At 63.9% G+C, this 57,671-nt stretch carries 41 protein-coding genes, 1 tRNA gene and 1 pseudogene (1 of these 43 running past the window's edge); 28 read left to right on the forward strand and 15 right to left on the reverse strand.

Annotated features, from left to right (window positions below; translation table 11 throughout):
- Positions 1 to 415: 415 nt before the first annotated feature.
- From HMPREF2565_RS13490 to HMPREF2565_RS08420, 12 genes and pseudogenes are all read left to right on the forward strand, one after another.
- Positions 416 to 574 (forward strand): annotated as a pseudogene (locus tag HMPREF2565_RS13490) (protein tyrosine phosphatase); the annotation flags it as partial.
- 94 nt (positions 575 to 668) lie between these two features.
- Entirely contained in the window at positions 669 to 2,621 is a 1,953-nt protein-coding gene (locus tag HMPREF2565_RS08370; RefSeq protein ID WP_071407136.1) for a glycosyltransferase, read from the forward strand.
- A complete protein-coding gene (locus tag HMPREF2565_RS08375; RefSeq protein ID WP_070517733.1) occupies positions 2,611 to 3,138 on the forward strand; it encodes a phosphatase PAP2 family protein in 528 nt (175 codons plus the stop codon). The genes HMPREF2565_RS08370 and HMPREF2565_RS08375 overlap by 11 nt, the downstream gene beginning before the upstream one ends.
- Positions 3,135 to 4,142: a decaprenyl-phosphate phosphoribosyltransferase gene (locus HMPREF2565_RS08380; RefSeq protein ID WP_049156922.1), complete on the forward strand. Its 1,008-nt coding sequence runs from the start codon at positions 3,135 to 3,137 to the stop codon at positions 4,140 to 4,142. The genes HMPREF2565_RS08375 and HMPREF2565_RS08380 overlap by 4 nt, the downstream gene beginning before the upstream one ends.
- A gap of 11 nt (positions 4,143 to 4,153) precedes the next feature.
- A complete protein-coding gene (locus tag HMPREF2565_RS08385) occupies positions 4,154 to 5,899 on the forward strand; it encodes an arabinofuranosyltransferase AftB family protein (RefSeq protein WP_071407137.1) in 1,746 nt (581 codons plus the stop codon).
- 144 nt (positions 5,900 to 6,043) lie between these two features.
- On the forward strand, positions 6,044 to 7,075 hold the full coding sequence (locus tag HMPREF2565_RS08390; protein ID WP_210384376.1) for an alpha/beta hydrolase: 1,032 nt from the start codon (positions 6,044 to 6,046) through the stop codon (positions 7,073 to 7,075).
- A 295-nt stretch (positions 7,076 to 7,370) separates the two neighbouring features.
- On the forward strand, positions 7,371 to 9,284 hold the full coding sequence (locus HMPREF2565_RS08395; protein WP_371441011.1) for an alpha/beta hydrolase-fold protein: 1,914 nt from the start codon (positions 7,371 to 7,373) through the stop codon (positions 9,282 to 9,284).
- A gap of 8 nt (positions 9,285 to 9,292) precedes the next feature.
- Positions 9,293 to 9,811, forward strand: a complete 519-nt coding sequence (locus tag HMPREF2565_RS08400) for a hypothetical protein (protein WP_071407139.1) — start codon at positions 9,293 to 9,295, stop codon at positions 9,809 to 9,811.
- A 66-nt stretch (positions 9,812 to 9,877) separates the two neighbouring features.
- A complete protein-coding gene (locus HMPREF2565_RS08405) occupies positions 9,878 to 10,810 on the forward strand; it encodes a cutinase family protein (RefSeq protein ID WP_049156975.1) in 933 nt (310 codons plus the stop codon).
- 125 nt (positions 10,811 to 10,935) lie between these two features.
- Positions 10,936 to 12,795: a FadD32-like long-chain-fatty-acid--AMP ligase gene (locus tag HMPREF2565_RS08410; RefSeq protein WP_071407140.1), complete on the forward strand. Its 1,860-nt coding sequence runs from the start codon at positions 10,936 to 10,938 to the stop codon at positions 12,793 to 12,795.
- A gap of 213 nt (positions 12,796 to 13,008) precedes the next feature.
- Positions 13,009 to 17,802, forward strand: a complete 4,794-nt coding sequence (locus tag HMPREF2565_RS08415; RefSeq protein ID WP_071407141.1) for a type I polyketide synthase — start codon at positions 13,009 to 13,011, stop codon at positions 17,800 to 17,802.
- Positions 17,775 to 19,346 (forward strand): acyl-CoA carboxylase subunit beta, encoded by a 1,572-nt coding sequence (locus HMPREF2565_RS08420; RefSeq protein ID WP_035117045.1) that lies wholly within the window; start codon positions 17,775 to 17,777, stop codon positions 19,344 to 19,346. The genes HMPREF2565_RS08415 and HMPREF2565_RS08420 overlap by 28 nt, the downstream gene beginning before the upstream one ends.
- A gap of 460 nt (positions 19,347 to 19,806) precedes the next feature.
- Here HMPREF2565_RS08420 and HMPREF2565_RS08425 read toward each other — a convergent pair whose 3' ends face one another.
- The 6 genes from HMPREF2565_RS08425 to trmB all read right to left on the reverse strand — a co-directional run bounded on the left by HMPREF2565_RS08425 (position 19,807) and on the right by trmB (position 25,940).
- Positions 19,807 to 20,865 (reverse strand): HNH endonuclease signature motif containing protein, encoded by a 1,059-nt coding sequence (locus tag HMPREF2565_RS08425; RefSeq protein ID WP_246819132.1) that lies wholly within the window; start codon positions 20,863 to 20,865, stop codon positions 19,807 to 19,809.
- A 108-nt stretch (positions 20,866 to 20,973) separates the two neighbouring features.
- On the reverse strand, positions 20,974 to 21,321 hold the full coding sequence (locus tag HMPREF2565_RS08430; protein ID WP_070510938.1) for a DUF3054 domain-containing protein: 348 nt from the start codon (positions 21,319 to 21,321) through the stop codon (positions 20,974 to 20,976).
- Positions 21,322 to 22,335, reverse strand: a complete 1,014-nt coding sequence (locus HMPREF2565_RS08435; protein WP_070510940.1) for a lysylphosphatidylglycerol synthase transmembrane domain-containing protein — start codon at positions 22,333 to 22,335, stop codon at positions 21,322 to 21,324.
- Positions 22,332 to 24,548 (reverse strand): MMPL family transporter, encoded by a 2,217-nt coding sequence (locus HMPREF2565_RS08440; protein ID WP_071407142.1) that lies wholly within the window; start codon positions 24,546 to 24,548, stop codon positions 22,332 to 22,334. Before HMPREF2565_RS08440 ends, HMPREF2565_RS08435 begins: the two co-directional genes overlap by 4 nt.
- 7 nt (positions 24,549 to 24,555) lie before the next feature.
- A complete protein-coding gene (locus HMPREF2565_RS08445) occupies positions 24,556 to 25,167 on the reverse strand; it encodes an NYN domain-containing protein (protein ID WP_071407143.1) in 612 nt (203 codons plus the stop codon).
- A complete protein-coding gene (gene trmB, locus HMPREF2565_RS08450; protein ID WP_049156950.1) occupies positions 25,167 to 25,940 on the reverse strand; it encodes a tRNA (guanosine(46)-N7)-methyltransferase TrmB in 774 nt (257 codons plus the stop codon). Before trmB ends, HMPREF2565_RS08445 begins: the two co-directional genes overlap by 1 nt.
- 358 nt (positions 25,941 to 26,298) lie before the next feature.
- On the opposite strand from trmB, the gene HMPREF2565_RS08460 reads away from it, so the two are divergent.
- The 5 genes from HMPREF2565_RS08460 to HMPREF2565_RS08480 all read left to right on the forward strand — a co-directional run bounded on the left by HMPREF2565_RS08460 (position 26,299) and on the right by HMPREF2565_RS08480 (position 31,389).
- Entirely contained in the window at positions 26,299 to 28,119 is a 1,821-nt protein-coding gene (locus HMPREF2565_RS08460; protein WP_070517719.1) for a phosphoenolpyruvate carboxykinase (GTP), read from the forward strand.
- Between the two features lie 140 nt (positions 28,120 to 28,259).
- Complete coding sequence (locus HMPREF2565_RS08465; RefSeq protein ID WP_049156954.1) at positions 28,260 to 29,072, forward strand: class I SAM-dependent methyltransferase; 813 nt, start codon at positions 28,260 to 28,262, stop codon at positions 29,070 to 29,072.
- On the forward strand, positions 29,069 to 29,884 hold the full coding sequence (locus HMPREF2565_RS08470) for an MTB12 C-terminal domain-containing protein (RefSeq protein WP_053089094.1): 816 nt from the start codon (positions 29,069 to 29,071) through the stop codon (positions 29,882 to 29,884). Before HMPREF2565_RS08465 ends, HMPREF2565_RS08470 begins: the two co-directional genes overlap by 4 nt.
- A gap of 9 nt (positions 29,885 to 29,893) precedes the next feature.
- Positions 29,894 to 30,631, forward strand: coding sequence for an ABC transporter ATP-binding protein (locus HMPREF2565_RS08475; protein ID WP_049156956.1), 738 nt, complete (start codon positions 29,894 to 29,896; stop codon positions 30,629 to 30,631).
- Complete coding sequence (locus HMPREF2565_RS08480) at positions 30,628 to 31,389, forward strand: hypothetical protein (protein WP_049156979.1); 762 nt, start codon at positions 30,628 to 30,630, stop codon at positions 31,387 to 31,389. The genes HMPREF2565_RS08475 and HMPREF2565_RS08480 overlap by 4 nt, the downstream gene beginning before the upstream one ends.
- 14 nt (positions 31,390 to 31,403) lie before the next feature.
- Here HMPREF2565_RS08480 and HMPREF2565_RS08485 read toward each other — a convergent pair whose 3' ends face one another.
- Positions 31,404 to 32,159 (reverse strand): class I SAM-dependent methyltransferase, encoded by a 756-nt coding sequence (locus HMPREF2565_RS08485; RefSeq protein ID WP_049156958.1) that lies wholly within the window; start codon positions 32,157 to 32,159, stop codon positions 31,404 to 31,406.
- A gap of 24 nt (positions 32,160 to 32,183) precedes the next feature.
- Here HMPREF2565_RS08485 and HMPREF2565_RS08490 point away from each other — a divergent pair, with 24 nt between their 5' ends.
- Positions 32,184 to 33,275: a glycosyltransferase family 4 protein gene (locus HMPREF2565_RS08490; RefSeq protein WP_071407145.1), complete on the forward strand. Its 1,092-nt coding sequence runs from the start codon at positions 32,184 to 32,186 to the stop codon at positions 33,273 to 33,275.
- On the opposite strand, the gene HMPREF2565_RS08495 is transcribed toward HMPREF2565_RS08490, so the two are convergent.
- Together HMPREF2565_RS08495 and HMPREF2565_RS08500 are read right to left on the reverse strand one after the other, a co-directional pair.
- Complete coding sequence (locus HMPREF2565_RS08495; RefSeq protein WP_070702709.1) at positions 33,199 to 34,683, reverse strand: MmpA family trehalose lipid delivery protein; 1,485 nt, start codon at positions 34,681 to 34,683, stop codon at positions 33,199 to 33,201. The two genes, HMPREF2565_RS08490 and HMPREF2565_RS08495, sit on opposite strands and share 77 nt — an antisense overlap.
- A gap of 6 nt (positions 34,684 to 34,689) precedes the next feature.
- A complete protein-coding gene (locus HMPREF2565_RS08500) occupies positions 34,690 to 35,664 on the reverse strand; it encodes a PorA family protein (protein ID WP_049156963.1) in 975 nt (324 codons plus the stop codon).
- 53 nt (positions 35,665 to 35,717) lie between these two features.
- Here HMPREF2565_RS08500 and HMPREF2565_RS08505 point away from each other — a divergent pair, with 53 nt between their 5' ends.
- Positions 35,718 to 36,932, forward strand: a complete 1,215-nt coding sequence (locus HMPREF2565_RS08505; RefSeq protein WP_070510952.1) for an acyltransferase family protein — start codon at positions 35,718 to 35,720, stop codon at positions 36,930 to 36,932.
- A 159-nt stretch (positions 36,933 to 37,091) separates the two neighbouring features.
- Here the strand turns inward: HMPREF2565_RS08505 and HMPREF2565_RS14370 are convergent, their stop codons facing one another.
- Genes HMPREF2565_RS14370 through HMPREF2565_RS08520 form a run of 3 tightly spaced genes read right to left on the reverse strand, consistent with a single transcriptional unit; the run spans position 37,092 to position 41,110 of the window.
- A complete protein-coding gene (locus HMPREF2565_RS14370; RefSeq protein WP_070510954.1) occupies positions 37,092 to 40,376 on the reverse strand; it encodes an alpha-(1->3)-arabinofuranosyltransferase domain-containing protein in 3,285 nt (1,094 codons plus the stop codon).
- A 1-nt stretch (position 40,377) separates the two neighbouring features.
- Positions 40,378 to 40,575: a DUF2613 domain-containing protein gene (locus HMPREF2565_RS08515; protein WP_010188604.1), complete on the reverse strand. Its 198-nt coding sequence runs from the start codon at positions 40,573 to 40,575 to the stop codon at positions 40,378 to 40,380.
- A gap of 31 nt (positions 40,576 to 40,606) precedes the next feature.
- Complete coding sequence (locus HMPREF2565_RS08520) at positions 40,607 to 41,110, reverse strand: universal stress protein (protein ID WP_070510956.1); 504 nt, start codon at positions 41,108 to 41,110, stop codon at positions 40,607 to 40,609.
- Positions 41,111 to 41,168: 58 nt separating this feature from the next.
- Here HMPREF2565_RS08520 and HMPREF2565_RS08525 point away from each other — a divergent pair, with 58 nt between their 5' ends.
- The 7 genes from HMPREF2565_RS08525 to HMPREF2565_RS08555 all read left to right on the forward strand — a co-directional run bounded on the left by HMPREF2565_RS08525 (position 41,169) and on the right by HMPREF2565_RS08555 (position 53,289).
- Positions 41,169 to 42,230 carry a glycoside hydrolase family 3 N-terminal domain-containing protein gene (locus tag HMPREF2565_RS08525; RefSeq protein WP_071407146.1) on the forward strand — a complete coding sequence of 354 codons (1,062 nt, stop codon included), beginning with the start codon at positions 41,169 to 41,171 and terminating at the stop codon, positions 42,228 to 42,230.
- Between the two features lie 34 nt (positions 42,231 to 42,264).
- Entirely contained in the window at positions 42,265 to 43,956 is a 1,692-nt protein-coding gene (locus tag HMPREF2565_RS08530) for a VanW family protein (RefSeq protein WP_210385894.1), read from the forward strand.
- Between the two features lie 3 nt (positions 43,957 to 43,959).
- Entirely contained in the window at positions 43,960 to 45,741 is a 1,782-nt protein-coding gene (locus HMPREF2565_RS08535; RefSeq protein ID WP_071407148.1) for an ABC transporter ATP-binding protein, read from the forward strand.
- Positions 45,742 to 46,380: 639 nt separating this feature from the next.
- Entirely contained in the window at positions 46,381 to 47,853 is a 1,473-nt protein-coding gene (locus HMPREF2565_RS08540; RefSeq protein ID WP_071407149.1) for a SpaH/EbpB family LPXTG-anchored major pilin, read from the forward strand.
- 183 nt (positions 47,854 to 48,036) lie between these two features.
- Positions 48,037 to 48,942 carry a class C sortase gene (locus HMPREF2565_RS08545; RefSeq protein WP_371441008.1) on the forward strand — a complete coding sequence of 302 codons (906 nt, stop codon included), beginning with the start codon at positions 48,037 to 48,039 and terminating at the stop codon, positions 48,940 to 48,942.
- 4 nt (positions 48,943 to 48,946) lie between these two features.
- Positions 48,947 to 49,789 carry an isopeptide-forming domain-containing protein gene (locus HMPREF2565_RS08550; protein WP_071407151.1) on the forward strand — a complete coding sequence of 281 codons (843 nt, stop codon included), beginning with the start codon at positions 48,947 to 48,949 and terminating at the stop codon, positions 49,787 to 49,789.
- Complete coding sequence (locus HMPREF2565_RS08555) at positions 49,789 to 53,289, forward strand: prealbumin-like fold domain-containing protein (RefSeq protein WP_071407152.1); 3,501 nt, start codon at positions 49,789 to 49,791, stop codon at positions 53,287 to 53,289. Before HMPREF2565_RS08550 ends, HMPREF2565_RS08555 begins: the two co-directional genes overlap by 1 nt.
- A 78-nt stretch (positions 53,290 to 53,367) precedes the next feature.
- Here HMPREF2565_RS08555 and HMPREF2565_RS08560 read toward each other — a convergent pair whose 3' ends face one another.
- Together HMPREF2565_RS08560 and HMPREF2565_RS08570 are read right to left on the reverse strand one after the other, a co-directional pair.
- Positions 53,368 to 54,297, reverse strand: a complete 930-nt coding sequence (locus tag HMPREF2565_RS08560; protein ID WP_071407153.1) for a class C sortase — start codon at positions 54,295 to 54,297, stop codon at positions 53,368 to 53,370.
- 356 nt (positions 54,298 to 54,653) lie between these two features.
- Positions 54,654 to 54,727: transfer RNA gene (locus tag HMPREF2565_RS08570), tRNA-Gly, on the reverse strand.
- An 87-nt stretch (positions 54,728 to 54,814) separates the two neighbouring features.
- Between HMPREF2565_RS08570 and dcd the strand changes: the two genes are divergently transcribed.
- Entirely contained in the window at positions 54,815 to 55,387 is a 573-nt protein-coding gene (dcd, locus tag HMPREF2565_RS08575) for a dCTP deaminase (protein WP_046645898.1), read from the forward strand.
- 54 nt (positions 55,388 to 55,441) lie between these two features.
- Positions 55,442 to 56,788 carry a UDP-glucose dehydrogenase family protein gene (locus HMPREF2565_RS08580; protein ID WP_071407154.1) on the forward strand — a complete coding sequence of 449 codons (1,347 nt, stop codon included), beginning with the start codon at positions 55,442 to 55,444 and terminating at the stop codon, positions 56,786 to 56,788.
- On the opposite strand, the gene HMPREF2565_RS08585 is transcribed toward HMPREF2565_RS08580, so the two are convergent.
- A protein-coding gene (locus HMPREF2565_RS08585) for a YibE/F family protein (protein ID WP_071407155.1) crosses the window boundary here: on the reverse strand, positions 56,718 to 57,671 show its 3' portion. It continues 273 nt past the right edge of the window; 954 of the gene's 1,227 nt are visible here — the last part of the coding sequence; the start codon falls outside the window, past its right edge — the gene reads right to left on this strand; it ends in the stop codon at positions 56,718 to 56,720. The two genes, HMPREF2565_RS08580 and HMPREF2565_RS08585, sit on opposite strands and share 71 nt — an antisense overlap.

The following is a 57,671-nucleotide window of genomic DNA, read 5'->3' on the forward strand; positions in this document are numbered from 1 at the left end:
CCCCCGGAAAGTAGACACGTCGGGGGTCAGGCCCATCCTTGGTTCCTCATTGGGGCATGTGATGGCGGGGATTTCTCTGAAGGTTTCGTTTTCCCTTGCTGGCGTTCTTTTTGCAGCATTTCTTGTTTGTACCGGCGTTTATCTCACTTTGGGAGCAGTTGGGAAGAGGTTCGCTAAAGTCGACTCTTTGAGCTGACTGAAATAGGAAGAAAGACACACTGATCATGTGTTGCTATGAGGAGTATCCTTCTTATTGTACAGAGTTAATAGTTGTCAGTTAGCGAAAAATTAGTCAGTATTGTTCTCTACTTTCTCAATCTCCCTCCGATTCGACACTCTCTTGAGCCTCTGACAATTGCGGCCACGAGTTCGTGACCATCGAGGTCGATTTCCTTTTGGCGCCACAATCATAGGCGACGAAGTCGGCAAGGACATCAAGATTTGGGATATCGCTACGGCAGAAACCGTAGAGGAGACCCGCGAGCTGGCTGACGACCTCCGCGCCCGCGTGCTTTACATGCTCAACCGTCTGGGCATCGAACCCATCTCGGAGGATGCACCCCTCTCGGCTTAGCTTTCAGCCGCGTGGGAACTCAGCTGAAGAGTGCGAAACCACTAATCTTGGTTCCTGAATACTGTCGAAATCTGTGTGGAGAACCGAAGATATCGTGACTGCCAACAATACTGCTGCGTACGAACCCGTACAGCGCATCCTGCTGCCCAAGCGTGGCGAGCCGGTCGACGTCCGCATGCTCTACCTCATCGAGTCCGAGCAAAACCGCGAGCGCCTCAGCTGGAGTGGCCGCACTTCCGTGACCATCCCGGCCGGCGAAGAGGCCTCCTTCGAGACCTACTTCAATGCGTTCCCGGCCGCCTACTGGCGCCGTTGGTCCCAGCTGAAGTCCATCGTGCTGGTCATGGACGTGGAGGGAGAGGCCAACATCTCCCTGTACCGCTCCAAGCAGGACGGCCAGCGCATCGCCGTGGCCAACCACGTGGTGACCACCGGGCACCACGAGTTTGAGCTGCCCCTGAAGAACTTCGAGGACGGCGGCCTGCTGTGGTTCGATGCCTCCGCCGTTGAGGACACCGTGCTTACCGACGCCGCTTGGTGCGCCCCGCACGCCCCGAACCCGCAGCTCCTGCCGGACGGTAGCGAGTACCCGGCGCAGGAGAAGCGCGTGGCCGTGGGTATTCCGACCTTCAACCGCCCCACCGACGCCGTCGCGGCGCTGCAGGCACTGGCGGAGGACCCGGTGGTGGACGGCATCATCGACTACGTTCTCATGCCGGACCAGGGCAACCAGCACCCGGCGGACGAGCCGGGCTATGACGAGGCCGTGGCCCACTTTGGTGAGCGCTTCCGCGAGTTCCGCCAGGGCAACCTGGGCGGCTCGGGCGGCTACTCCCGCATCATGTTCGAGGCGCTGGAGAATACCGACTCGCCCTACATCCTCTACATGGATGATGACATCGCCATCGAGCCGGATTCCATCCTTCGTGCGGTCCAAGCAGCGCGTTACGCCGCCAAGCCCTTCATCGTCGGCGGCCAGATGCTCAACCTGCAGGAGCGCTCCCAGCTGCGCACGACTGGCGAGCGTGTGAACCGCGCTGACTTCATGTGGGGTGCGGCCGAGCACGCCGTCTATGACCACGACTTTGCCAAGTACCCGCTGCGCGCCATCGGTGACGCGCAGTCCCACCTTGACCCGAAGAAGTACGACTCCCGCGCGCTGCACCGCCGCGTCGACGTGGAATACAACGGCTGGTGGATGTGCCTCTTCCCGCGCGTCGTGGCGGAAAGCATCGGGCAGCCGCTGCCGCTGTTCATCAAGTGGGATGACACCGAATACTCCCTGCGCGCCGCCGCCCACGGCTTCCCCACGGTGACTTGGCCGGGCGCTGCCATCTGGCACATGGCGTGGGCGGATAAGGACGATGCCATCGACTGGCAGGCCTACTTCCACCTGCGCAACCGCCTCATCGTGGCGGCCCTCTACCACGAGGGCGATGCGCGCGGGATTACCAAGTCCATCTTCAAGTCCACCCTCAAGCACACCATGTGCATGGAGTACTCCACCATTGCCATCCAGCTGGAAGCCATGAAGGACTTCCTGGCCGGACCGGACCAGCTCTTCGACATCCTGGAGTCCTCGCTGCCGCGCATCGCCGCAATCCGCAAGGAGTTCCCGGACGCCGTCATCATCGATTCGGCGGATCAGCTGCCCGCGCCCACCGGCGCGCCGGGCGTGCCCACCCGCAATGTCGGTGGCCGCCTGGGCAAGATCAAGAAAATTCCGTGGCTTATCAAGTCCGCCAAGCACCTGGTCACCAAGGAAGACCCGGCACACCACGAAGCACCGCAGCTCAATCTCACCCCGGAGGAGGCCCGCTGGTTCACGCTCTCCCGCGTGGATTCCGCCACCGTCTCCACCGCGGGCGGCACTGGCGTGGCCTTCCGCAAGCGCGACCGCGAGCTGGCCCTCGAGCTGGTGAAGTCCACCCGCGAGCTGCTCAAGGAAATTGAGGATAACTTCGACGACCTGCGCGCCGAGTACCGCGCGGCTCTGCCGGAGCTGACCTCCCGCGAGTCCTGGCGAAAGGTCTTCGATGCCCAATAAGCTTTCTGTCGCCGAATCCCACGTCCTCGAGAAGATTCAGGACGTGGCCTTCGAGGCCCCCGGCGTTCTGCCCACCGCGCGGGGCTTAAGCCACTTCGGCGAGCACGCCCTGGGCTGGCTGGCTCTCTCTGGTCTGGGTGCTGCCGTGAATTACCAGAAGCCGGCGCGCCGCCGCCAGTGGGTAGCTGTTGGCGTGGGCGCTTTCACGGCGCACGCGGCCAGCGTTGTGATCAAGCGCATTGTGCGCCGCAAGCGCCCGGACTATGACTACGTCAAGGTGGGCGTGAAAACCCCGTCTAAGCTGTCTTTTCCGTCCTCCCACGCGACGTCGACAACCGCGTTCCTCGTGGGCGCCGCGCACGTTCTGGGAACCCCGGCACCGCTCGTCGGTGTGCCGGTCATGATGGCCTCGCGTATGGTGCTCGGGGTACATTACCCATCCGATACGGCGTTCGGCGCCCTGCTGGGAGCCGCCACCGCGGAAGCATGTCACCGCTATGAAAGGAAGACGGCATGAGCGAACGTCCTAACCGCGTCGACGACGGTGAGCAGAGAGTCTTCCACTCTGAGCCGCACACCTCCGGCATCGATACCGGCCGCAAGCGCAAGCCGCCGAAGAACCTCGCCGACGGCATGGTGAAGGCCCTGCGCCCCAAGCAGTGGGTCAAGAACGTCCTCGTTCTCGCCGCCCCTGCGGCCGCGGGCGCGGATTCGCTGTTCCACACGCGCGTGCTTCTCGACGTCCTCCTCGCCTTCATCGTCTTCTGCATGGGCGCATCCTCCATCTATCTCATCAACGATGCCCGCGACGTGGAGGCTGACCGCGCGCACCCGACGAAGCGCTTCCGCCCCATCGCGGCGGGCGTGCTTCCGGTGAGCTTGGCTTATGCCATGGCCGCGGTGCTCATCATCGGTTCGATTGGACTGTCCTTCTTGGCCACCGCGGGCCTGCAGCTCGCCATCGTCATGGCCATCTACATCGGCCTGCAGCTGGGCTATTGCTTCGGATGGAAGCACATGCCGGTGATTGATATTGCCCTGGTGTCCTCCGGATTCATGCTGCGCACCATGGCCGGTGGTGTGGCCGCGGGCATCGTGCTCTCCCAGTGGTTCCTGTTGGTGGCCGCTTTTGGTTCGCTGTTCATGGCCTCGGGCAAGCGCTACTCGGAGATCCTTCTGGCGGAGCGCACGGGCGCCAAGATCCGTAAGTCCTTGGAGGGCTATACGCCTACCTACCTGCGCTTCGTGTGGACTTTGGCCGCCACCGCCGTGGTCATGTCCTACTCGCTGTGGGGTTTCCAGCTTTCCAACGAGTCTGATGGCCCGGCCAGCGTGTGGTACCAGGTGTCCATGGTGCCGTTTACCATCGCCATCCTGCGCTATGCCGCCGACGTGGACCGCGGCAACGGCGGTGCCCCAGACGAGATCGCCCTGGAGGATCGCGTCCTCCAGATCCTGGCCCTTCTGTGGCTGGCCTGTATTGCCATGGCGGTGTACATCATGCCGGTTATGATGGGCTAGACTCTCTCCTCATGCGAAAATCCGAATCACGTACCGCGGCGGCGCTCAGCGCGCTGGCCTCGGTCATCGTGATCGGAGTTTTCTCGTTTTGGGGCGGCTTCGCGCGCCGCTGGATTTCCGACGACGGCCTCATCGTCCTGCGCACCGTGCGCAACCTGGAGGAGGGCAACGGCCCCGTTTTCAACGCGGGCGAGCGCGTGGAGGCCAATACCTCGACGCTGTGGCAGTACCTCATCCTGCTTGCCCGTTGGGTCACCAACGCCCCGCTGGAGTCCATCGCCGTCAACCTGGGATTGCTTCTGGCGGTCGCGGCCATGATGTTGGGGGCGTGGGCCACAGCCCGGGCCTTCTTCCGCTCGGGCCAACTCGCCACTCCGCTTCTGGCGCCCGCGGGCGCGCTGGTCTACCTCGCGCTGCCGCCTGCCCGTGATTTCTTTACCTCCGGACTCGAGTGGGGCCTGTCCATCTTCTACCTCGCCGCCCTGTGGGCGTTGCTCCAGCACTGGGCGCAGTCTCGCGATAACGCCAGCGCCTACTGGCTGGCGCTGTGGGCGGGATTGTCCTGGCTCGTGCGCCCCGAATTCGCGCTCTACGGCGGGCTGGCCGGCCTGCTCCTCTTGGCCGCACATCGCAATTGGAAAGCCTGGCTCGGCATTCTTGGCGCGGCTCTGCCCATCCCGGCGGGTTACCAATTCTTCCGCATGGGCTATTACGGCCTGTTGACGCCGCACACGGCGGTGGCCAAGTCGGCGTCGTCAAGCGCGTGGGGCAGCGGCCTGGACTATGCCGGTGACTTCGTTGGGCCGTATGCCCTGTACCTGCCCGTTCTCGTGCTGGCGGGTGCTGCGCTGTGGACCTTCCGTGCCCACCTGCGCCCGGCGGCCCTGCGAAGCTCCACGACCGTCACTTACCTGCTGGTCGGTGCGGCGGTGGTGCATGTGGTGTACGTGCTGCGCGTCGGCGGTGACTTCATGCACGGCCGCATGCTGCTGCTGCCGCTGTTTGCCGCCCTCCTCCCAGTCTTCGTGCTGCCGCTGAGAGGCCTGGTGTCTGTGCTCGCGGCGGCCTTCTGCGCGGTGTGGGCCGTGGTGGTTGTGCTGCGCGGGCACCCCACGGACTGGGAGGCCTACGAGCAGCCGCTGTCCATCGTGGATGAGCGCGACTTCTGGACCTACGCCACGAACCGCGAGGCGGGTTACCCGCCGCGTTCGGCACGGGACTACATGACGATGAAGTTCATGCGCGGATACGGGGAAGCCACCGAAAAGTTGGCGGACGGCGATGCGCTGGGTGTCATCTATGTAGAGGACAAGGAGAAGGACCAGCTCAATTGGCTCACCGTCCCGCGCGAGCCGGGCGCGGAGGAGCCGCCGACGGTCTACCTGGTCAACCTGGGCATGACCTCAATGAACGCGCCGCTCAACGTGCGGGTGCTCGACACCATTGGTCTGGCTACGCCGCTGGCCGCACGTATGCCTCGTGAGGAAGGCGGGCGCGTGGGCCACGACAAGCACCTCGAACTGGAGTGGCAGGCGGCGCTGACCGGCGCGGACATCGAGTACCTCCCGCCGTGGTATGACAAGGAGAAGACTCGGCAGGCGCGGGCGGCGCTGGCGACGCCAGAGGTGCAGGAGCTTGTTGCTTCCTACAGCGAGCCCCTGACGTGGGAGCGCTTCCGCGCGAACCTGGCCTCCTCCGTGACCACGGGGCGCACCCTCATGTTTTCTGCCGATCCGGCCGATTACCCTGCCCACTAGCTTGGGGCGGGCTGGCAAATACCCCCACGGGGAGGCAAAAATTGCCAGGGTGCGTTACGCTACAAAAGATTCTCGTTATTAATCCGTAACTATCGCTGGCGTGTTGGCGATGTAGTAATGGCAGTAAAAATGTTAAGGAGAAACATGAGTTCACTAAGCTCTGGCCTGCGGACTCGGGTCCTCTCAGTGGTGGCCGCTATCGCCGTGGCCTTGGGCCTGGTCGTGACCGCCGGCACCCAGGAAGCATCCGCGGCTCACCGTGACTGGCTGCGCGCGGACGCCACCGGCACCTGCGAGTGGGATCGCGTTGGCTTCTGGGTGCAGCGCTGCGATGTGTGGTCCCAGGCGATGGGCCGAAACATCCCGGTGCAGATCCAGCCTGCCAAGAACGGCGGCAACGCGGGCCTCTACCTGCTCGATGGTCTGCGCGCGACCGATTCCACCAACGCGTGGATCCATGACGTCAACGCCGCGCGCACCTACGTGGATCACAACATCACCCTGGTGATGCCGGTGGGCGGCGCTGGCTCCTTCTATGCAGACTGGAACGGTCCGGCTACGTACGATCTGGTCAAGCCGGTCAACTACCAGTGGGAGACCTTCCTGACGCAGGAGTTGCCGGCTTACCTTGAGGGCAACTTCGGCGTGGCCCGCAACAATAACTCCATTGCTGGTCTGTCCATGGGCGCTACCGCAGCGATTACCCTCGCTGGCAAGCACCCCGAGCAGTTCCGTCAGGCGCTGTCCTACTCCGGCTACCTCACCACGACGTTGCCGGGAGCCCAGACCTTTATGCGCCTGGCGCTTCTCGACGCCGGCGGCTTCAACATCAATGCCATGTACGGTTCCATCATCAACCCGAAGCGCTTCAGCAATGATCCCTTCAACCTGATCCCGGATCTGGCTGCAAACGGAACGGATGTTTACGTGTCCGCCGCTTCCGGTGTTCCGGGGCCGCTGGATCAACAACGCTACCTGCCGCAGCACATCGCGTCCGGCATGGCGTTGGAAGCCTTCGCCAACGGCACCACCCGCCTGTGGGAGCTCAAGGCTCGGGCGATGGGTGTTCGCCTGCAGACGGATTACCCGGCCCAGGGCCTGCACAACTGGGAGCAGTTCGGTTACCAGCTGGAACGCTCCAAGCCGCAGGTGCTCAACGTTATGAACGCCTGGTAACTAGCTAGCCGCCGTGCCCTTGGGTGTGGCGGCTTTTTCATCCCACCGCTGGGCGTGTCCCCCTACCGAAAGTCTCAAGTTAAACTTAAACTTGAGAACACACTAGACCGCTCACCACGCGTGCGGCGGCGAGTTCCGCAGGAGGGGAACCTGCGGAGCTCGCTCGCGGTACCGCGTGCCCTTATCTCGATATACCCCTTAAAAGGACTCTTCAATGCCGAACACTGCGTCATCTCAGCCTCGCCGGTCCGCTAAGGATTCCGGCCTGCGTTCCCCGTCCGCAGCCCGCAAGGGCCTGACCATCGCTGCGCTGCCCACCGCCGTGGCAGTGGGCTTTGCGTTGCTGCCTATCGCAAACGCGCAGTCCTCCAGCTCCTCGAGCGAGGGCATTACCGACCTGCTGGGAAGCTCTAACTTCTCCGATTCTTTCGCCCCGTCCAACCCGCCGCAGCGTACTCCGGTGGAGACGGAATACCCGAAGATTGAGGGCCTGCCGGAGGGCGTGTCCGTCTCCCGCGTGGAATACCTGACCAACCGCCACCTCAAGGTCTACATCAAGTCCGCTGCGATGCCGGACAAGGAGCAGGTCGTGCAGATTCAGCTCGCGCGCGATTGGTACTCCAGCCCGGACAAGACCTTCCCGGAGGTCTGGGCACTCGACGGCCTGCGCGCGCGTGACGATGAGTCCGGTTGGACCATCGAGACCAACATCCTGTCCCAGTACGCCGACCGCAACGTCAACCTCATCATGCCGGTGGGCGGCGAGTCCTCTTTCTACTCCGACTGGCAGAAGGAAGACAACGGCACCCACTACATGTGGGAGACCTTCCTGATGAAGGAGCTCATCCCGATCCTGGAGAAGGGCTACCGCTCCAACGGCAAGCGCGCCGTGACCGGTATCTCCATGGGTGGTACCGCCGCCATGAACCTGGCCGAGCGCAACCCCTGGGCCTTCAAGTATGTTGGCTCTTTCTCGGGTTACCTCGACACCACCACCACCGGTATGCCGGAGGCCATTACCGCCGCGCAGGCCGATGCCGGCGGATTCACCTCCACCAACATGTGGGGCGATCTCTACTCCCAGGACTGGATCGACCACGATCCGAAGCTGGGTATTGAAAACCTCAAGGACATGAAAGTCTATGTCTCCGCCGGCAACGGTAAGGACGACTACGGCCAACTAGGCTCCGTGGCGAAGGGCCAGGCCAACATGGCCGGCGTGGGCCTGGAAGCAATCTCGCGCATGTCCACCCAGACCTTCGTTGACTACGCCAAGCGCGCCGGCGTCGAGCCGGTCGTCAAGTTCCGCCCGACCGGCGTCCACAGCTGGGAATACTGGCAGTTCGAGATGACCGAGGCATGGCCCTACATCGCCGATTCTCTCGGCTTGGACAAGAGCGACCGTGGTGCGGACTGCACCCCGGTTGGGGCCATCGCTGAGGCCACCAAGTCCGGCATCATCGGCTCCTGCGTGAACAACGAGTATGACGTCGCCGAGCGCGGCAAGGCCCAGGACTTCCAGGCCGGTACCGCCTACTGGTCCCCGGAGACCGGTGCGCACGCCGTTATCGGCCGCATCGGCGCACGCTACTCCGAGCTCGGTGGCCCGACCTCCTGGTTGGGCTTCCCGAAGACCGGTGAGGAGAAGACCCCCGACGGTCGCGGACGCTACGTCCACTTCGAGCATGGCTCCATCTACTGGACCCCGGAGACCGGCGCCTGGCCTATCTCGAAGGACTTCTTCGACGCCTGGGGCAAGAACGGCTTCGAGGGCGGCGACCTCAAGTACCCGGTAGCCGAGCCGCGCAAGGTTGGCGACGGCGAGGTCCAGGAGTTCGAGGACGGCGTACTGACCCGCAACCCGGACGGTTCCTTCCACATCGTGCACGGTGCTATCGGCGCGAAGTACAAGGAGCTGAAGGCTGCTGACTCCGAGCTGGGCTTCCCGGTGGGTGAGGAGAAGGCCGTCAACGGCGGCTTCTTCCAGGAGTTCGAGCACGGCAACATCTACTGGTCCATGGACTCCGGCGCGCACTACATCCTCAAGGGCGAGATCTTTGATGAGTGGGGCAAGCACGGCTACGAGCAGGGCGAGTTCGGCTGGCCCACCGAGGATTATGCGACGATCCCGGCCGGCGGGCTGACCCAGACCTTCCAGCACGGTGTTATCCGCAAGGTCATGGGCCAGGTTCAGGCGGATAAGAAGTAGGGACGGCTATGCGATTTTTCTCCGCCCGTCCCGCTGCGGCAGCCGGCGCGGCCGTATTGATGGTCGCCGGCGCGCTGCTGACCGGCTGCGGTTCCGCCACCGTCGAGGAAGGTGAGGCCACCGAAACGTCGGTGGCGCCGCTGGAGCGCTCCTCGGGGGCGAGCGGTGAATCGTCGTCAAGCAAGGCGTCGTCCAGCTCAGCGTCGGAGTCGCCCTCCGGGCAGAGTGAGCGAGCGCAAGGCGACGAGCCGGAGGACCGCGGCGCGCGCGAGATCTCCGAAATCCCCGCGCCCGCGCCTGAACAGGGCCCGGACCAGGACTTCCTGGCCGCAGTGGCTGAGAAGGGCGTGAATATCGACGGTGCGGAAGACCAGCTGGTGGGTGCCGCGCAGGCCTCTTGCCAGGGCGATACCGTCACCGTGCCCGCGGTGGCCGGGCAGCTCATCGAGCAGGGGCGCAGTGAACTCGGCCACGAAGAACTCGTCCAGCTCATCACCGAGCAGGGCCGCGCGCTCTGCGCTCAGTAATGTGGCAGGGATTTTCCAGTCAATCCCGCACCTTCCCAAGGTAGAAACTTCTTCATGCGTAAAACCATGCGTAACACACTGACCGTCCTTGCCGTGGTCGTCCTCCTCGCCCTGATTGGCGGGGGAGCGGTTCACTTCCTCAACACCCGCGAGGAAGGGGAGCAAGGAAACCTTGCGGAGCCTGCCCCCTCCCAGGAGGAGGACAACACGGCCCCCGAGCAGCCGGACTGGTGCCCGCGCGTGGAATTCATCTCCGCGCCGGGAACGTGGGAATCCGCTGCGGACGATGATCCGATCAACCCGGGCGCGAACCCGAATTCCTTCATGCTGTCGATCACGAATCCCCTGAAGGAGGCCTACGTCCCCGAGGACGTCAAGGTGTGGACGCTGCCTTATACCGCCCAGTTTAAGAACATCAACGCGCAGCACGAGATGAGCTACGACGATTCCCGCAACGAAGGCACCTCGCGCCTCGAGGGCGAGCTGACCTACATGCACGAGACCTGCCCGGACACGAAGTTCATCCTGAGCGGATTTTCGCAGGGAGCGGTCATCGCGGGTGATGTGGCGGACCGCATCGGCGGCGGCAATGGACCCATCCCCGCGGAGAGCGTGGCGGGTGTGGCCCTCATTGCGGACGGCCGGCGCCAGGACGGCGTGGGCATTAACCCGGGTGCGCACGTCGGCGGCGTGGGCGCGGAGATTGCCCTGCAGCCGGTGTCGACCTTGATTCAGGGCATCGTCCCTGGCGCCACCATGCGCGGTGCGCGCGCCAACGGCTTCGGGGAGTTGGCGGACCGCACCTTCCAAATCTGCGCGCCGAATGACTCCATCTGCGATGCCCCGCTGGACGTGAGCAACGGGCTCGAACGCGCGCGTGACCTCATCGACGCCAACGGTGTTCATGCACTGTATGCCTACAATCCGGACGTTATCGAAGGGGTCACCACCAACCAGTGGGTGACGCAGTGGGCTAAGGACACCATCGACGCGCAGTAGCGCTTGACGACGTCCCGCCCGCGCGCCATGTAACGTTCGGCACACTCCTTCTGATATTTTCAATGTCAAAAGTACGTGAAGCAGGGGTGCGCGCCCCTCTCTACCCTACGAAGGAGCTTTCCCACATGGACCTGAAAGCCTTGATCGGCCAGTTCTTCGACGACAAGGGCAACATCGCCCTGCCGCCTCACCTCACGTTGGCGGGGCTCGCCGAACACGTCTATGCCGCGGAGCAGCAGGCGGGAATCCCGGATCGCCCGGTCATGCGCCAGTGGGTCTATACCGATAACCCGGAAGGCACCCCGCGTGATATCACCCGCTCCCAGGTCAATACCCGCATCAAGGCGGTAGCAGCACGCCTGCAGCAGGTGGGCAAGATGGGGGACCGCGTCGCCATCCTGGCGGGCAACTCCCCCGAGTACATCTTCGGCTTCCTGGGCGCGATGTACGCCGGCATGACCCCGATCCCGCTCTATGATCCGAACGAGCCCGGCCACACCGATCACCTGCGGGCGGTCTTCGGCGATGCCAACCCGTCGATCGTGCTGACCAACAACACGTCCGCAGCCGCCAACCGCGCGTACTTCTCGGACCGTCCGGCGGCCGAGCGCCCGCGCATCATCTCCATCGACTCCCTGCCGGATTCGCTGGCACAGAGCTGGGTCAACCCGCTGGAGACGGAGGAAGGCAAGGCCGCGCTTGCCGCGCTACAGACCGCGCCGCTGGACCAGCCGGCCTTCCTGCAGTACACCTCCGGCTCCACCCGCACCCCGGCCGGTGTGCTGCTGACCAACCGCAACATCATGACCAACGTGCTGCAGATCTTCACCGCGGTACAGATTAAGCTGCCGGCCCGCGTGGTTTCCTGGCTGCCGATGCACCACGACATGGGCATCATCCTGGCGGTTTTCGTGACCATCCTGGGCGTCAACCTGGAGATCATGACGCCGCGTGACTTCGTCCAGCAGCCCAAGCGCTGGATTGACCAGCTCAAGCGCCAGCCTATCGATGAGCAGCTGCAGGGAACCTACGCCGTGGTTCCCAACTTCGCCCTCGAGCTCGCCGCGCGCTACGGAGCCCCGGCGGCTGGCGAAGAGGTGGACTTCAGCAACGTCGATGGCATCGTGATCGGCTCGGAGCCGGTCACGGAATCTGCGGTGAACTCCTTCTGGGAGACCTTCGGCAAGGAGGAGTATGGCCTGCGCCGTGAGACCCTGCGCCCGTCCTACGGCATGGCGGAGGCCTCGCTGATTGTGCCCACCCCGCAGACTCTGGAGCGCCCGATCATTTCGCACTTCGATCGCGAGCGTCTGGCCGAGGGCGAAGCGGTCATCGTCGAAAAGTCTGCGGACTCCGTGGCCTACGCCTCCTGTGGTCAGAGCGTCGTGGCTCAGCACCTGACCATCGTGGACCCGGAGACCAAGGTCGAGTTGCCGGATGGCCGCGTGGGCGAGATCTGGCTGCATGGAGAGAACCGTGCCGCCGGCTACTTGGACCGAGCGGAAGAAACTGCCTCTACCTTCCACAACACGCTCGGCGAGCGTTTGGCGGAGGGCACCCGCGTGCCGAACGCGCCGGAGGACAACAACTGGCTGGCCACCGGTGACCTGGCGGCCATCGTGGATAACCAGGTGTACATCACCGGTCGTCTCAAGGACCTCATCGTGGTGGCTGGCCGCAACCACTACCCGCAGGACATTGAAGGCACCGTGCAGGAGGCCTCGGACCACGTGCGCGCGGACTCCATCGCGGCCTTCTCCGTGGAAGGCGGCAGCACCGAGGAGCTCGTGCTGCTCATCGAGCGCGCCGACGACGCCAACCCGGCCGATGACGCCGCTGCATCCGAGGTCATCCGCTCCGCGGTCTCCGCGAACCACGGCGTGACCCCGGCCGTCATCCAGTGGTTCAGCGCTAACGAAATCAAGCGCACCTCTTCGGGCAAGATTGCCCGCCGCGTGGCCAAGAAGAGCTACCTCGCCTCTTAAAGGCGCCGCACCCTCCAACCCCCGTTCCCCGCGTGAGCCGTGGGGGCGGGGGTTGCCGCTGCCTGTGGGTATGTCGGTTATGAAACCCAAGTTAACAAAGTGAGATAATCGTCCGATAACCCCTATAGACGCATCGATGTGCGCGCTTTTGTGCTGCGCAAAATCGACCGCATAGATAGAAAATTTTAGTCCGCGTAAGAAAGCTAGAGATTTATGACCGTTGAAGAGCTTCGTGGCTGGCTGCGCACCTGGGTTGCGCAGACCACCGGCCTGTCGGCAGAGGAAATCACGGACACCAAGCCACTGGAGAATTTCGGGCTGTCCTCGCGTGACGCAGTAGTCCTCTCCGGCGAATTAGAAAACCTCCTCGGTATTAAGCTCGAGCCCACCGTGGCCTACGAGTACCCCACCATCGCGCAGCTGGCCGAGCGCCTCGTCAACGGCGTCGCCGGCGCCCCGGCAGACAGCGCGCCGGGAGCGGCGGCACCACGCTCGGCTGCCATCGCGGGCGGGGACATCGCCGTCATCGGTTATGCCGGCCGCTTCCCGGGTGCCAAGAATGTCGACGAGTTCTGGAACATGCTCGTCGAGGGCCGCGCCGGCACCGGCCCGCTGCCCGTCGGCCGCTGGTCGGAGTACTCCTCTGACCCGATTACCAGCGAGAAGATGGAGCAGCAGAACACCGACGGCGGCTACATCGAGGATATCGATTCCTTCGACGCCGAGTTCTTCGGCCTCTCCCCGCTGGAGGCGGCCAACATGGACCCGCAGCAGCGCATTCTCCTGGAGGTGGCGTGGGAGGCCCTCGAAGACGCCGGTCTGCCCGCCAACCAGCTGCGCGGCACCGCCACCGGTGTCTACATGGGCTCCACCAACAATGACTACGGCATGCTGATTACCGCCGACCCCGCCGAGATGCACCCTTATGCCATGACGGGTACGTCCTCAGCGATCGTGGCTAACCGCCTCTCCTACGCCTTCGACCTGCGCGGCCCTTCCCTCAACGTGGACACCGCCTGCTCGGCCTCCCTCGTAGCGGTCAACCAGGCGGTCAAGGACCTGCGCGTGGGCGCAGCTGATACGGCTCTTGCCGGCGGCGTGAACATCCTGGCCTCGCCGCACGCCTCCATTGGCTTTAGTGAGCTGGGGGTCACCTCGCCCACCAGCGCCATCCACGCCTTCTCCGACGACGCCGACGGCATCGTCCGCGCGGACGCCGCCGGTGTGCTCGTGCTCAAGCGCCTCGAGGACGCCGAGCGCGACGGCGATACCATCCACGCCGTCATCAAGGGCTCCGCAGTCAACTCCGACGGCCATTCCAACGGCCTGACCGCCCCCAACCCAGACGCGCAGGTTGACGTCCTCGAGCGCGCCTACGCCGACGCCGGCATCCGCCCGCAGGACGTCGACTACGTCGAGGCCCACGGCACCGGCACCATCCTCGGTGACCCCATCGAGGCCACCGCGCTCGGCCGCGTGCTGGGCCCGGGCCGCCAACCTTATAACCCGACCCTGCTGGGCTCCGCCAAGACCAACATCGGCCACTCCGAGTCCGCGGCCGGCGTCGTGGGCCTTATCAAGGTCATCGAAGGCATGCGCCACGGCGTTATCCCGCCAAACATCAACTACGTGGGCCCCAACCGCTATATCGACTTCGACGCCGAGCACCTCGAAGTAGTCGAAGACCCGCGCGAGTGGCCGGAGTACTCCGGCCAGAAGATCGCCGGCGTCTCCGGCTTCGGCTTCGGCGGCACTAACGCCCACGTCGTCCTTACCGATTACCGCGGGCTTACCCGCCAGGACGCCCCGCAGGTCGCCATCGGCGAAGGCCACCCGGTGGCCCTGCCCGTTTCTGGCCTGCTGCCCTCGCGCCGCGCCGCAGCTGCAGCCGACTTGGCGGACTACATCGAAGCCGAGAACCCGAACCTGCTCTCCCTGGCCCGCACCCTCGCGCGCCGTAACCATGGGCGTTCGCGTGCGGTAGTAACGGCGTCGTCAAGCGAAGAAGCAGTCAAGCGCCTGCGTCAGGTGTCCGAGGGGACCGTCTCCGTCGGCATCGCCGCGGCGGATTCCCCGACGGTGCACGGCCCGGTGTTCATGTACTCCGGTTTCGGCTCCCAGCACCGCAAGATGGCCAAGGACATGATTGCCCTTTCGCCGCAGTTCCTCGCGCGCTTGGAGGAGCTCGACGCCATCGTGCAGCGCGAATCCGGCTGGTCCATCCTGGAGTTGGTGCGTGATGACGAGCAGACCTATAACACCGAAACTGCGCAGGTGGCCATCACCGCCATCCAGATCGCGCTGACGGACCTGCTGGCCACCTTCGGCGTGCGCCCAACCGGCGTTATCGGCATGTCCATGGGTGAGATCGGCGCGGCCTACGCCGCGGGCGGCATCACGGCGGCCGACGCCATGCTCATCGCCTGCCACCGCGCGCGCCTCATGGGTGAGGGCGAGGCTTCGCTGCCGGAGGACCAACAGGGTGCCATGGCCGTCGTCGAGCTCTCCGCCGAGGAGATCGACGCCCTGCCTGGTTCCATCGAGCCCGCCGTCTACACCGGTCCCGGCATGACCACCGTGGGCGGTCCGCGCGAGGAGGTCCTCGCGCTGGTGGAGAAACTCGACGGCGAGGGCAAGTTCGCCCGCGCGCTCAACGTGAAGGGAGCCGGCCACACCTCCGCTGTGGATCCGCTGTTGGGTGAACTCTATGCGGAAATCGCCGGCATGGAAGCTGCTCCGCTGCATACGACGCTCTTCTCCTCCGTCGACCGCGGCAAGGTCTACCGTCCGGGTGCGGTGTTGCACGATGAGGATTACTGGATCCGCATGACCCGCAAGCCCGTCTACCTGCAGGACGCGACCGAGGCGGCCTTTGACGCGGGCCATACCCAAATCGTGGAGATTTCTCCGAACCCTATTGCGCTCATGGGCCTGATGTCCACCGCCTTTGCCGCGGGCAAGGCGGATGCGCAGCTGCTGTACAGCCTGAAGCGCAAGGTGGACCCCACCGAGTCGCTGCTGGACCTGTTGGGCAAGCTCTACGTCACGGGTACTCCGGTGGACTACACCAAGGTCTTTGGCTCCGGTGCGCTTGTCGCCGCCCCCCATACCCGTTTCCGCCGCCAGCGTTTCTGGACCAATGCTCGTCCCTCGTCGGGTGTGTCCGGCCTGCCGGGGGCGCGCGTGACGCTGCCGGAGGGCGCGGTGGCGTTCTCCACGAACGCCGACCAGGCGCCGAGCGCGCTGGCCATCCTGGAGGCCGCCGCCGAGGCCGTCACCCCGGGCGCCCACATCGCGGCGAGCGAGGAGCACCTCGACCTGCCCGCGAAGGGCGAGGTCACCACGATTGTTCGCCGCACGCTGGGCGGGCTGTCGTTGGCGGTGCACTACGTGGATGGTGCGACGACCAAGCTCATCGCGGAAGGTTTTGCGTCGACGCTCAACCTTGCCGAACCCGCTGCGGCCCCGGAGCCGAGCCTGCCGCAGGCGGTGACTGCGCCGCAGTTCGCTGACCCCGATGTGGGCGCCGATGCCGTGCGCTGGGACCCGGAGAAGGAGAGCGTGGAGGAGCGCTTGGCGCTCATCGTGTCGGAGTCCATGGGCTACGACGTCTCCGATCTCCCGCGTGCGCTGCCGCTCATTGATCTCGGCCTGGATTCGCTCATGGGCATGCGCATCAAGAACCGCGTGGAGAATGACTTCCAGATTCCGCCGCTGCAGGTGCAGGCGCTTCGCGACGCCTCCCTCGCCGACGTCATCACCATGGTCGAGGAAGCCGTGTCCGAACAGCCCGGTGCTTCCGCGCAGGCGCCGTCCGACGCGGCCGCCGATGCCGCAAGCGCCGAGGCACCTTCCACGCTCACCACGGAAGGCAACTCCACTGAAGACTCGTCTGATGTGAGCGCGAAGGGCGGCGAAGGCGTGGGCGTGGCGCCGCGCGATGCCTCCGAGCGCATGGTCTTCGGCACCTGGGCCACCTTCACCGGTAAGGCCGCGGCCGGAGTGACCTCCGCGCTGCCGCAGGTCAGCGATGAGGTGGCTGAGAAGATTGCCGAGCGTCTCACCGAGCGCGCCGGCATCGAGGTCACCGCGCAACAAGTCTACGAGGCCGAAGCACTGGAGAACCTGGCGGATCTGGTCCGCGAAGGCCTGGAGACTGAGGTCGAGGGCAACATCCGTGTGCTGCGCGAGGCCGACGGCCCCGCCGTCTTCATGTTCCACCCGGCCGGCGGCACCACCGTGGTCTACCAGCCGCTGACTCGCCGCCTGCCTGCCGACGTCGCCGTCTACGGCGTGGAGCGTCTCGAGGGCAGCCTGGAGGATCGCGCCGCCGCCTACATCGAGGACATCCTGCACTACGCGCGCGGCCGCAAGGTCGTGCTCGGCGGCTGGTCCTTCGGTGGCGCGCTGGCCTACGAGGTGGCCTACCAACTCCAGGAGCGCGCCGCCCGCGGCGAGGACACTGCTGAGGTTGCCTTCATCGCGCTGCTGGATACCACGCAGCCGGCCCATCCGGCCCCGAAGACGCTGGAGGAGACCAAGGCCCGCTGGGGCCGCTACGCTGCCTTTGCCAAGAAGACCTACGGCCTGGACTTCGAGCCGCCCTACGAGATGCTGGAGACCGTGGGCGAAGATGCTCTCATGGCCATGCTCGCGGAATTCCTCAGCTCCACCGACGCTTCCGAACACGGCCTGTCCGCCGGTGTGCTGGAGCACCAGCGCGCATCCTTCGTGGATAACCAGATTTTGGGTTCGCTGGATATGGGACGGTGGGCGTCGGTAAGCGTGCCCGTCATCCTGTTCCGCTCCGAGCGCATGCATGATGGCGCCATCGAGCTCGAGCCGGCCTATGCCGAAGTTAACCCGGACGGCGGTTGGGGCGTTATCGTGAAGGATCTGGAGATTGTGCAGCTGCCGGGCGACCACCTGGCGGTTCCTGACGAGCCGGCAATCGGTATCGTGGGCAAGCACATGGAGGAATGGATCGAGGAGAAGATTCGGAAGTGACTAGCACCGCTGACAAGCTAGCGGACCTGCGCGAGCGCCTCGAGCGCGCCCAGGACCCCGGCAGTGAACGCTCCCGGGCGCGCCGCGATGAGGCGGGGCGCTCGACTCCGCGCCAACGCATCGCCGCGCTTCTCGACGAAGGCTCCTTCGTCGAAACCGGCGCCCTGGGCAAGACCCCCGGTGACCCGGATGCCATTTACTCCGACGGCGTGGTCACCGGCCACGGCCGCATCAATGGCCGCCCGGTGTGCATTTACGCACACGATAAGACGGTCTACGGCGGTTCCGTGGGCGTGACCTTTGGCAAGAAGGTCACCGACATCATGGACCTGGCCATCAAGATTGGTTGCCCAGTTATCGGTATTCAGGATTCCGGCGGTGCGCGCATTCAGGACGCGGTGACGTCTTTGGCCATGTACTCCGAGATTGCCCGCCGCCAGCTGCCGCTGTCCGGCCGCAGCCCGCAGATTTCCATCATGATGGGCAAGTCCGCCGGTGGCGCGGTGTATGCGCCGGTGACCACGGACTTCATCATCGCCGTCGATGGTGAGGCGGAGATGTACGTGACGGGTCCGAACGTGATCAAGGAAGTCACAGGCGAGGAGATCTCTTCCCATGACCTCGGCTCTGCGCGCCAGCAGGAGCTCAACGGCAACGTGTCCGTCGTGGTGCCTTCCGAGGATGAGGCCTTTGACTTGGTGCGCGATTTGCTGGATCACCTGCCGCTGACCTGCTTCGACGAGTCTCCGGTCTTCGACGCACCTTCTGATGACGAGGTGGCTGAAGACACCGAGCTGGATTCCTTCATGCCGGATGACACGAACGCCGGCTACGACATGATGGACCTGCTCACACAGCTTGGCGACGATGACGATCTCATCGAGATCCAGGAAAACTACGCCCCCAACGTCATTACCGCCTTTGGCCGTATTGATGGCAAGGCCGTGGGCTTTGTGGCCAATAACCCGATGCACTCGGCGGGCTGCATCGATGCGGATGCCGCCGATAAGGGCGCGCGCTTTATCCGTATTTGCGATGCCTACAACATCCCGCTGGTCTTCGTGGTGGATACGCCGGGCTACCTGCCGGGCGTGGACCAGGAGAAGGCCGGTCTGATTCACCGCGGTGCGAAGTTCGCTTTTGCTGTGGTGGAGGCTACCGTGCCGAAGGTCTCGCTGATTGTGCGCAAGGCTTATGGCGGCGCCTATGCCGTGATGGGCTCGAAGAACTTGACCGGTGATATCAACCTGGCGTGGCCGACGGCCCAGATTGCCGTGATGGGCTCGGCCGCCGCCGTGGTCATGATTGCGGGCAAGCAGCTCGAGGCCGCCGAGACCCCGGAGCAGCGCGCCATGACGAAGAAGATGTTCATGGACTTCTACGACGAGACCATGACCGCGCCCTATGTCGCTGCGGAGCGTGGCTACCTCGACGGCATGATTAAGCCTTCTGAGTCGCGCTTGGCCCTGCGCCGCGCGCTGCGCCAGCTTGCCGATAAGCAGGAGAAGGACCTGCCCAAGAAGCACACCATCTCCCCGCTCTAGCGTCGTCTGAGTCAGGATAGAAGCTGAAGAAGGCCTGCGGATCGCGCTGAATTTTGTGTCTCGGCGTAACGTGCGGGCCCGTTCTATCCGATAAGTTTAAGGACTAGGAATTCAATCAAAGGAGCACTTCAATGCTGTCTAGCGTTCTTGACCTCAGCGGCGACGTTATCAACCTCGTTATCATGCTGCTCAACCGCGTCGGCGTGACCATTTCTGGCTCGTCCCTGAGCTCGAAGTAGCGTTCGCGCGCACCCCTCTCCGCCACACGTGCGGCTCCCCACTGGACTGATTGCTCAGTCCAACGTGAGCGGCTCAAAAGCGGGGAGGGTTTCTTCATGCCCTGGCTTGCGTGGCCGAGGGAGTCAACGCGCCTTGAGAAGGCGCGGTGCGCTAAAACTCTGAATGCGGGATCGCCGAAGAGCCCCAAGGCCGCGGTGCGACTCAGGGAGTGCGGGAATTCCTACCGCAGGTCAGCCCAGACGGGGCTGGGTATCAGTACTGGTGGCCCACCGCCGGGTGGCAGCCACGCCATCCGCCCCTCGATGCGGTCGATGTGCCCGCGATAGGTGGGTCGGGCGGGGTCATCATCATTGATCGCGTTGTGGTACTTACACAGCGGGACGAGGTTGTTGATGTTGGTTGGCCCGCCATCTTGCCACCGTCTGATGTGGTGCATCTGGCATTCCGCGGCCGGTTTATTGCACCCGAGCCAGGCGCACGTCGGATGCTCCGCGCTGAGCAGGAGGCGCTGTTTGTCGTTGGCGAAGCGGCTGCCGTAATAGAGATTGACGGGTCCTTCGACGGGGTGGAAGAGCGAGACGAAGCCGCGCTCGGCAAACTGCGTGCGGATAAACTCTGCGCCGGTCATGGTGCCGCCGTCGGTTGCCTGCAGAATGATGTCGTCACCCTCACCGCGCACGATCGTGTCGAGCTGATCTAGGCGCACAAGAACGTGCGCATGCAGGACAGGTGTGGGCGCGCCGCCTCCTGCAAAGACTTCGTGGACCGCCTTCAGCAGGTCCGCGGAGGTGGCCTTGAGCGTGCCCACCAGATTCGCAATAGCCCGCGGGCGATCCGTGATGATGAGGCTGTGCATGCCGCCTTTTCGGCGCAGCACCCGCACTCCGGGGCTGGGCTCAGGCCTGAGCTCCGCGAGGCGCCGCTTCGCCACGCCCGCGATCTCACCCGCCGGAGTCTCGCACAGCTCCACGCGCAGGTCCCACGCCTTGCGCGAGTCCTTGACTCGCGCGACATGGCGCTCAATCTGCACCAGCGTATCCAGTGCGTGTTCAGTTTTACGCGCGCGGCGCTGCTTGGCGCTGTAGGCGGTCTGCCCGAAATAGATCCGGTGCAGGCCTTCGAGCTGCCGCGCTACGCGCGGCGTCGCACCCAGCGCGAGCATGTCATCGCGTGTGTGGCCCGCGCACAAAGAAACGACGTGCATGCCGCGAGCGAGTACCCCGAGTAAGTCCCCCAACTTCATGCCCCACACACTAAACCGGGCCGCACACCCCCGCAACCGGAGCGCTAAAAACCCAGCTCAAACAGCCACTCGCAAGGCCGCACAAGGCTGGATCCAGGTGTGTGAGGCCGACAGGTAGCAGGCCATGGAAAACTTGGTGAAGTTCTAGGCACGCGAGCGGGACGCAAAGGCCGCGATGGCTCGCCAGCCAAAGAAGAACAGCGCCGACATCACGGTGGCCACGATGAGGAAGGACCAGTGCGGCAGCCGGCCATTGACCAGCATCCACAGAGCCATGCCGCCAATAATGGCACTCAGCCACACGACGACGCCCTCCCGCCACAGGCCGCTCAGCTTCGCTGCCATGATGATGACCCAGCCCACGAGCGCGCCCACGGTCCACGGCCAGAAGGCATCAACCCACGAGCTAAAGCTCAGGCCGCCGTGCGCCAGGCGGGCGAGGATGGCGAAGAGGACGAGCGAGATGACGTCGATAAGCGGGGCAACGCGCATTTAGGATTCCTTCCGGTTCAACGCCGCGTAAGAGAAACCATCGCGGGCGTAGTGGGCGAAGTAGATGACCCATCCAATGATAGTGATCAGCGCAAAGGAAATAAGCCGGTAGATGATGGCCGCGGAGGTGGCATGCACCGCGGTGAGGCCCGTCGCCACCAGCGGGGCGATGAGCGCGGCCTCCACCGTACCCACGCCACCCGGGGTGACCTGCGCGGAGCCAGCCAGCTTCGCCGCCAGGAAGGCCAGTGCGACGCCCGCCAGGGTGGTGTGATCGGCGCCGGCACGCAGCCACGGAATCTCGCCGGTTACCGCCCACACCGAAGCCCACAGGGCGGCCATATCGGCCAGGCGGTGCACAAGGGAGGCCCCGGCAACCACGGCAAAGGGGCCGCGCGACAGGTGGACCTCTCCCAGGTTGCGGACCTCCTGGATGGCGCGGTCCCGCTTCGGGCCGGGCCGTAGCTTGCGCAGCCAGCCCTCGAGGGTCACCGGGTGCGAGGTCAGCCAGAAGATGCCGCCGAGCGCCGCGAGCATGAGGACAATAGTTGTGATCAACGAGCCCAAAGCCATGTCGGCGTTGAGGAAAAACACTCCGCCGAGCCCAATGAGCGCGAGGAACATCGAGCTAATAATCGAGGATAAAAACAGGAAGTAGCTGCACAGCGCCACCGACGCGCCCCAGCGGCGCTGCACCTGGAAGGTGAGCACGGCCGAAAAAGCAGGGCCCGCCGGCAGAGTCGTGGACCACGCATTCGAGGCGAGCGTAATGGCGTAGGTCTCGCGCAGCGGGACCTCAACGCCGCCCGCACCGATGAGCCGCTTCATCACTTCCGCCATGCCCGCGATGGACAGCAGCGCGAAGAACACCACCAGCACCACGGGGAAAGGTTCGGCGTGGCGCAGGCGGCGCAGCCCCTCGGAGATGAAGTCCAACTGGTCGCGGAAGAACCACGCCAGCGCGGCCAGGACAAACAGGGAGATTATCCAGGTCAGCCAATTCTTCTTATTCATCGACCGTCCGTGGACTTCAGGCGCTGCACCAGCTCGGAGAAGGGGATGAGCTCGGTGTCGGTGTCGGCGCTGCGGTCCCCGCGTACAGGAGCATCGCTTGCCGACGCCTCCTCTGCCGGGGCGTTCTCGCCGCCGAGGCGGTGGGTCAGGCGCGTGAGGAAGCGCGGGGCCCACCAGTTGTCCTCGCGCAGCAGGTGCATGACGGCGGGGACGAGGAGCATGCGGACGATGGTGGCGTCGATAAGCAGTGCAAAAATCATGCCGAAGGCGATGTATTTCATCATGACGATATCGGAGAAGCCAAAGGCCCCCGCGACCACAATCATGATGAGCGCAGCCGCCGTAATGATGCCACCCGTGTGCGCGGTACCCGCGGCGATGGCCTCATCGGTGGACGCACCCCGGCGGCGGGCTTCCACCATGCGCGAGACTAGGAAGACCTCGTAGTCCGTGGACAGGCCGAAGACGATGGCGATGATGAGCACCAAAATCGGGCTCATCAGCGGGCCAGCGGTGAAGTTGAGCAGGCCAGAGCCCAGGCCGTCGACGAACATGAGCGTCAAGATGCCCAGTGTGGCACCCAGCGACAATAGCGTCATGATGATGGCCTTGAGCGGCAGGATGAAGGAGCCGAAGACGAGCGCCATGAGGATGAAGGTGGCCAGCACCACGTAAAGGGCCATCCAGGGCAGGGTATCGAAGAGCGCGTCGAGGGATTCGACCTCCATGGCTGGGGTGCCGCCGACGTAGAGCTCCACGCCCTCCGGCGCCTCGATGTTCTCGAGTTCGTGGACGATGCGTGCGTAATCCTCGCGGTCCTGGATGCCGGCGCCGAGGACGGTGGTGCCGTCGACAGTTGCGGTCTTCGGGCCCATCGGCTCGGTAAGGCCCTGGATGGAGCGGGCTTGCATGACGACGTCGACAAGCTGCTCATTCGTGGCATTCTTCACCACGAGCTTGACCGGCTCGGTGCGGAAGGAGGGGAACTGCTCGTTGAACTGGTCTTGCGCCACGCGCGCGTCCTGGTTGGGCGGCAGGTAGGTCTCGTTGATGCCGCCGAATTTCACGCCCAGCACCGGCAAGGTCAGCGCGATGAGCAGCGCGCAGATAGCGGTGGTCATCAGACCCGCGCGGCCCATGGCCCAGCGCGGCATCCGGTACCACCACGTGTCCTCGATGCGGCGTCCGCGGCGCGAGGTCTTGCGTACGGTCCACTTGTCGATGTTGTGACCCAGCATGCCAAATAGCGAGGGCAGTACCATCACCGACAGGAGTGCGGCGAGGCCCACCGCGGAGATGGAGCCGTAGGCCACGGATTTAAGGAAGGCCTGTGGGAAGAGGAAAAGCCCGGAGAGGGACACGGCCACCATGGCGGCGGAAAAGACCACGGTCTGCCCCGCGGTGGCGGTGGTGATCGCCACGGCCTCCTCGGTATCGCGGCCCTTGTCCAGCTCCTCGCGGAAGCGCGAAACCATGAACAGGCCATAGTCGATGGCCAGGCCAAGGCCCAGCAGCGTCACGACGGCCTGCGCAAACACGTTGACCTGCTGGAAGCCGGCCAGGATTGAGAGGATTCCCAAGGAACCTAGGATGGACAGCCCGCCCACCACGAGCGGCATGAAGGCCGCGACGACGGAGCCGAAGACAATCAACAGCAGCAGCCCGACGAGCGGCAGAGCGGCCTTCTCCGCGCGGGAGATGTCCTTGGCCATACCCTCGTCCAGCGCATCGGCCACGGCAGTGGCACCCGCTACCTGCACGGGCAGCCCGCTGGAGTGCAGGGAATCCTCGATGGCGCGGAAGTCCTTGAGCGTTTGCTCGCCGTCACCCTTGAGCCCGATGGCGGCGAAGGCCGTGGAGTGATCCTGCGTGATGAGGTTCGGGTTGCGCTTATCAAAATAGCTGGTGACGGAGTCGATCTGCTCCGGGTACTGGGTCTGGAGCTCGTCGAGGAAGGCCTTGGCCTCGGCGGCGTGGGCATCGGGGTCGTCGAAAAGCAGGATGACGTCGCCGGAATTGTCGCGGCCGAAGGTCTCCAACTCGATCTGCGCCGCGCTTGTCGACGCCGCCCCCGGGTCCTCCCAGCCCTCCTGGCTCATGCGCTCCTCAAGGCGCGTGCCGAAGCCAAAGAAGAGGCCCAGAATGAGCCCGACGATGAGGAGCGGAATGACCTTGCGGTGGGCGTAGGAGAAACGGCCCCAAGAATAAAACATGCGGCTCCTAACTGTGCTCGGGCGCGCGGTCCGGAAGCAGCGCGGACAGCGGGCGGAAAGGCTGCAGCCAGGCGCCGCCTGGAGGCAGATTATCCAGGTTAACGCGCGGCAGCGGCTCGCGGAAAACGCCCTCGATGTCTTCGAGGTCGACGAACTCGATATCGGGGTGGGTCAGCGCCCACGACGCGTGCTCGTGGAAACCGAGCACGCAGGTGGGCAGACCGGAAGCTGAGAGCTGTTCCAGCAGGTGCTGGAAGTTTTGGCCATCGGCAGAGGCCACGATGACACCGGAGAGATCCTCGCGGTTGGCTTTGATGTATTCGACCATGTCGGGGTCGACGTCATCGTCCTCGTGCAGCTTCGGCTTGGCAAAGACGGCGAAGCCGACGTTGCGGATGGCCTCGACCCACGGGCGGATGACGTCGGCGCCGCCGGGCGTGACGTTGGTGAAGACGGCGGCTTCGGGGGTGGCGTCGTTGTCAAAGGCCAGCTCCACCAGCCAGCGGCCGATGGCGTCAAAGCGAGGGCGGTAGGCGGCAGTGGGGCGCCCGCCGAGGATGGCGCCAAGCCCCATGTCCATGTTGGGCGCATCCCACACCAATAGGTAGGTGCCGGCCATTACTTCTTCTCCCAGAGGTACTCGGTGATGACGTGTTCCTTATCCAGGCCTTTGCCCTCAAACTTGGTGATGACCTGGCGGTCGGTGAGAATGGGGCACTCCGGCCAGGGCCAGCCCTTGTAGTCGAGGGAGGGCTCGACCTCGACGAGCTCGTTAATCCACTCGGCGTAGCCGGCGTGGTCGGTGGCCACGTGGAGCACACCGCCGGGTTTTAGGCGGGAGGCAAAGAGGTTGAGCGTGCCGGATTGGATGATGCGCCGCTTGTGGTGGCGGGCCTTGGGCCACGGATCCGGGAAGAAGATGCGGATGCCGTCGAGGGACTCGGGCGCGAACATACGCATGAGAACTTCGATGCCATCGCCGCGGACCATGCGGATGTTCTCAATATCGTTGCGGACGATGGAGCCCAGCAGCTTGGCTAGGCCCGGCTTGTAGAGCTCGACGGCAACAATGTTGGTGTCCGTTTCCAACGGGGCCATCGCAGCAGTGGAGGTACCGGTGCCGGAGCCGATCTCCACGATGGTCTTGGCGCCCTCGCGTCCGAACCAGGCGGGGATGTCGAGGGGTTCGTCGGCAAGCAGGCGTCCCAACTGAGGCCAGTGCTCCTCGAAGAGGGCGTTCTGGTTGTCGGTGAGGGTGCCGCGACGGAAGGTCACGTTGCCGAGGCGTGGGTAGTCCAAATCATTGTTGAACTCGGCGTTGAAATCCGTCTGGAGGCCGCGGCCATGAGGCATCTGCGCGGCGGGATTCTGGGAGGAGTCTGCACTATTCATCAGTTGACATTGTTCCCTTAAGCAGGGGTGAGGGGCAACGTGCCGCGCCGTGGAGGGCGGAGGGGCGTCCAGGGGGAGGCCACACAGGACGCCGTGGGGGTAGCGGGACGGGCGTACGGGATGGACAACCCAAAGAAAATCCACCCCTGTGCGGGGGTATCTTTGGTGGTTGCGTGCCCTATTTCACACTTCGTTGTCCTTGGGTTAGTCGGGTTAACCAGGGTGGATATAACCGGGGTGGGCTGTATTACACATTCTGTTATCGCCAGTATCCGTACTCTGGTTGGTGAAACGTCGATAGGGGAAACCTTCGGCGATATAAAGCACCCTGGCCACACCGACCACAGGAGAATGTGAGATGACCGCAACCATTAAGGGCCTTGTAGGTGAACTGCCCACGAAGAACGAGAAGCTTATTTCGTGGATCAGTGAGAGCGTCGAGCTCTTCCAGCCGGAAGAGGTCGTCTTCGTAGATGGCTCCCAGGAGGAGGCTGACCGTCTCGCCGCTGAGCTCGTGGAGAAGGGCACCCTGATTAAGCTCAACGAGGAGAAGCGCCCGAACTCCTACCTGGCGCGCTCGAACCCGTCGGATGTCGCGCGCGTGGAGTCCCGCACCTTCATCTGCACCGAGACCGCCGAGGACGCCGGCCCGACCAATAACTGGGCCCCGCCGGCAGCCATGAAGGAAGAGATGACCGAGGCCTTCCGTGGCTCCATGAAGGGCCGCACCATGTATGTGGTGCCTTTCTGCATGGGCCCCATCAGCGACCCGGACCCGAAGCTCGGCGTGCAGCTTACTGATTCCGCTTATGTCGTGCTCTCCATGCGCATCATGACCCGCATGGGTCAGCAGGCTCTGGACAAGATTGGTGAGAACGGCGATTTTGTCCACGCCCTGCACTCCGTTGGTGCTCCGCTGGAGCCGGGCCAGGAGGATGTCGCGTGGCCGTGCAACGAGAAGAAGTACATCACGCAGTTCCCGGCGACCAAGGAGATTTGGTCCTACGGCTCCGGCTACGGCGGCAATGCCATCCTGGCCAAGAAGTGCTACGCGCTGCGTATCGCTTCCGTCATGGCGAAGGAAGAGGGCTGGATGGCAGAGCACATGCTCATCCTCAAGCTCACCAACCCGGAGGGTAAGAAGTACCACATCGCGGCCGCCTTCCCGTCTGCCTGCGGTAAGACCAACCTGGCCATGATCGCCCCGACCATCCCGGGCTGGAAGGCTGAGGTTGTGGGCGATGACATCGCCTGGATGAAGCTGCGCGAGGACGGCCTGTACGCAGTCAACCCGGAGAACGGCTTCTTCGGTGTGGCGCCGGGCACCAACTACGACTCCAACCCGATTGCCATGAAGACGATGGAGCCGGGCAACACCCTGTTCACCAACGTCGCGCTGACCGACGACGGCGATGTCTGGTGGGAGGAAATGGGCGAGGCCCCGGAGCACCTCATCGATTGGCGCGGCAACGATTGGACCCCGGCTTCCACCACCAAGGCGGCGCACCCGAACTCCCGCTACTGCGTGCCGATTACGCAGTGCCCGTCTGCTGCTCCGGAGTTTGATGACTGGAAGGGCGTCAAGATTGACGCCATCCTCTTCGGTGGCCGCCGCGCGGATACCGTCCCGCTGGTGACCCAGGCCTTCGACTGGAACCACGGCACCATGATCGGCGCCCTGCTCTCCTCCGGCCAGACCGCTGCTGCTGAGGGCAAGGTCGGCGCCCTGCGCCACGACCCGATGGCCATGCTGCCGTTCATGGGCTACAACGCCGGTGACTACCTGCAGCACTGGATCGACATGGGTAACAAGGGCGGCGACCGTATGCCGGCCATCTTCCTGGTGAACTGGTTCCGCCGCGGTGAAGACCGCCGCTTCCTGTGGCCGGGCTTCGGCGAGAACTCCCGCGTTCTCAAGTGGATCGTGGACCGCATCGAGGGCAACGTCGACGCCGTCGAGACCGTCGTGGGCCACACCGCCCGCCCGGAGGATATCGACCTCACCGGCCTGGACTTCGACATCGAGGATGTCCGCGAGGCGCTCGCTGTGAACCCGGCTGATTGGGCTGGCGACATGGAAGACAACAAGGAGTACCTGACCTTCCTGGGCTCCCGCGTGCCGTCTGAGGTGTGGGACCAGTTCAAGGCCCTCAAGGAGCGCGTTGAGGCTGCCTCCTAACGCCGCTTTCCGCGCCGCTGCTTTCCGACGCCCCTCCACCCAGCGGTGGCGGGGCGTCGCCGCGTTCTGGCATGTTAGGTTGGCCACAATAAGGTTAGGGTAACCTTTTAAATGGAGAAAGTCTCGCATATTCTGGCTGTATGACAACTTCTTCTTTGCCCATGCACGATCGTCCCGACTCCGAGGTTGGTGGACACTGGCTCCTCGCCCGCCTGGGAAAGAAGGTGTTGCGCCCCGGCGGGCTGGAGATGACCACCACGCTAATCGACGCCGCCGAGCTGAAAAACAAGGACGTGGTGGAGCTGGCCCCTGGACTCGGGCTCACTGCCCGCCAGATCGTGGCGGAAGGCCCGCGCAGCTACACCGGTGTGGACGAGGATCCTGATGCCGTGGCGCGCACGAAGGCCAGCCTCGCCGGCGCTTCCTCGGCTACCGTGGTGGTCAATGACGCCAAGGCCACGGGTTTGCCGGATAACAGCACGGATGTCGTCTTTGGCGAAGCCATGCTCACCATGCACGGCGAGAAGGGGAAGGCCGCGATCATGGCGGAGGCGTTCCGTATCCTGCGCCCGGGCGGCAGGTATGTCATCCATGAGCTGTGCCTGGAGCCGGACACGCTTGACGACGCCCAGAAGCTCGAGATCCGCCGCGCGCTGGCCACGTCCATCCGCGTCAACGCCCGCCCGCTGACCACAAAGGAATGGGACGGCGTGGCACGGGAGGCTGGCTTCGAGGTGACTGAGCGCCACTATGCAGATATGGCGCTGCTGCGCGCCAAGCGCAACTTGCAGGACGAGGGTGTGCTGGGCGTGGCGCGTATCGCCTTTAACGTCTTGCGCATGCCCGACGCCCGCCGCCGCGTTTTCGCGATGCGTTCGGTGTTCAACAAATACAGCGACAACCTGCAGGCCATCGGCGTGGTGCTGACCAAGCCGGCCGCGGCTGCTCAATGAGTTTCGGTGAGAGCGGTGACGTTGCCGGCGGCGTGCCGGACGGCGTGATGGAGGCCCGCCCACGTGGGATCAGCTGGCCCACGGTTGGCGTATCTGTGGTGAGCAGTTGCGTCGCCGCTGCGCTGGTCTTGGGTTTCGGCGTGCAGCTCAGCCAAGGCAAGTGGGAACAGGCGGCAGCCCAGGGTGCCGCGATGACGCAGCCAGCCGAACCGAGCGTGCCCGTGAGCAGCGACTCCGCAGCGCCGGCGGCTGCGGCAACAACGGCACCAACAACGGCGGCGTCCGCGGCGTCGCCAAGCGTTGCGCAGGACGCCCCCGCTGTGGCGTTGGAACCGGCACCGCAGGAGAATCAAGCGGCAGACCCAGCGCCAGAGCAGGCGGTGGATGAGACGGTGGAGGACCCCAACACCGGCTGGTACCCCAGTGGGGATTTCAGCGCGAGCTTTGCGGCTACTAACCCGGAGCCGACGCTCGATGACCTTAACGGCGTCCTGCACGCGCTCGTGGCCACGCCGGGATCCGATGCGGACAAGGCACACAACCTCGAGGCTGGTCTGCCGGGGACGGTGGTGCCGAGAACCATTTACAACCTGGGGATATTCCGTCCGCCGCTGGGCTGGAAGCGGATTAGCGGGCCACTGACGGTGGAGGGGAACACCGCGAGTGCCACGCTCAACGCGAGCTCGGCCGGGCGTCCCACGCTCTCGTTGCGGGTGGAGTTCCGCTACCTCGACGGGCGCTGGAAGCTGGCCACGAACTCGCTGCGCAACGGCATCGATGCGGTGGGCCTGCCCATCGCGGGCGCGTTTTAAGGCGGCGGCGTGATTGACGTTGACAACCTGAGCCACTGGTATGGCTCGCGCCGCACAGCCGCGCCTGTGCGCGACCTTTCTTGCACCTTCGCTGATGGCCGCATCAATTACGTCGTGGGGCTTAACGGCACCGGAAAGTCGACGCTCCTCGGCTGCCTTTCCGGAAGCTTGCGCCCGCGCGGCGGCAGGGTCCTGGTGGACGGGCGGGAGCTGCGCGGTACCGACTATCCGTTGCGCCACGTGGGCAGCTACTTGAGCGCAGAAGATTTCTCACCGCAGCACACCGGCCTGCGCCACCTGCAGTGGATGTGCGCCCTCGCAGGCGCGCCGGTGGAAAAGGCGGAGGCGCTGGTGCGGGCCGTCGGGCTCGAGGAGGCCTCGCGGCGCCCCATCGGAGGTTACTCGTTGGGCATGCGCCAGCGCCTGGGGATCGCCAGCGTCTTGGCGGGAAACCCGCGCAACATTGTGCTGGATGAGCCGCTCAACGGCCTAGATATCCAGGGCGTGTGGTGGCTGCGTGAGTTGCTTGCCGCGTGGGCGGAGGAGGGTCGCTGCGTGATCGTGGCCTCGCATCATCTGCGCGAGGTGGAGGCCACGACCGAGGTTGCCGACGCCTCGGTAACCATCCTCAGCCAGGGCACGGCTCTTGCCCACGGCTCCCTTGAGGACGTCATCGCCTCCACCGGCGCCCCCGACCTCGAATCCGCCGTGGCGGCGCTGATCCCGGAGCTAGGGGCACGGGCATGAAGGCGTGGCAACGCTGGCGGATAAGCCTGCGCGCCGAGTCTGTGCGCCTGGGCGGGGCGCGCGGCCCGCTGGTGCGGGTCGCCGTGCCGCTGGGGTTTGCGCTGCCGCTGGCGGTGACCTTCGGGGTGGCAGCGGTGGCGGAGCACGTCCAGTCCGCGGGAGGCATCCTTCAGGCGCAGTCCGTGGACACTACTAATGCGGCGTATTGGCCCATCTACCTGGGCAGCATCGTGTTTGCGGCATTGGGGGCGTGGGCGCAGGCCACCGCCGGATCGCGGGCCTTGCGTGCGGCGGCGCCGTGGTCAGGGCTGGATCAGCTGGCCCGCTGGTGCTTCCTGGGCGCGCTCGCGGCGGCCGCGACACTGCTCAGCGTCAGCCTGTGCCTGCTGCTCCTGCCCACGTTCTTCCCGGTGCTCTATGGGCAGGTGAACTTCTTCGCGGGCCTGCGCATGGTGGCTCTCGGCCCGGTGTACGCGTGGTTGGCGGTGGGCTACGGTGTGGCGCTGGGCCGGCTGCTGCGCTCCCCGGCGTTGAGCATCGCGGCGCTGACGGTCTGGGCGCTCTTGGTAGAAAACGCGCTGTGGCTCATCCCCGGCGGCGCGCGCCTCACCGGCTGGCTGCCCTTCCTCAACGGCGTCTTCGCTACCGGCCAGGACGTGGCGCTATTCCCGCCTTGGGGCCGTGACGGGGCGCTGGTGTACTTCGCGGCCGTGGGCGTGGCGCTCTGGCTGGCTTCTCTGCGCAGGCGCCTCGACTAAGTCTGACTCAGCCATCAGGCGCGCAGGACGATGACCAGGTTGGAGGTCACAAGCTCCCGCAGCACCGGCACCTTGGTCACCCACCAGGCCCAGGCAGGGTGGTAGCGAGGAAAGGCCGCGAGGAGCTGCGAGCCTTGCGACGTCACGCCGCGCGCCCAGTCCAGGCCTTCGCGTGCGGAAAGCGCAAAGAGCGAGGAGCCAAAGACGTTCTTCGGTGGGTGCCCATGGCGGCGGGTATAGCGGTCCCGGGCGAACTCGCCGCCCACGTAGTGCTCCCACAGGCCGGTCTCGTGCCCGCCGAAAGGTCCCAGCCACACCGTGTAGCTCAAGACCACCAGCCCGCCGGGCTTGGTCACGCGCAGCATTTCCTGGCCCATGTCCCACGGGTTGGGGATGTGCTCGGCCACGTTGGAGGAATACGTGATGTCGAAGGTGTCATCCGCGAAGGGCAAGCACGTGCCGTCGCCGCGCACGGCCTGGGCCACTGAGATGCCGGCGGCGGCCATTTCACCCACGTCCGGCTCCAGCCCCACATAACTGGCACCGCGCTGAGCAAAGGCGGACGCGAAATAGCCGGGCCCGCCCCCGACGTCGAGCACGCGCGCGCCGGTGAGGGACAAAGAATGATCGCGGGAGAGGGCGTCGACAAGCGCGGCGGTGTCCTCAGCCAGACCGCCATAAAAGATCGCGGGTGCTGTCTGCTCGAAGCGGAAGGAGCGCAGCAGCCGCCAGGAGCGGCGCAGGGTGGCCAAGGCGCGGGTGCGTTTCATAACCCACTAGGCTAAAGCATCGTCATGAAAATCCTTCTTTTATGTTGGCGCGATTCCACCCACCCGCAGGGTGGCGGTTCCGAGCGCTACCTTGAGCGCGTCGGCGAGTACCTCGCTGCCCAAGGCCACGAGGTGGTCTTCCGCACCGCGCGCCACATGAACGCCGCCAAGCGCGAGCGCCGCAACGGCGTGCTCTATTCGCGCGCCGGGGCCAAGTTCAGCGTCTACCCGCGTGCGCTGTTGTCGATTTTATTGGGGCGCCGCGCTTTGCGCGGCGCTGACGTTGTGGTGGATACCCACAACGGCATTCCCTTTTTCGCGCGCCTGGCCACCCGGGCGCCCGTGGTGATCCTGACGCACCACTGCCACCGCGAGCAGTGGCCGGTGGCCGGGCCCGTCCTGGCGCGGCTGGGCTGGTTCCTGGAATCTCGCGTGGTCCCCGCGCTGTATCGCGAGAACACGTGGGTGACGGTCTCGGAGGCTTCGAAGCGTGACCTAGAGAAGCTGGGGATTCACGGTGCGCGCATCATTGAGAACGGCCTTGATCCCCTGCCGCAGCACGTGCCCACCTTGGAGCGTGAGGCCGATATCCACCTGGTGACCTTGTCGCGCCTAGTTCCGCACAAGCAGATTGAGCACGCCATGGACACCGTGGCGCGGATTCCGGGCGCGCTTCTCGACGTCATCGGTTCCGGCTGGTGGGAATCCCAGCTGCGCGAGTACGCCCGGGCCCACGGGGTGGAAGACCGCGTGCGCTTCCGCGGTCAGGTCACTGAGGACTATAAACATGCGCTCCTCGCGCGCGCCGACGTGCACCTTATGCCCTCCCGCAAAGAAGGCTGGGGTTTGGCAGTCATGGAGGCGGCCCAACATGGGGTTCCCACGGTAGGTTATGCCTTTGGCCTGCAAGACAGCGTCATCGACGGCAAGACGGGCGTGCTGGTCCACCACGAGTCCGAGTTCGCTCCGGCGGTGCGCATGCTTGTCGACGACCCCTCCCTCCGCCACCGTTTAGGCAACGCCGCGCGCGAGTTGGCGGCTACTTTTTCGTGGGAGAAGACCGGCGCGCGCTTCGAAGAATTACTAGAAGCGGAAGTGCGCACCAAGCGGCGCTAAGCCCCCACGGGGCGGGTGCCGGTTGCGCGTTCGTGGTGGCGGCGATGCGGCCGTCCTCGACGACCGCGCCCACGCCGAGTTCTTCCAACCGGTCGAGGTTGCGGTTGTCCCAGGCCTCTGCGGCCGCTAGGTAGCGCGGCGATGGCTCATCCACTGTCACACCGTCGACGGTGAGCTCGCCGGAGTCGAGCTTGTTCGCGGCCTTGGAGTAGGGGTCGAGGGCGATGCCGCCGTCGAGCGTGATCATGGCGGGGCGGTCGGCGAAGAAGGTGAGGCGCCCGTCGAGGTCTTCGACGAGCTGGCGGTCGATGCCCGTTTCGCGTGGGCGTAACACGGCGAGCTCCTTAGGAGCATCGGGGGCCTGCAGCAGGCAGGCACACAGCGCGAGTGCGGCCGGAAGCTGGCGCAGGGACGCGATGCCCGCCACGGCCAGCGGCAGGGCGAGCAAGGTGAGTTTGGAGGAATCGCGCAGCAAACCCGCGCCGGGGATGTGCTCGATGGCGAAGGCGATGAGACCGGGGGCGAGTGCGCCGAGGATGGCCAAGCCCATGCCGAGAACCGCCAGGGCCGCGAGCGGACGCAGCTCGCGCCGGGGCAGGCGGGTGGCGCCAAGAATGGCGAGGGCGGCGACGGCCAGGCCTGCCAGGGCGAAGCCCTGCTCGCGGGAAGCCGGTACTGCTGCGGCATTCCAGATGCCGCCGAAGCCGAGCAGCGAGCCGACCGCACCCACGTAGGCCTCCGCGCGCGGGGCGAAGGCCGCGGCCTGGGCGGCGGGGTCGCCGGGAGCGGCAGGGGCGGTGAGAACACCGCCCACGAGGCTTGGAACTAGCCACGGCAACCACAACAAAACTGAGCCGCCCGCGAAGAGCCACCTTCTTCGCCCCTCGCGCTCACAGGCAACCGCGATGAGGCCCCCGAAGAGCCCGCCGGTGGGCGTCAAGGACGCGGCCCACAGCGCTAGCCACGCCACGCGCGGGCGCGCGTTGAGGCAACCCCACGCGATCACGGGCGCCAACCAGGCCGCGACCGCCAGCGACCACTGGCCCTGCAGGAGGCGCTCGATGACGAAAGGATTGGCCACCGCGCACGCCATCGCCGCGGCTGCTGCCCACGGGCTGGACTCGCGCGCCCACCGGCCCGCCACCCACGCCGAGGCACTCGCAGCAGCAAGGATAAAAACCCGGGCCAGCCACGCCCCGCCGAACAGGGCCAGCACCCCGTCTTGCGGAGCATTGCGTGCGGGCAGGTCGCCGGCGCCGAAGGCAGAGGCGCTCAGAGCTGGGTTATCAATCAGCACCATGTCGCGCCACAGGAACTCGCCGGGCAGCACAAAAGGCCAGCACACCGCGAGCACGAGCACCACGCCCCACGCGCCGAGGGCGGCGCGCGTCGCAAGGGAGGTAGTCACGGGCGCCTACGCGCTCTGGGCGGCATGACGGCGCATGAACATCGCGGCCGCCACCGCCAACAATGCCACGCCGATGGCCTTGCCCAGCCAGCCGACGAGGCTCAAGACCTTGACCGTATCGATGACCCTGCGAACCGAGTCGAGGCGTTCGGTGCGGGTGGAATCGGACCAGGAGAGGGGGACGTCGAGAAGCGCGCGTTCTTGTGTGTCATCGGCGTCGACCATGGCCTGGGCCTGGCTCGCATCCGTGGCCCAGAAGATGCGCGGGTGTTCCTCCTCGTTGACGATGGTGCCGGTCGTGGGTTCGACCCACACGGTGCGGCTCACCGCGTAGAAGGGCTCGAGGATGACGTGCGATTTCGGCTTGAGGTTGTAGCGTTCCAGGGATTCGGGCGAGTAGAAATCACCCGCCGGGCCGGAGCGACGAGCATCGAGGTCGAAGACCTCCGCGAGCGAAACCGGCGCGACATCCTGGCGGAAGACGTAGGTGGGGATGCCGTCGAGCTTCTCGTCGCGCAGAAAGTCGATGGGCTCCGCGTCCTGGGTGAGTGGGTCGAAGAAAGGGTAGGAGCGCTGTTCCGCCCCGGCGGGGAAGAAGTAGCTGATGCCGTCGCGCTCGACCTGGTCTTCCACCTGCAGGTCAAGGGCGGGAAGCTCGATATTCTGCGTCGTGTTCGGGCCCGCCACCGGGTAGGTGGACTCGCGGTTGAGCAGGGATTCCTCGGTGATGTGCACGACGGTGTCGCTGTCCAAGGTGAGCGTGGTGGTGGATTGTGCGCGGGCCACGGAATCCTTCTCCGCAGAGGCAGTCGTGGTGTGGCGGGTGAACTCGACCCCGTCCTGTTCCGCGCGGACCGTGATGTCGAGGTCCCTGGGCAGCGGGCGGGCCTGGTTGTTATACAGCGGCGGAAGGATGGACCCGAGTATGAGGAACACCGCGGCGGCAATCGTCACCTGCGCTAGGCGGGAGCGAAGGAACACGTCAGCTCCGATCGGTCGAGGGATTCACTGCAGAAATAGTATCGTAGTGGGCCATGCGCTTTCTCCCTGAGCTCGAAGGCGTGCGTGCGCTGGCAGCGTTGGCGGTCGTGATCACGCACGTGTCTTTCCAGACGGCAACCGGCTGGGCCTGGGCTGAGAGGCTGGATTATGGGGTGGCGGTCTTCTTCGTGCTCAGTGGTTTCTTGCTGTGGCGCCGGCGGCACGCGCACACGGCGGGGCAGTATCTTCTTTCCCGCGTGGCGCGCTTGGCACCGCTGTATGTGGTGTGCGTGGTGGCGGTACTCGCCTTGCTTCCCGACGCCTCCCCCTTAACCCTCCCGCAAGTCATCACCAACCTGACTGGTACGCAGCTCTATATTGCCGATGGCCTGGTTCCCGGGCTTACGCAATTGTGGTCGCTGTGCGTGGAGTTCGCCTTCTATGCGGTGTTGCCGCTGTTGGCGTGGGGATTGGATAGGTTTTCTGTGCGTTGGCGGGTTGTGCTCATTGCGGTTGCTAGCGTGCTGAGTCTGTTGTGGGGCTTCCTACCCTTTGTCGCCGGTTATGAATCCGGCGATATCAACACGCAGATTTGGCCGCCGGCGTACTTTTCGTGGTTCGCGGTGGGAATGTTGGCCGCGGAGGCTGAGGCGGCTGGGGTGCGCCTGCGCGCTGGGCGCATTGTGCGGCTCGCTTGTTGGGTGGTGGCCGCGGGCTGCGTGTGGCTGGCCAGCCGCGAGTGGTTCGGCCCGCAGGGCTTGGTGCATCCAGAACCGGGTGAGTTTGCGCGGCGCATTGCGGCGGGGGCGGTGTGCGGGGCTTGCATCGTGGTGCCGGTAGCGCTGGCACCGCGCGAAAGCTGGCTCTCCTCCGCTGTGATGCGGGCGCTGGGCCGCTGGTCTTATGGGGTTTTCATGTGGCATGTGGCGGTGCTGGCCATCGCTTTCCCGCTGTTGGGCGTGTCTGCCTTCTCGGGTGCTGCCTGGGATTTCGCGGTGGTACTGGTCTTTACGGTGGTGGTCAGCTGTGTGCTGTCCGCTGCGACCTACGTGCTTGTGGAGGTCCCCGGCCGCGACCTCATCCGCTCTCTCGCCTTTACTCGCGGCCGCATCGCCGTCCCGCGTTCGTTACCGCGCCAGGCAGATAGCCCTGCCGGCTCCGCTTCTGCGAGCTCTGCCAGTTCCGGATCCCATTCCGCTACCGTGGGCTCCGGATCCCTCGCCAGCGCCGCTGGCTCGACTGATTCCGCCGGTTCGGTGGGGTCGTAGACGCCACTTCACACATGGCATTTTCCAGAAGGCATTAGTCAAACGGTTTCCTTGCCCCCAAACAAACCTTTTACATCGCCGCAGATGGTTTCCTTGACCCCAAAGACACCTTCTGACTAATGCCTTTTGAGGGGAACCATCTGGGGCGGGGCCGCGTATCTAGGACGTGCGGCGGGGCGGGAGGCAGGCACACGTGATAGCCGCGACGCACAGCAGTTGCACGAGCAGCGAATCGCCGGCGTAGCCCTCCGCGGGCCAGGGGGCGCGGGCGAGCATCGCGCCCGCGGCCAAGGTGAGCGCGCCCGCTAAGTAGTCGGGGCGCAGCGTGGTCCAGCGGGTAACGCCCCACGCCGCGGCAGCGGCGGCCACACCGGGCAACCCCGCGACGAGTGTCATGGTTAAGACAATGAGCACGATAAGTAGGAGCGAAGCCGAGGGAGAAACACGGCCAGGGGAGAGCGTACGAGAAGCAACGGAAGTGGTGGAGCTGGCTGGGCTGGTCGAGGCTGCGTCGTGAGCTGCGTAAGACGCAGCCGCGACAGAGGTAGCGGAATGGCGGGGGCGACGGGCCATGACGAGCAGGCACAGTGCGGTGGTCAGCGCGGCGAGCGCGCCGCCGAGGCCGAGGCCCACGCGGTAGGCGCGGTCAGCCACGAAGGACATGTGGAAGGTCCCGCTAGCGCCGGCGGGGATGAGGAAGGCTTGCGTGTCGGCATCGATGGAGCGCGGTTCGAGGGCCTGCGGTTCCGAGCTGGAGGCCGGCGTTGAGTCCGGCGCTGAGTCTTGTGCCGAACCTGACGTCGAGACCGCGGCTGTGCTGCGGGAGCGCAGCTCGCCGCGCAGGCCCTCGTTGAAGGCGCGGCCGGTGATAAGGAGGCGGTCGTGGTCGGCGGGCTCGATGGGCTCGCCGGAAGCGAGCGGGGTATAGCCGGTGTCGGATGGGTCGGCAGCGGCGGCGGCCGGGTCCGCGGAGGAACCGGTTTTGTCCTCGGAAGCTGCACGCGAGGAGGCGGGGAGGGGATCGGGCAGGGAGGACGCGGTATCGGTCAGGGCCGCCCAGTCGCCGGTGGTGCGCAGGAGGTGCTGCCCGGCGGACAGATTGAGGGTGGAGTTGGGGGCGTGGGGGGAGCCGTCGATAAGCACTGTCTTCTCACCGGAGACCCGCACTGTCATGTCGCGCGGGGTAGTAAAGGAGCGGATGAGGATGTGCTCGTTGTCTTGCTGGAAGAGGAACTGCTCGGCATCGGGCGAGGTATCGGGCACGGTGATGAGGCGCCGCGGGGTGGGCTGGTCCACGATGGACGCCTCCGCAATCCCGGTGCGGCGCTGCGGCTCGATGCGGATGGTGGAGGCCTTCGCGCCGGGCACGCGAATATCGCGGGCGCGGTAGGCCTCCATGGTGACCGTCACCTTGGAATCGCCGTTGTGGATGGTCACCTCAGTCGTGCCGGTGGTCATTAGACGCAGCGTGGGCGAGGTCCACGTGGAGTCGGAGTGCAGCTCCAACCAGCCGGAATCGCCGGGCGCTGGCCACCACGCGGTGGAGTTCTCGCCGTCAACGGCCGCGGTGAGAGCGCGCGCCGGGTTCGCCCCGCCGAAGGAAGAGGCATCCGCGGAAGACGAGGACGCGGTGACGCGACCATCGTGCTCCACCACTTGGGTCAGAGGGCCGGCGGAGGGGTAATCGCGCAGGCGATTGCGCACGGTGGAGGGGTCATCAGGGGCTAGCGGCGCGGAGACCGGGCCGGTAAGCGTGCCGTAGTTGCGGTCGCGCAAGGTGGGTGTGTCGGTCACGATGTCGGCGTTGGCGGAGACGAGTTCATGGGGACCGGAGAGGAGCGCGAGCGATTCCCCACCGCCCGCCACGCGTGGCGGATCCGCAGGCGCCAGGTTCATGGAGAGGTCGCGGTCGAAGACAACGACATCGACCTCCCCGAAGGTGTGGACCTCGCCTGGAATATGGACCGAAGAACCAGAAATCAGGTCGTGGCGTACCGCGACGGCCCCGATGCCCAGGCGCTGCAACACATAAGGCGCGGACGCGGGATCACGGGAAATCTGCGCCATCGCACCGTCCAGGCCACGGATAGCCTCGGGCGGGATGAGGGGAACGGCGTCGCGGACGGCCCAGGGGACGTCGAGAAGCGGCTGCGCCGGCTCGTCACGCGTCCAGCCCCAGTCCTGCCGCGCAAAGGAGGCCGGGGGGTAGATGAGCACGCGCGTATCCAGCGAGTTCATGAAAGAGGCGGCTTCGTGCCAATAGGCGGGAACCTCCTCGTAGGCGCCCTTCGGCAGCAGCCGGCCTGCCCAGGCGGGGGCGGTCGCGCCCACCACCACGAGGCACACCAGAAGGCCCGCTGCTTCACGACGCCCCGGGGACAACGTCCGCGGCAACCTCACCCGGGCGGCAATCGCGGCCACGCCGAGCAGCAGCGGGAGGCGCACCAGCGGGTCGAACTTGTGCACGTTGCGCAGCGCGGCCAGCGGGCCGTCGAGCGCGTCGAGGTACCAGGCGGCATGCGTGCCCAGTACGGCCACGCCCACGAGCAACATCGCAGACCAGAGTCGCGGCAGGCGGGACAGGCCCACCAGGCCTAAGGTGGCAACGCTCACGGTGACGAGCACGAAGACCGGCTCGGTGGCCAGCTCATTGCCGGCGACGCGCTCGGTATCCACAAACGGCGCCCAGCTGGTGGTGCCGCGCAGGATTTCTGCCAGGTTAAGCCAGCGAGTGGTTACGCCGGCGGACTCGATGAATTCCGTAAAGGGCGGGGCATAGCGGCCCAAGATGAGCAGCGGGATAATCCACCACGCGGATACCGCCGCGCAACCGGCCAACCAGGCCAGGCCAGTCTTGCCCGCGCGCCGCCACAACAGAATCACACCCGCCGGCAAGCAGGCAGCCAGCGTGGCCGTGGCGTTGACCGCGCCCATGTACGCCACTGCGACGACCGAGGGCGCGGCATCCCGCCAGCCCAGTGTGCCCGGCCGCAGGAAGGGCAGCAGCACCCAGGGTGCTAGCATGACCGGCCAGGTCTCCGAGGAAATCGCGCCCAGCGTGGTCAGCGTGCGCGGGGAGAGCGCGTAGAGGAGGCTGCCCATCAGCGCGGCATAGCCCGGCGCGGCGGGAAGTACTGTGCGGACCACGCGGAAGAAACCCAGAAAGCCCACCGCCAGGACTAAGAACCACCAGGCGCGCTGCGCTATCCAATCCGGAAGTGGATCCGCCAGCAAGAAGAACAAGCCCTGCGGGAAGAGATAGCCATAGGCCTGGTTCTGTAGCTGGCCCAGCGTGAAAGTATCGGTATAAGCATGCAGCGCGCCGGCCAAAAACCCAGCCGGGTTGGCCACCAGATCGTGCTTGGTATCGGCGGCGGTCAGCCCCCACGGCTGCACCAGAACCACGAGGGCTAAAAAGAAAAGCCCCCCGATGCGTGCGCGCACGCTACTCGCGGGAGCCGTACTCCGGCCCGCCCATCACGGCGTCGGAGGCCTTGACGGAGTTATCGTTCGGTACGGCATCTGCCTGCGAGAATTGGGCAATGCCCAGGATGGTTACGACTCCCAGCGCCACGCCGACGACCGCGCTGCCCAGGGCCGGGCCCAGGGTGCGCTTGTTGAGGGAATCGCTGTCGAATGCCATGGCGCCAGATTCTAGCAGCTAAAAGCTGCCTTTAGGAGTCGCTTTCTTCCGCGTCGTCCTCATCGTCGTTCTCCGGCGGCACGATGAAGACCGGCAGACCGGCGTTGCGCACGATGTACTCCGCCGTGGAATTCGTCCACAGCGAGCGGAAGCCGGTGAGGGCGCGAGTACCGGTGACGATGACGTCGATGTTGAGTTCTTGGGCGGCGTCGACAATCGCGCTCTGAATCGTCGTTACGGATTCCACCAGGTGGGCATGGCCCCGCAGCCCCAAGGTCTCCGCCTTGGCGATGCCCTGGCGGCAGATGGCGAGGGCCTCCTCGTAGGCCGGATCGTCCTCCACGCTGTCCGGCGAGACCGTGGATTGGTGCAGCCCGGTGCGGCTGACGGCGCGGGCAGCCTGGCGCGCGGACGGCTCCCAGGCGGTGAGGATTTCGACGTCGGTGGGGCGCAGGAGCCGCGCGGCGTACTCGAGGGCGCGGTCGGCGCGGTCGGAGCCGTCATAGGCAATGAGCATGGTCTCTCCGTTATTCATGTGGCCATCCTAACAACCAGGTGTTGCCCGTGCGGGTGCTTCAGGCACACTGGTGGGCATGAGAAAAGCAATGCCTGCCCTCCTGTTGAGTGCTAGCTGTGCGCTGAGCGCGTGTAGCGAGGAGCCTGCGCTTTCCGACGCCCCGCCCAGCGAAACCAGTGCCCCGCCCACTAGCGCCGCGTCGGGGGACTCGACACCGCAGGATGCTGCGCCCGAGGACGTCCGCGCCCGCGCCGCCGCCAAACTCATGCCGCCGGCGCTGAACTATGACGATGCCCGCGCGAAGCTGGAAGCCGGCGTGGGCGGGCTCTTTATCCCCAGCTGGGCCGACCCGGAATTGCTCAGCGATGGCCCGCGGGGAGTAAACGCTTTGCGCGAGGAAATAGGCCGCGACTTCGAGGTCTCCATCGACTTCGAGGGTGGGCGCGTGCAGCGCTTCTCCGACATCTTGGGCGACTATCCCTCCCCGCAGGCCATGGCGGAGGGGCATAGCCCAGAAGAGGTCGAGGCCCTGGCTACGGAGATCGGGCACAGCCTGCGCGCCCACGGCGTGACGGTGGACTTCGCCCCGGTGCTCGACGTGGACGGGGGAGGCCTAGAGGTCGTCGGCGACCGCGCCTTCTCCACCGACCCGGCGGCCGCCGGTGAGTATGGCGCGGCCTTTGCCCGCGGGCTGCAGGCTGCCGGTGTGAAGGCCGTGTTCAAGCATTTCCCCGGCCACGGGCGCGCCTCCGGGGACACGCACTTGGGTGAGGCCGTTACCCCGCCGCTGGAGGAGCTCTCTGGTCACGAGTTCGTGCCTTTCCACACGGCAATCCCGCAAGCGCCGGATGCGGCCCTCATGATGGGGCACCTCGTGGTACCAGGCCTCGGCGATGAGCCCGCCTCCCTCAACCCGCGGGCCTACCAGTTAGCCCGCGAGGAGCTGGGCTTCGAGGGCACGATTTACACCGATGACCTGGGAGGTATGGCTTCCATCTCGGAGAATTTCAGCGTGCCGGAGGCCGTGGCCGCAGCCCTTGCCGCAGGTGCCGATATGCCGCTGTGGTCCACCGACGATGACATCAACGCGGTCATCGACGCGGCCGCCGAAGTCGTGGCCCAGCACGAGGGCGACTAGTAAAAACCAGCTGGCAGCCGTTAATCTCGTACACGTGAAAAAGGCAATCGGACATAGGCAGCAGCGACGCAAGGGGCTCCATGTGACCCTTGGTGTGCTCGTCGGCCTCCTACTCATCGCCGGCATCGCCTACGCGTGGGACGTCATGGCCAACCAGCACAAGGTTCCGCGCGCGACGTCGGTCGGCGGCGTGGACATCTCCCGCATGGAGCGCACCGCTGCGGTGGAGAAGCTGGAGCAGGAACTCGGGGACGTCGCGGCCCAGCCCGTGGATATCCGCGCCGGGGAGAAAAGCTCGCAGCTTATCCCCCAAGATTCCGGCCTGAGCCTGAACTATCAGAAGGCCGTCGATGGCATTCCCGACGCCTCCCTGAACCCCTTCTCGCGCTTGTACAGCTTCATCAAGCCCACCCAGGAAATCCCTGTCGCCGTCGACGTTGATGAAACGCAGCTCTCCGGAGAGCTCGAGCGCGTTGGCAACGATCTGAAGGTCGAACCGGAGGACGGAAACCTGGAGCTTATCGACGGCTCCCTCAAGGAGACCAAACCCAAGCTCGGCCAGGCAGTCGAAGAGGGGGAGCTGCACGAGGGTGTGGTCAAGCACTGGCTCGACCCCGAGGGCGTCGAGGTTGAGCCAATGGTGGTGGAGCCGCAGATTAATGATGAAGCGATTGAAGCCATGCGCACCGGGGATGCCGCCCGCGCGCTGGATAACCCGCTGACCCTGAAGGGCGAGAACAACACCGCCGGCACCCTGCGCAAGCCGGAGATTTCCCAATTTGTCTCCATCGCTGCCGAAGACGGCGAGCTGCGTCTCAAGGTGGATAAAGACCGCGCACGCGAGCTCTTCCAAGAGCGCATGCAAGGCTCCGAGGTGCCCGGCACCAACGCCAAGATTTCCTTCAGCGGAAATGACAAGCAGATCACGCCCTCGGTGGATGGCTCCATCATCGACTGGGAGAAGACCTTCGAGGGCTTCGAGGACCGTGTGAGCAGCGAGGATGACCGCGAGTGGGACGCCGATTATAAGCCGGACCCCGCGGACTTCACCACGGAGATGGCGGAGAAAGCCACCTTCGATGAGACCGTGTCCGAGTTCTCCACCGGCGGTTTCTCCGGGGCCTCCGGCACCAATATCCGCCTGGTGGCCCAGGAGGTCAACGGTGCCGTGGTCAACCCGGGTGAGACCTTCTCCCTCAACGGCTACACCGGCCCGCGCGGTACCGCGCAGGGCTATGTGGAATCCGGCATCATCATCGACGGCCACGCGGGCAAGGCCGTGGGCGGCGGCATCTCTCAGTTCGCCACCACCTTGTACAACGCGGCCTACTTCGCCGGCATGGAGGACGTGGCACACACCCCGCACTCCTATTACATTTCGCGCTACCCGGCTGGCCGCGAGGCCACCGTGTACGAAGGCGCAATTGACCTGCAGTTTAAGAACACCTCCAACCACCCGGTGCGCATCGAAACCAGCTTTGGTGACGAGATCACCGTGCGCTTCAAGGGCGTGAAGACGGTTGAGGTCGAGTCCATCAACAACGGCCGCTGGGCCAAGACCGAGCCGCAGCGCAAGTCGGTGAGCGAGGACTGCTCGCCGTCGTCTGGCACGCCGGGCTTCACCACCTCGGATACCCGCGTGATCAAGGACCTCTCCGGCAAGGAAATCTCCCGGGAGACCACCACCACGGTCTATGACCCGCAGCCCATCGTTACCTGCGGTTAAGCCATGACCCGGCCGATGCACACCGCGGTGAAGGACCCGGCGGACGTCGACCAGCTGGCCCGGCATCCGGTTGCCTTCCGCCGGGTGGCTGGCCTGTTCGGCGCGCACCGCGGCACGCTGCTGCTGGTGGTGGCGCTCATCATGGCGACGTCTGGGCTGACGGTGGTGCAGCCTTTCCTCGTACGCCGCACCGTGGATGAGGCCATTCCTAAACACGACACCGCGCTGCTGCTGTGGCTCGTCGGCGGCATGCTGGCCATCACCGTGGTCTCCCAGGCCATCGGCGTTATTCAGTCCTTCCTGTCGGCGCGGGTGGGGCACACCATCATGCATGAGCTGCGCACGCAGGTCTTTGCCAACCTGCAGCGCCAATCCCTGCAGTTCTTTACCAATAACCCAGGCGGTGAGATTCAGTCCCGCCTGACCAATGACATCGCGGCGATGCGCGGCATGGTGACCACCACGGCGACCTCCGTGGCCAGCAATCTCACCATGACTGTGGCGACGTTGGTGGCGATGGTGGCGCTCTCGCCAACCCTGTCATTGTTGTCTCTCATTGTCTTGCCTCCCGCCGTGTGGCTCACCCGCCGCGCCGCCGTTCTGCGCCGCAGCCTCATGGAGAAAAACAGCCGCGCGCAGGCGACGCTGCAGCAGACCATTTCGGAGAATCTCTCCGTTTCCGGCATGCGCCTGGCGGCCACGCTGGGCGCGCAGGAGCGGGTCTATGGCGCGTTTGAGAAGACCTCCCGCTCCCTCATCCGCCTCGAGCTCGAATCACAGCTGGCCGGGCGTTGGCGCATGGCACTGACCCAAATCATTTTCGGAGTCATGCCGGCGCTCATTTACCTGGTGGCCGGCCTGCGTCCGGGTATTACGATTGGCACGCTCATTGCCTTTTCCACCCTGCAGACCCAGATTTTCCGCCCCATTACCGGACTGCTCAACGTGGGCGCGCAGTGGGTGGCGTCGATGGCGCTGTTCAGCCGCATCTTCGAGTACCTGGACCTAGAACCCGATCTCACCGAGGCCACCCGGCCCGCCCAGCTTGCCGACGCCTCCCTCACCCTCCACCACGTCTCCTACCGCTACCCCGGCACCGACACCGACGCGCTGAGCGACGTCTCCCTTTCCATCCCCGCCCACACCACCACGGCCCTTGTGGGGCATACCGGTTCCGGCAAGTCCACTGTCGCCGCACTGTTGGCGCGCTTAGCCGACCCCACCGAAGGCACCGTGCACCTGGGCGGGGTAGACCTGCGCGATATTCCGCCGGCGCAGCGCGCGGCGGTCATCGGCGTGGTTTCCCAGGAGACCTACCTCATCCACGGCACAGTGCGGGAGAACCTCCTCTTTGCGCAGCCCGATGCCAGCGAGGAACAGATGTGGGCGGCGCTTAACGCCGCGCGCGTGGACGAGGTCATCGCCGCGCTGCCGGAAGGCCTGGACACAGTGGTGGGCTCGCGTGGCTACCGCTTCTCCGGTGGTGAGCAGCAGCGCCTCTCGCTGGCGCGTACGCTGCTGCGCCAACCCCAGGTGCTCATCCTCGATGAGGCCACCTCGGCCCTCGACAACGAAACGGAGCGCGCTATCCAGGAAGCAGTGCTTGGTGCGGACGCCACCCGCCTGGTCATCGCGCACCGCCTGTCCACCATCCGCGATGCCGACCAGATCGTCGTCCTCGACGCCGGCCGCGTGGCCGAGCGCGGCACCCACGCTGAGCTGCTTGCGTGCGGCGGTGCCTATGCGGCGCTTCTTCGTGCTGTCGACGAGGCTCAGAGTACGTAGAGAGCTCTTGTCAGGAATCTTAACGCTATTAACTCTTTGGTACGTGGGCTGTTGAAGGCTGAGAATCTAAATGAGTTCAGGGTACCTTGAGCGCTCTTGGTGACGCTTCCTTTTATGGGGCATCAAAGGGGATGTTCTACCTGGTGGTATTGGCAGCATATATGGTTCGTTTCGTCGTCGTTGGAAGGTGCTCTCTGGGAAGCTACTCTCCTGCGTGAAGCTTGCATTCTATGTAACGGGTGTAAAATCGAGCAGGCTTACCCCCTTAAAGGGGCAATGTGTTCAGTTTCACACGAAGCTAGATGACGTCTCGAAAACATTAGTTGAACTGCAGAAGGAGTCTTCACGTTTGGGTGGACCGTGCGGATTCTTGAGAAGTTTAGCCGGATTTGCGGGGGAGGAGCTTTAGTTGGGGACTTTGCCCAACACGCTGGGATAGAATCTAGTTATGTAATCCACAGGCTATCGTTAGTTAAGGTTGGGGCCTGCGTAGACGTTTCCACCTGAAAACTACTCTCGGCAGGCGAAAGAATCTTAGCAACGGGTCAGGTCATGGTGCGTGAACCGTGGGGAATGGATTGCACACAGCCAATGAGGCGCGGTGTCTCATTTCAGAACTCGTGTAAAGGACCAGTTTCCGTGAACAAGATCTCTCGTACCGCTCGTTCAGTTGCCTTCGCTGCTATCGCCGGACTCGCTTTGGGTGTTTCCGCTCCGGGTGCACTGGCCCAGGAGAACCCTGGCGCTGAGCAGGGGGCCGTGAACAAAGCAAACATCGATTTCACTAAGAAGGGTTCGATCACCCTCTTCAAGAAGAAGGGTGCCGAGACCAAGAGTCGGGCCACTGGTAAGGAAATGGCGGGCGTTCCGGGTGAGGTTCTGCCTGGTGTGACCTACAAGATCACCAAGCTCGATTACGACTTGCAGAAGGATGATTGGGCGGCGTTCCCGAAGTCGGCTGCTGACGTCAAGGACGACAAGAAGACTGCGGAAACCAAGGAAGAAACCACCGACACTGATGGCAAGGCAGCTTTCACTGATCTGCCTTTGGGTATCTACTTGGTAGAGGAAACTAACGCTCCGGCCGGCATCGTTGCCGGTGCTCCGTTCATCGTGTCGGTGCCGATGGTTAACGAGGCATCGGATGCCTGGAACTACGACGTCATCGCGTACCCGAAGAACACGAAAACCACGACCAAGAAGACTGTCAAGGATGCAGATCAGAACATCCAGGACGCGTACACCTACACCATCAACGCGGATGCTCCGACTTGGGGTGAAGGCAAGAGCCTGACTGCCTTCCGCTTCGAGGATCAGCTGGATCAGCGCCTTGATTTCCAGGAGGTCACTGAAGTTAAGGCTGGCGATACGGTTCTCACTGCGGGTGACTACAAGGTCAATGACCCGAAGGCCAACGGCAACAAGCTTGTCGTAACCCTCACCGAGCAGGGCCTGGCTAAGGTCAACTCCGGTGACAAGTTGTCCCTGACTTTCGACGTCAAGCGCAAAGAAGTCGGTGCCACCACTGAGCTGAAGAACCAGGCTGACGTCATCTTCAACAACCCGAACACGGGCAATGAGGTCAAAAACAAGACCAACGAGGTCGTGACCTATCACGGCAAGCTCAAGGTTGTGAAGAAGGATGGCAAGGAAGCCGGCAAGGTCCTGCAAGGTGCGGAGTTCGAGCTCTACCGATGTGCCTCCGCGCAGGATAAGCTCGAGAACCCGCTGACGGTAAACGGTGCGAACAAGTGGACCACCGGTGAGGACGGCACCATCACTATCGATGGCTTGCATGTCACCGATTTCGCGGACAACGCACAGGTCACTGACGTGAAGAAGTTCTGTCTGAAGGAGACTAAGGCTCCGGCCGGCTATGCGCTGCCGGAGAAAAACGTTACTGAGATTGACTTCACTCGCGACAACATCGCGAAGACTGGTGAACTGAACGGTGACGACAAGATTACCCTCGTGTCCGAGATCGACAACATTAAGCAGGACACCCCGAACCTGCCGATGACCGGTGGCGCCGGTGTGGGCATCCTGGCTGCTATTGGCGCAGCGATTGTTGCTGCTGGTGCTTGGTTCGCTCGTCGTACCGCGCGCAACTAATAGCCGGGCATAGTTCCGGTGGTGCAGACCATCCATGATGGTCTGCACTGGGGGTCGGGTAACCAAAGTAGGGTGCTCGACCCAGTTAGGGGACTTAGATTGCAGTCCCCTTCTTTCTCTCTCGTTGTTATCCCGGTCGCGCGGTGTTTGCGCGTGGGACATTGATTTGGGTGGTGCGGGTCGTTGACTTCGGTGTTAGACCAAGATTCGAGCCGGCGGCACAGGCGCCGTGGAGGCTTAGTTCTTCCGGCGGTAGTCGTTGTCGTCGGGTTGTTGGTGATGCTGTACCCAGTGGTCTCGACCGCATGGAACAATTGGAATGCCTCAAGGGTGGCGCAGGAATATGCGCGACTGGATAAAGAGACACCGGCGCAGGTTCAGGATTCGGTTTGGGATGCTGCGCATGCATACAACGAGGAGCATACGTCGGGTCCGATTCTGGATCCGTGGCTGAACCGTATCGGGGTAGACAATCCCGACTATGAGGCTTATCTGAAGCAGTTGGGCGAGAACGAAGCGATGGCTCGACTCGTGTTCCCAGCGGTGGACGTTGATTTACCGGTGTTTCACGGCACCGCGGATAAGACACTGCAGCGTGGACTGGGACATTTATATGGTTCTGATTTGCCGGTAGGCGGATCAGGAACCCACTCCGTCATTACGGGGCATACGGGTCTGGCAAATTCGACGATGTTTGATCACCTCGACTCTGCCACCGAGGGAGACGTGTTCTACATCCAGGTTGCTGGCCACAAATTGAAGTACGTCGTCGACAGCATTCAAGTGGTTCTGCCGAGTGAAGTTGATGGTCTACGGCCAGTCGCCGATCAGGATTACGTCACGCTGATTACCTGCACCCCGTACGGGATCAACACACATCGCTTGTTGGTACGTGGCCATCAGGTTCCTATGGAGCCGGGGGAGGAGTCGGTATTTGAAGGCTCCCACGGCCCGGGTTGGCAATGGTGGATGTACGCACTGTTGGCTGCGGTGATTGTCATTGGTTGCTGGCTGGTGTGGTGGCTGCGACGGCAGAAGGCGGCCGGAGCACATGAAGTTATTAATGAGAAAAGTAGCGTGCGGGAGTAAGGCGATGAAGAGGTTGACAAATACATGGTCGGCCCGAATGTTTGCCGTCGGAGTAGCGTGTGCAATCGCGTTCGCGGGGCCGGGCATGGTTGCTGCGGAAGCGGTGCAGGTTGCCGGGCAACAGACTACTGGTGCGGAACGCACCGTAGATACGGATACGGTGACTGTTCGGCTTACGCAGGGCAATCCCGACGACGATGGGCAGGCACCTTCGGGAAAGATTCAGGGAGTCACGATACATCTGGCCCGGCTCGCCGGCCTAGATCCAAACAACGCTGACGATGTAGCACGCGTGCAAGACGCGGGTCTGGCCGAGGTTCGTGAATGGCGTACCGACGTGCACGTGGACCAGGTCACCGATGCCAATGGAGAAGTGACCTTTGACGGTCTAGCGGATGGCTTCTACGTAGTGACGTCGTCGGCGCCAGATAACTCCTACCGGGAGATCAACCCATTTGTGGTAGCGGTTCCATTCCACACTGTGGCGGACAATCCGAAACCAGTGCCAGGAGTAATTGTGGCCAAGACTCACAAACCGGGTGAAACACCAACGCCGCCCACGACGCCGACTACTCCGCCGTCGCATCCGAACACGCCGCAAACAACTCCAAACTATCCACCGACTAAGCCTGGGAATCCGCCACACCAACCCGAGACAACACCGTCGAGTACTCCAGGTGCAGGTAAGACCTCCACTCCGGCAGCTCCGTCGGGGAACAGTGGCTCATTGGCGATGACCGGTGCGCAGGTACTCGGTGTGGTTGCCGCAGCGATGGTGTTGATCGCCACTGGTTTCGTGATGATTGCCTTTAGCCGTAGGAAGAATTCAGAAAGCGAGGGACGCTAATGTCCTGGACAGATTCTCATCCGATTGAGCCGGTATTGTACCGCTGGCGCGTTGTCGGGGCGTTTGTTGCGGCGCTGGCCCTAGTTTTCAGCGTCGCTGCGCCGGCTGCTCTTCCAGGTATCGTTGGCGCTGTCGCTGAGGCACAAACCACGGCGTTGCGTGCCGAGCTTGATTCCGCAGACCAGCTGAGCATTCCCGCTGGCGACACCGCTACATTTGAAGGTCACTTCGTCGATGGCGGAACGGTGGAGGAGCTGGAGTTCAGTGCCACAGTTCCGCAGCTTGAATTCGAAGGCGCGGCATACACGCTGACAATCGACGGTGAGGAGATTCCCGTTCGCGAAGGCGACAACCTCGTTGTAGACACGACGAGTAATGCAGCAACTTTCCGTGTCACCGGACTCAACGCCGATGTACCTGCAGGCGCAGCTTTTTCATTGGAGACCCCGGCGGTCGCAGAGGAATCCGAACTGAGCGGAGTGTCCGTTGATGTGCGTGGCGTAGCCGAGGAAAACGCTAGTGCTTCAGCAGATGAAGACAGCGAAGTTTCGGAAGCGCCCACGGACGACGGCGAGCCATTGGAAGTTTCTGACGTTGACGCGGCCCCAGCACGCCTGATGACAGCACCGAGCATTACTACCTTCGCGGCAGGTACCCGCACAATCACCATGCAGAACGATGGATATGTGCTCAAGGGAACCCGTTATATTCCGAACTTCAAGATCCCATCTGCTGAGCTTCCAACAGGCAGAATGACCATTCCGAATGGCACGGTGGTTACTCTAAAGTCCAATGTCAACAGCTACCTTTCGACGAGCCCTGACGATCTTACGGTCTATTACACCGGTGCTAATGGCGGCTGGTACGAGGCCAAGGCAACCTACAAGAAAATCAGCGCTAAGGAATATCAAGTCACCCTCCCACAGATCACTATCGGCGGTAACGCACAGATCCAGTTCAAGGGTGTTCATCGTGGACCGGATACTACGGTGTTTACAGCCTCTTTTACCGTGCCAGAGCCGGAACAGTGTAAAGAGGACACAAAAAAAGTAGCTAGGCAACCAAGGCGTGATCTGACTGACGAGGAGTATACCGACGGTAGCCCAGTCTATGTCGTAACCAGTGAACCAAAGGATCTTCGCCGAGATACTTCTGTCCTAAGCCGGCAAGTAAATCACGGCCGAGATTTCCGCCCGGTGGGGGAAAAGTCACCGTGGGTATACAATGCGCTGGCATTCAATTCAAATGATAATTGGCTCTATGCCGTGAGCCAGAAGCGTGGCCTGAACGGTGATCCGTGTTACCCTGCCGGAAACCTTCTTCAGATCAATCCCGCCACGGGTGAGGTGCATAATCTTGGTCCGATTCTCGCACCAGGAAGCAGTGGCACGCCATTCGAGAGCGAAGGCGACCGAGACTTCCTTAACGCGGGAGTTTATACCAGTGAGGGGTTCTTCGTAGGCAACGCTTCGACGTCCGGTACTCGCCATCTCTACAAGATTGATCCTGACAAGCTAACTGCTGATCGCACTTTGCGCAGCGCGGAGTCCTTCGCTGAAGACTGGGCCGTGCTCCCCCAAGCCCAGAAGTACATGTGGGGCTTCCAAAGTAAGGCAAAGGCGGACAATAGTCTCATCCTTGAGCGAATTGATACACAGACTGGCGCAATCCAGACTTGGGATCTCACTAAAAAGCTCAAAACGTTGGATGGGCGCACGATTTCTAATCCCTCGGCTTCTTGGGGCAAGGCATGGACCTATTCCAACGGTAACCTCGGATTTGGCTCAGGCAGTAAAGACGCAAACCAGCTGGGCTTCGAGCTAAAGATCACCAATCCAGATTCCGGAAGTCCGAAGTTCGAGCTGGTCAACATCATGGATAACTTGCCGGCCTCCTTCAACACGGATGCCGCTTCCGACCTCTTGCCGCCACCGTCGAGACTACGATCAAACATTGCGGTGAAGAAGCAACGCTCAGAGACCAAGGTGGTGAACGGCGAGGTACGGACATTCTGGACCATCTCCGTGGAAAACACCACGGATAACACCAGTTCGGGTGGCACATTCTGGGAGTACCTGCCAACGGATACACACTATGGTGTGAATGCCACGGGCCCTACTGCGAAATTTGAGGGATTTGGAGAAGGATCTACCGAGGTCAACGGTCATAAGCCAGGTCCTGACCAGATTGCGCCGGGAACCGGTATCTATGCAGGCATGACTGTCCCGTCCGGAGCGGACGGTGAGTCCCGATACATGAAGGGCTATGTTGGTACACTTCCAGGACACGCGAAGGTAGAGTATGTCGTCTCTGCGCCGGTGCGAACGGATAAATACGGCAACCTCAAGACGGTGTGTAGCCCGAACAAAGTGGCTTTCCAAGCCACTGATGGTGAGGCCGGTAGCGACAACGTTGCTACTGAAGCCTGCTTCAGCAAGGTTGCTGTCGACAGTGCACCGCAACCTGTTCCTGGTGCGGCGAATGAATATACCGCGAAGTACAACGTCGTAGTAGCCGCCCCGGATGCTCCCGGCTTCGACACCAATGAGGTGATCTACGGAAAGCTGACGGATACCCCGAAGTTCGTTGGTGCCGCCACGGTTACTGGGGCCACTGTGGTCTTCAAGGACGAGTTCAACAAGACCAGCCAGCCGCAGTCGTACCAGGGGGCCGGTCCGTATGAACTCAACAAGAACGACACTCCAAAGATCATTAAGCCCAAGGGCGTCAATGGAAGCTCCGGGCAGCACGTCTACGAGGTGACGGTGCGCTTCAAGCTGGATCGAACCAAATTGAATAGCACATCCGTCCCTGCCGGGTACCCGAGTCAGCCTGCCGGTAACTCCCGCTGCTACACCAAGGATGGCCTACATGAACCCAACTTTGGCCTCATGAACGAGGCAGAGATGGGCGGTTGGAAAGACACCTCTTGTATCCCGCTGGAGACCAAGCAGATGGATGTCCTGCTTGAAAAGGTTAGCTATGATCCAGCCGCGCCGGACAAGATTCAAACCGACGAGTTGCTCGACGGCGCGCAGTTCACCGTCCACCGTGGTGACGCTGACGGCAACTTGAAGCTCAACGCGGATGGCACCGTCAATACTGATGCTAACCCCGTAGTGAAGCAGTCCACGACCACCACCACAGGCCGCGTCAAGCTCGAAGGCTTGGATGCCCCTGGCGTGTACTACCTCATCGAGACCAAGGCGCCGGACGGCTATAACCTGCTGCCCGCGCCGATCAAGTTCTCGACGGAGTGGGATCAGAATGGCAATGCAGTCATCAAGGTTCTCTCCGGAGGCACAGCGATCACCAGTAATAGGTGCGCTGAGTCCGACACTGCTGCCAATTGCGTAAAGAAGGTCGGCATCCTTCAGGTCGCCGACATCACCAAGGGTGCACTGCCCAAGACCGGTGGTGAGGGCGTAGGCCTGTGGGCTCTCGCTGGTGCCGCTATTGTCGCGGCAGGGTGCCTCGCTTTGCGACGCCGCTGGGTATAGAACCACCGCTTGCGGCTACTTTTAGAAAAGGCCCGCTCTTCCAGGGAAGGGCGGGCCTTATTGCATGTTCATTGGCGGTTAGGAGTCTTGCGGGTCGTCGTCAAGCGCGGCGTCCTTGGCGTTGCTGACATATTTGCGCCACCAGTAGATGAGCAGAAGCACGATGATGGCAGCGGCAGCCAGGATGGCCCACATCCACCACTGCCAGTGAACACCCGAGCTGTTGAATGCGGCCTCGTCTTCCGGATCCATCGGCACTCGGTGGCCTGTGACGAGCAAGCGGTGGGTGTTAACCCCGTAGGGGGTACAAGTAATGAGCGTAACGATGTCTTGGCCCGGTACGCGGTGGAGCGAGCTGGTGTCTGCTGGCTCGACGACCCGAATATCGTGCACCTCGTACTTGAGCTTCTCGCCGCCGGCGGCGATGTAGAAAGCATCACCCTTCTTGACCTTGGTGAGATTGTCCCACAGCGTGGCGTTCTGTAGACCTGTGTGGGCAGAGAGTGCTGCGTGTCGGCCCTCGCCGTCGCCTATTCCGCCGACGGGTAGGTCCGTGCCGTAGAGGTGGCCAGCGCCGCGGGAGAGCGCCTTTTCTGAAGTGCCGTGATAAATGGGCAGATCGGAATCGATAGAGGGGATGACGATACGACCCATGGCATCGGTCTCAGACAATACCGACAGGTACTGGCGGTAGCGCTGGTACTCGGGGGAGTCTTCGTTATCGGTGGTGGTCCACGCGTCGCCAATGCTGATTTGGCCCAACCCGGCGTTGTAGGCTTGTGCTTCCTCCCACGCGGTGTGCAGAACCTCAGGCGGGGCTTGTTTTTCGAGCTTTGCGTACTCTTCCGCGGCGCGGGACTGGTTGTAGTTATTCCATTGCGTGGCTACGACGGGGTAGAGCAGGACGCCAAGGCCGACGAGAATCAGGATCAACGCGATGATGGCGTTGTGGTTGGTGCCTTTTTTCTTGGCTGCGTCGGTGTTTTCCGCTGGTTCCTGCTTGCCCATTGTGTCCTGCCTGTGTGGAGTCTGTTGCCGCGCACCCTTGAGTTGACGTGGGGCGCTTGAAGAGATTTTTAGAAGCTCAGACTAGGGAAGGTGCAGTCCTGAGAGAAACCATATCTGTTCCTAGTCGCCGATAACGAAACACAGAGCTTCATACTGATTCAGAATGGCCTCATCGATAGTTAGGATTTGATCTATCGCACGAAGTTCGCGGAGTTCATCGATTGTGCGGGGCGCAAGATCTTGAAGTATATGCTCACGCTCAGAGCGAAGCTCCGCTGTGGTTTTCGGCGTGAAGATAGGGGCTGTCATGGTCCATCCTGCAGGTATGAAATTAGTCCATGAGCTGGAAAGATAAGTGGAGCCGACGACGGGAATCGAACCCGCGCCAGCAGCTTGGGAAGCTGCAGTTCTACCATTAAACTACGTCGGCGCAATGCAGATTGTGCATCGTCGTAAAGCTTAGCACCGCCGCCGCCCGAGGCCATAAAAGGCCCAGTGGGGAGGTAGACTATGAGCCGTGCTTCTTTCTGATCGTGATATCCGTGCCGCCATCGCCGCTGATGCTCCAGAGCGTTTGAGCATCGAGCCTTTCGACGCCGAGATGGTCCAGCCTTCCTCCATCGATGTGCGCTTGGACAAATTCTTCCGCGTGTTTAATAACTCGCGCTACACGCATATCGACCCCAAGCAGGAGATGCCGGACCTCACCAGCGAGGTGGAGGTGGCTGAGGGTGATGCCTTTGTGCTGCACCCAGGTGAGTTTGTGCTGGGTGCCACGCTGGAGAAGTTCACTTTGCCGGCCAACCTCGCAGGCCGCTTGGAGGGCAAGTCTTCCCTGGGGCGCCTGGGTCTGCTGACGCACTCCACGGCGGGCTTCATCGATCCGGGCTTCTCCGGGCACATCACGCTCGAGCTGTCTAACACCGCGAACCTGCCCATTTCACTGTGGCCGGGGATGAAGGTGGGCCAGTTGGCAATCTTTAAGATGTCCTCGCCGGCGGAGGCGCCGTACGGCTCCGGCGCTCTGGGCTCGAAGTACCAAGGCCAGCGCGGGCCAACACCGTCGAAGTCCTATCTGAACTTCCGCTAAACATTCTGCACCTCGTCGAGCAAGCCGGTGCCGTAGCGCCTAAAATAGCCGGTTATGCGTATGACTGTTATTGGTACCGGCTACCTAGGTGCGACACACGCCGCCTGTATGGCGGAGCTCGGCCACGAGGTACTCGGCGTAGATGTTGATGAAAAGAAAATTGAAGCTCTGAAAGGCGGCCGCGTGCCGTTCTATGAGCCCGGCCTGCCGGAGGTTCTCGAGCGCAACATCGAGGCCGGCCGTCTAGATTTTTCCACCAGCTATGATGACGCCGCGGAGTTCGCCAACGTGCACTTCCTCGGCGTCGGCACCCCGCAGGCCCACGGCTCCTATGCCGCGGATCTCACCTACGTGGAGTCCGTCATCACGGAGCTCGTGCCGCGCCTCAAGGGCGAACACATCATCTTCGGTAAGTCCACCGTCCCGGTAGGCACCGCGGCGCGGCTGCAGGAGATGGCCAATGAACTCGCCCCGGAGGGCACCAGCGTGGAGATTGCGTGGAACCCGGAGTTCCTCCGCGAGGGCTATGCCGTCAAGGACACCATCACCCCGGACCGCATCGTCCTCGGCGTTGGCGAGGCAGGGCTCGCCGACGGTGTAAGTAACGCCGAAGAAGCCGCCCGCGAGGTCTATGCCCAGCCCCTGGCGCAGAACACCCCGTTCATCGTGACTGATCTGCAGACCGCCGAGCTGGTCAAGGTCTCCGCCAACGCTTTCCTGGCCACCAAGATCTCCTTCATCAACGCGGTGTCGGAAATCTGCGAGATTGCAGGGGCGGACGTCGTCAAGCTTGCCGACGCCATCGGCTACGACGAGCGCATCGGCCGCAAGTTCCTCGGCGCGGGCCTCGGTTTCGGCGGCGGCTGCCTGCCCAAGGACATCCGTGCGTTCATGGCGCGAGCCGGTGAACTCGGCGCCGACCAAGCCCTGACCTTCCTGCGCGAGGTCGACGCCATCAACATGCGCCGCCGCGACCGCGTCGTGGACCTGGCCAAGCAGGCTTTCGACGGCTCCCTCCTCGGCCACCGCGTCACCGTGCTGGGCTGCGCTTTTAAGCCCAACTCCGATGACGTCCGCGATTCGCCGGCGCTGTCCGTGGCCGGTTCGCTCTCCCTGGCCGGTGCCGCCGTGACGGTCTATGACCCGCAAGGTATGGAGAACGCCAAGAAGGTGTTCCCGACGTTGAACTACGCGGCGTCGGCAAGCGCGGCACTCAAGGACACCGAGCTGGTCATCCTCGCCACCGAGTGGCAGGAATTCCGCGACCTCGACCCGGCGGAAGCCGGTGAGCTCGTGGCCCGCCGCCACATCATCGACGGCCGCAACGTGCTCAACGTCGATGCTTGGCGCGCTGCGGGCTGGAACGTCGAAGCGCTTGGTCGCGTCCTTCCGGCACAGTAAACGCCGCAATCACGGTGGTCAGCGGCACCGCGAGTGTCAAGGCCATCGCACCCAGCAGGGAACGCAGAACCTCCGTGGCGACGAGGTCGCTGGAGAGGATCTGCAGGGCTGGGCGCTGTGCCGCCGTGATGAGCATGAGCAGGGGCAGGGCCGCGCCGGTATAGGTCAGCACGATGGTGTACACCATGGATGCGATATGGTCGCGGCCCACCTTCATGGCTGAGGTAAAGAGCGTGCCGGGCCCGGCTGTGGGGTCGGCGGCGTTGAGCTCGCGCACGGTGGAGGCCTGCGCCACCGCGATATCGTTGAGGCTGCCTAATGCGCCCACAATGAACCCACACAGCAGCACTCCCACGACGGAAACCCCCGGCATGTAGAGCAGCAGCTTGAGGTTATCCTCCGAGCTGGAACCCGTCAGTGCCGTGCTGCTTATCGACGCCCACCCCAACGCCCCCGACAACGCCAGCGCCACCAATGCTCCTCCCAGGGCGGAGGCGGATTTCCAGTTCACGCCGTGCACGAGAGGAACGGCGAGGAAAAGGATGGCCGCGCAGGTAACGAGCGCCAGCGGCAGCGCGGAATGGCCCTCGATGAGGGAGGGGATGAGGTAGAAGAACACGATGGCCAAACTGATGCCGAGGCCCAGCAGCGCGCGCAGCCCATGCCAGGCGGCGAAGGCGATGATGATGACGGCGGCGATAATCGCCCACAAGCCAAGGTTGCCGGCGCGCTGGAAATCGGCGAAGGCATAGGTGCCGTCGCTGGAAACTGTCAGAATTACCTCGTCACCGGGGTGGAGGGTCGGGTCACTGGCCACGCCATAGAATACGAGCTGCGTCTTGCGGCCTGCGTCAGCGCCGGAGCTTAGGTCAATGAGGGCGCG

Origin of the sequence: Corynebacterium sp. HMSC072A04 (genome assembly GCF_001809235.1) — a bacterium.
In the GTDB taxonomy this organism is placed as follows: Bacteria; Actinomycetota; Actinomycetes; order Mycobacteriales; family Mycobacteriaceae; genus Corynebacterium; species Corynebacterium hiratae.

Bases quoted from the DNA above. Each gene is read 5' to 3' on its own strand.
- HMPREF2565_RS08375 (WP_070517733.1), top strand. From the start codon at position 2,611: ATGCCCAATAAGCTTTCTGTCGCCGAATCCCACGTCCTCGAGAAGATT.
- HMPREF2565_RS08380 (WP_049156922.1), top strand. From the start codon at position 3,135: ATGAGCGAACGTCCTAACCGCGTCGACGACGGTGAGCAGAGAGTCTTC.
- HMPREF2565_RS08385 (WP_071407137.1), top strand. From the start codon at position 4,154: ATGCGAAAATCCGAATCACGTACCGCGGCGGCGCTCAGCGCGCTGGCC.
- HMPREF2565_RS08390 (WP_210384376.1), top strand. From the start codon at position 6,044: ATGAGTTCACTAAGCTCTGGCCTGCGGACTCGGGTCCTCTCAGTGGTG.
- HMPREF2565_RS08400 (WP_071407139.1), top strand. From the start codon at position 9,293: ATGCGATTTTTCTCCGCCCGTCCCGCTGCGGCAGCCGGCGCGGCCGTA.
- HMPREF2565_RS08405 (WP_049156975.1), top strand. From the start codon at position 9,878: ATGCGTAACACACTGACCGTCCTTGCCGTGGTCGTCCTCCTCGCCCTG.
- HMPREF2565_RS08410 (WP_071407140.1), top strand. From the start codon at position 10,936: ATGGACCTGAAAGCCTTGATCGGCCAGTTCTTCGACGACAAGGGCAAC.
- HMPREF2565_RS08415 (WP_071407141.1), top strand. From the start codon at position 13,009: ATGACCGTTGAAGAGCTTCGTGGCTGGCTGCGCACCTGGGTTGCGCAG.
- HMPREF2565_RS08420 (WP_035117045.1), top strand. From the start codon at position 17,775: ATGGATCGAGGAGAAGATTCGGAAGTGACTAGCACCGCTGACAAGCTA.
- HMPREF2565_RS08430 (WP_070510938.1), bottom strand. From the start codon at position 21,321: ATGCGCGTTGCCCCGCTTATCGACGTCATCTCGCTCGTCCTCTTCGCC.
- HMPREF2565_RS08435 (WP_070510940.1), bottom strand. From the start codon at position 22,335: ATGAATAAGAAGAATTGGCTGACCTGGATAATCTCCCTGTTTGTCCTG.
- HMPREF2565_RS08440 (WP_071407142.1), bottom strand. From the start codon at position 24,548: ATGTTTTATTCTTGGGGCCGTTTCTCCTACGCCCACCGCAAGGTCATT.
- HMPREF2565_RS08445 (WP_071407143.1), bottom strand. From the start codon at position 25,167: ATGGCCGGCACCTACCTATTGGTGTGGGATGCGCCCAACATGGACATG.
- trmB (WP_049156950.1), bottom strand. From the start codon at position 25,940: ATGAATAGTGCAGACTCCTCCCAGAATCCCGCCGCGCAGATGCCTCAT.
- HMPREF2565_RS08460 (WP_070517719.1), top strand. From the start codon at position 26,299: ATGACCGCAACCATTAAGGGCCTTGTAGGTGAACTGCCCACGAAGAAC.
- HMPREF2565_RS08465 (WP_049156954.1), top strand. From the start codon at position 28,260: ATGACAACTTCTTCTTTGCCCATGCACGATCGTCCCGACTCCGAGGTT.
- HMPREF2565_RS08470 (WP_053089094.1), top strand. From the start codon at position 29,069: ATGAGTTTCGGTGAGAGCGGTGACGTTGCCGGCGGCGTGCCGGACGGC.
- HMPREF2565_RS08480 (WP_049156979.1), top strand. From the start codon at position 30,628: ATGAAGGCGTGGCAACGCTGGCGGATAAGCCTGCGCGCCGAGTCTGTG.
- HMPREF2565_RS08485 (WP_049156958.1), bottom strand. From the start codon at position 32,159: ATGAAACGCACCCGCGCCTTGGCCACCCTGCGCCGCTCCTGGCGGCTG.
- HMPREF2565_RS08490 (WP_071407145.1), top strand. From the start codon at position 32,184: ATGAAAATCCTTCTTTTATGTTGGCGCGATTCCACCCACCCGCAGGGT.
- HMPREF2565_RS08505 (WP_070510952.1), top strand. From the start codon at position 35,718: ATGCGCTTTCTCCCTGAGCTCGAAGGCGTGCGTGCGCTGGCAGCGTTG.
- HMPREF2565_RS08515 (WP_010188604.1), bottom strand. From the start codon at position 40,575: ATGGCATTCGACAGCGATTCCCTCAACAAGCGCACCCTGGGCCCGGCC.
- HMPREF2565_RS08520 (WP_070510956.1), bottom strand. From the start codon at position 41,110: ATGAATAACGGAGAGACCATGCTCATTGCCTATGACGGCTCCGACCGC.
- HMPREF2565_RS08525 (WP_071407146.1), top strand. From the start codon at position 41,169: ATGAGAAAAGCAATGCCTGCCCTCCTGTTGAGTGCTAGCTGTGCGCTG.
- HMPREF2565_RS08535 (WP_071407148.1), top strand. From the start codon at position 43,960: ATGACCCGGCCGATGCACACCGCGGTGAAGGACCCGGCGGACGTCGAC.
- HMPREF2565_RS08550 (WP_071407151.1), top strand. From the start codon at position 48,947: ATGAAGAGGTTGACAAATACATGGTCGGCCCGAATGTTTGCCGTCGGA.
- HMPREF2565_RS08555 (WP_071407152.1), top strand. From the start codon at position 49,789: ATGTCCTGGACAGATTCTCATCCGATTGAGCCGGTATTGTACCGCTGG.
- HMPREF2565_RS08560 (WP_071407153.1), bottom strand. From the start codon at position 54,297: ATGGGCAAGCAGGAACCAGCGGAAAACACCGACGCAGCCAAGAAAAAA.
- HMPREF2565_RS08580 (WP_071407154.1), top strand. From the start codon at position 55,442: ATGCGTATGACTGTTATTGGTACCGGCTACCTAGGTGCGACACACGCC.